Here is a 46,882-nt window from a genome sequence, read left to right as displayed (position 1 = left end):
AGGCGCAGCGGGAGCTGCGCCTGAGCGCTGTATCATCTCGTCCAGGTGCTGAACACACCTTCACAGGCGGACCGCCACACTCCCGAAAGCAGTGGCTTTTTCACGTCCATACGATTCGTGCGCTTGCGCGCATGCGTTTTATGGCCGGGTAGCGCGCAGCTATACAAGACTCTTCGGGGGAAATCTGCGGGCGGCCCTGTGACCGTGTTCAAGTACCCGGCCACCTCTCTGAACAGGAGGTGTAGTTGGACGAACTCACAGGAGGTCTTATGGCTGCTTTCTTTGCGGGCGTGTCAATGCCCGAACTCTCTCCCAGTCCTTTGCATGGCCCCGTGCTTCTAGCGCATGGGCATTCCTTTGCTTCAGTCGCCAAGCGCGCTCATTGAGGAGTTGCCATGCTGTACTTTCAACTTTCCGAGCCGGAGTACAACAGCCTGCGGCGCGTGCAGGATCAGTTGGGGCTGATTTCCAGTTTGATTATTGGCGCCTACCCAGGGCATGCCTTGGAGCCGGTGACTCCTGGGCAATTGCTTGCGTTTATTCAGGCGCAGGAAGAGGTGCTTGAGGGGGTGATGGGGGGAGTTAGTGAGCGCGGGTTGGTTAGAGGAGCGGATTGACTGGGGTCTGCTCTCTGGGCGGCGAGGTGTTTTATGGCGGTATGTATACGTGGTTTTTTGGATGTTGTTCAAGGAAAGAGGCCGTGCGGAGAAGAGTGTTGTTGAGGGAATTTCTCGGTGGGAGATTCAACCGGCCAAAACAACGCAATCATCAAACATCCCAGCAGATGCTCTGAACCCATGCGTCTTCCTGTGGCGTCGGTTCGATTTCCTTGCAATCGTCTCCAGGCCCGCTTGTGAGTGGTCTGTAGACCAAGCCATTTGAAAAACTAATACCAGAGCAGTCCGTTGACGTTCTCGTTGGTGTCCCGCTAGCATGAATGGTGCGGGGGCGCAGAATTACACTTGGTGTCTGTCGACGACATAAAGTGCTAGTGCCTTACTAGCTCCATACCAATATCACAGGTCAATAAGTAATATCGCTATTGCTGCAGACTTCTTACAGCTTGGTCAAAGCCGCAGCATTTTTCTATTAACTTGAACAGCATCACATGGTGTCAAAATTCTCGATCTGGCTGTAGCCATCGCAGAGCGGCAAATTTTGTGCCCAACTCACTAGCGTGGACCAACTGGATTCCCCTCGGTACGGTAGACCGTGGGCCGTCCAGCCTGCAGAGTTGAAATACGAGCTCTATCAAGAACTGAAATCTTTCTCTTTCTTCTAAGAAGAAAATGTATCGATAAAACCGAGTAAGTCAGTAGCAGTATGACAAATATTGCTTCTTTTATAATTATTGGGGATTTATCTTTGATAAATATTCAACAGAAAGTTTATGCTATATTTATATAAAACATGAGTCATATAATTTTAGGTAAGATTTGAATTTATCAAATAAATCTCTTGCTTAATGTAAATTTTCCGCCGTTAAAACATTTAATTTCGTGATAAGAATTTCCAAGGTGTACATCGTAGAAATTTATTTCTGAATCATTATTACTGTAGCTGCTTACCTTTCCTTTAGAAAATTTTGGTCCAAATTGATCTAGCCCTTTAGAAAAGGTGATCTGTATTCTTTGACCAAAATTTATGAATCTATCATGAATTTTTGCTGCTGTAGATGCATCTATCCTATAGAATTTTATATTGCTGAACTCTTTGAAAATTTGCTGTAGCTTCGCCACCGAAAAGCAATTCTCATCTTCTTTAAATAGAAAAACTTTTATATAGTTGCCTGCCTTGCATTTTTTTGCGAAGTAGTCAATTAAGGCGCAGCTTTTTTCATTTATATACTGATCATAGATATATACATTTGCCTCTAAGGATAGATATTTGTCGAATATGTTGAACCCAATTTTTGTCGAGTCATCTAATACCAGAGTTTTGTAAGGATTACTCTGCTGGTGGCTCGATGAAAGATATTTTTTTACATGGACATTATCAATGTAAGGCTGGTTCCACGGACCGCATACCTTCAGTGAGGTAATACGCTGGTCAGTGATGTAGCTCGCTAACGCATAATGATCAAGATCCTTGCCGTTGCCAACTAAGGAATTATTTGCAATATCAGAATTGCCGAATTTTGAAATAAGAGATTGATGGTGTAGGCCGCTGATCCAGTCTTGATAATATTGATTGCCATTTAGGATTTTATTGTAATCCTGCAAGATCTCATCATTTACTGCAATTTTATTTGTATTTAGCACGCCAGTTTCATACTGATTTAAAGATAGTTGCTTTGTGAAAATTTCGACTAGGGCATCGGTTGAATATACAATTCTCATTTTTCTGCCAGCATTTGCATAGTGAATTTATAGGCTTGATCGAAAAATCCCGGCGGCCATTTATCTATCAAATCCCCTTTATCATCTAGTCTCATCTTTTTTATTACAGCCTCTCCAATTTCGTTTTCGTTGATATAGAGGATGTCCACATCCTTGTTTGAAATTGTGGGCTCAGCACCGATTTTTCCACTTCTGTGCACAGCGAGTTGAAGCCCTCTAATTAGGTGTTCACTATGTGTCTCTATAAGATATTTTCTGGCTAATCCTCTTGATCCAAGAAGAATGGATGCTAGCTTGGTTTGGATCTCTGGATGTAAATGTAATTCTGGTTGTTCTAAGATTAGCCTCTGGCCGGAATTTAAAATATTTGCTTGAGTTAATATCGGTAATATTTGCGATATTCCAAAACCAACATCCGAGATGGATTCTTCTCGATCTGAATCCGCCTCTCTTATACGTATCTTTGTTAATTCATCCGCTCTTTTTACAATAATTTCTTTAGAGAGCAACTCTTGAAAATCTCTATTTATTTGATTGAATTTTTGTTTCTCTTTATTGTGGCTGAATAAATTTGTCAAGACGCTAGCTGTATTTTCACCTGAGGCTCCAACATATCTTATTTGTGAATTTCTAACGTTGTATCGCGCTGGCTTTTCTCTCAAGGGGCCAATGTATGTGAAGTTATCGTCGATGCAAACCTTGACGGTTTTCATTAATTCGTCAAATAGGGTAAATATGAAGCGGGAGTAAATGGCGTCTGAAATGTTATCCGTGACGGCTTCAAAATTAAATTTGTCGGAAATTCTATATATTCTCTTTTTTGCGCCAATAGCTTTTCTTCGACTTTGTTCAAAAATATCGATAAAGAAAGAATTCTTTGAGATGTTATTTAAATCATTTACATCGATAGTGTATTCTCTTGAATTCCTTCCGGCGCGCGCTGTCTTTTTTCCTCTGACATTAAATGACGCTTTATTGTGCGCCGAATGGATGTCAAAGAGAATATTTGTGAGGCAAGCCTGATCGGATTCGGCGTCAAAGCTGTAATTGATCGTGAAATTTATTTTATCGACAGGAGCATCGAGTAGTGATCCAAAGCTCTTGCTAGGTATTGCTATTTCACCTTCATATGAGAAATCATTTTCTTGCTCGTGATTATGAATATAGTCGCCATAAGTTCCTAGATCAACGAGCGACCCACGAGCAAGAAAAACATCACTTTCATTTTCAATCGAAAACGTTTGCTTTAATGCTAATATTGATTTAATTATTGATGTCTTTCCAACGCTATTTGGACCAACAAGAACTATAATTTTTTTCTCAAGATCAATTGTTATATTTTTGAATTTTTTGAAATTTGTAAGCTTTAATGAAGATAGATGCATGGATGGTGTATTTTTAAATGATTGATGAAAATATACTCTGTGGATTGAGTGCTACTATATTGCAAAGCTATCATAGGTTTATTTTCGGTATATGGCTATAAATTGATCATTGCCTTACTTTATCTTATAAAACCATATGAAATTACCGACCGTTAAGAATTACCCATAAGTTAGCGACAACTTGAATCCTGGGGCATAAACCAATCTGCTTACTCCCCCAACACTAAGTCCCGAACACTCGCAAAACGCCTTCCCCGCCGAAGCTCCCCGCTTTGCCACGCGCGGAACTATGGCTTGCCTCCCTTGAGGACGGCCAGGTATTTGGGGAAACAGCCGGCTGCACGGTGTCAAAAGTAGGCTCAGCCTTGAAGGACTCGGTCCCGGGTTAGCCGTCTGATCTTTGACTACCGCACCCACTCCGGTCTGGGTCGTTGCCTCCTGCAGCAATTTCATTAGAGCAGCCCCATCCAGGATCTGAATATTTTGCCCCGCAGCAAACGCCACAGCTTCCTGAGTGAACCGGCCAGAAGTCACCACAAAGCCGGCAGCGGCCCCATCAGCCGCCATGACTCCATAAAGCTCGCGCACCGTGGAAACGCCCACCTTGAAGGCTTTCCACTGCTTGCATTGCACCAGTGTCTTTTCGCCATCCTTCGAGAGGACCAGGTCCACGCCACCATCGGGCCCGCCGCCGCCGGTTTCCTTGACGCTGTAGCCGCGCCGCCGAAATCCCTCACCCACCAGCATTTCGAACTTCCGCCATGACATGTTCTGCAGCGCATCCGCGCTGGAACTGGCCGAGGTGGTTTCGAACAACTGGCTGCGGCGGCGCTTGCGCACGGCGGAAATGGCCGCGCCGGCCAGGCAGATGAGGGGCAGGATGTACTGGCCACCGGTAGCCAAGCCCTGCCATATGGCCGTGGTGGCCAATTGGCCTATTTGCTGTGGGTTTTGCGCTGCAGGCAGGGGACGGATGGCAATGGAGTGCAGCACCATGTAGCTGGTGAGAGCCAATGCAATGCCGGCCCACCAGGGCAGCATGGCGATCAGATCCATGAGGTCTTCTGCCGTGCTGGTCTTTCGTTTTCTTGCCACTCCCGCTCCTCCAACGTTCAAATTGCCGAACATTTTGCAACATTTATGGGAGAGGCGAATTCCTGTGCCCATGGGTGCGGTGAAATCAAGAGAAATTGACACTGATGATGTCTTCTGGCTGGCGATGAATGTGTGCAATGCGCTATTGATTGCATAGCAGGTGGTGTATGCCTGGTCTGTGAAATTCCTTGCCTTGTCATTTGGGGCAATGGATTGATCGTGCTCATTGCCATGGGTCGCGCAGGGGACAGGCGCCATTGGGTGTGAGAGAGCAGTCCGGCGGCTGTCCTTATCTCCAGTGCTGTATGAATTTGTGTCACTTGTTTGGGGGACATACAGGGCCATGGCGGCTACCTAGCATCCGGTCGACTGGAGCGCAAAAGGAGGGCGGGCGATGACTGCGGTGCGGTCATTTCTTCAACGCCGCCGCTTGTTTGCACACCGATTCGAGGCCGAATCCGGCCTTTCACCATCAGGAGCCTTCGCCATGTCCGACCCTGCAAATTCAACGAATGCATTCACACCGTCTGCCGATATCTACAAGGGAATCTCCGTTCTCAGTTCAGAGGACTGGATCGGGCTGACGACGTTCTTTGAGTCTGCAGTCACCGACAACCCGACCACCACGGAGCTGATGCGCGCCATGCTGGGCATGCAGATGCAGGATGCTTTCAGGCCGGAGTTTTCCGAAGCGGTGGAGTTGTTCGTCACCCTCAAGGGTGTCGGCCAGAAGTTCAAGGCCGATGTGCAGGACAAGATGCTGGCCCTTGCCGACGATATCGTTCAGTACAACGATGTGGCGGCAACCACCTATGAACGGCTGATCGAGCTGGTGGACCGTTTCGATCTGGAGGGGGCGCCCACCTCATCGGCGGAGCCGGCGGTGGAAGCGAAATGGAAGGCCCTGGTCAAGGTTTGGGAAAGCGATACGCCCAGCGGGCGGTCGGAGCAGATCAAGCGCAATTTCAGCAGCGCGCTGGAGCAGTTGATTGAAGACGCCAATGCGCGCTCGGTGCGTGCCTTCGCGCTGCAGAACTCCATTCTTGACAACGGCAACGGAATACTGATGCGCCTGAATGCCTGCAAGACCGCATTCAATGGACAAAAGCAGAAGTTCACGACCACTCTGGGCGCCGAGGGTGCTGCCAACCAGAAGCTGAAGGCCGCCGTGGAGAAGCTGGAGAACGACTTGAAGGCCCTGCGCCGCAAGGAAAAGGATGAAGTCATCGTGCTGTCCACGTCTCCGGCCTATCTGGCCATTCCGCTTTTCGGGCCGCTGATTCTGGCGGGGGTGGATATCGGTGTGGGTGCGGACCTTGCGGTCACGCGCAGGAAGATTGCCGAGAAGGTGGATGAGGTGAGAACCATCCAGGCCACGATGGCTACGAACGAGCGCTTCATCGGCTACTACAACCGAAGCAATGATCGCTTTGACAGCATCAGCAAGAGCATCGAAGACCTGGGTCCCAAGCTCAAGACGCTGGGTGAGGCATGGCGTGCGATTTCTGCTGATCTGGGCAACATACACAAGGTCTTGAGCACCACCGGCCGCAAGTCCCTGCAAGGGGAAAACTGGTTCAGCCTGACGGTGGTGCTGGGCACGGCCAAGAAGGGCTGGGCGCGTGTCGCCGGACAGGCAGACCATTTCCGCCGCTTTGGCGGCACGCCGAAGAAGGCGCAGAGCGTGGACCAACTGGTGGAGCTTGCCAGCAAGAAGGCAGCCTGAGCGATCTGCTCCGGCCTTTGTCCAACCGCTGCACAGGTGCAGTGCCTTACCTGGAACCACCCGCCATGACTTCAGCAATGACTCCCGCGCTCACTGCCGCGCTCACTGCCGCGATGACTCCCATTGAATTGCGAACCCTGATCGATCGCTACAGAGCCGAGGGCCTGGTGCCGCCAGGGCCGCTGGTCTGCAGCGGTGGCCGGGCGCCGGACGGCAGCTTCAATCCCTTCGGCATCGTGGCCGATCTGGTGGTGGACCTGAAGGTGTTGCTGGACGAGGCCGACGCGGCTGGCCTGCAGGCGCTGGACATCCATGCCGATACCGTGGTGGTGCCCGAGGGGTTCGACAGGCGGCTTGACGGTGCGGTGCGGCGGCTGACGGTGGTTGCCCGCCGCATTGTTTCCGAAGGCACGACGGTTCTGCGCATGCTGCATGACGCGGACAACGAGCTCAGCAGGGTGCGCATTTTCGTGGAAGCCGTGGAGGGCCGGTTCACGCTGTACGGCGGCCCCACGCGCGACACCCCTTATGCGCTGGAGGGGGCCTGGGACACGGTGGCGCGGCCGCAGTTCAGCAATTTCCTGTGGCAGGACAACCGGGCTGTGGTGAAGCACACCCCCGTGCCGCCCGGCCTGCTGGAGCATGGCGAGCCGATGCACAGGGTGCTGGCCGCGCTGTTTGCCCTGAGCGCCGGCATGGCGGGCAGGCCCGGCCACAGCGCGGCCGAGCTGGCGTTGTGCCATGAGGCGCTGGCCTGGATCACGCGCTGGTCAGGGGTCGAGTCCGGGTTTGGCGAGTTGATCCAGGCGGCGGGTTCACTGCAGCGTCTGCTGCCGGTCATGGGTGTTGACGGGCTGGCCAAGCCGATTCCTGATCTGAGCGCCGGCAGCTATCTGTCGCTGGCCAAGGCCCGGCAGGAGGTGATGGCGGCCATGGAGGCCCACCTGCGCAGCCTGCGCGCCAGCGGCGAGCTGGCAGGTGCCGTGGGCAGCGTCGCGCAGGCGTTTGCCGACCGGGACACCTTGGACCTCAAGACGCTGGAGGCACGTTGCACCGAGCTGGAGCAGCGGTTGATTCAGCAGATCGAGGCCCTTGACCGCGCCGCACGCACGGTGCGCCAGGAGGAGCTTGAAGCGGAACTTGCCGCCATGCGGCTCAAGCTTGAAAGCGACGTTGCCCAGATCGTGCGCACCGTGAAGATGAGCCTGGAAATCGCCTTTGGCGTCATTGCGGTCGCGGGCAGTGTGGCGGCCCTGTGCGTGGGCGTGCCGCCCGACCCGAAGGCGCTGACCGAGACCGGTCAGAAAGGCGTGCTCGGCCTGAAGGATTTGTACGGGCAGGCCAAGACGCTTGGCGGCAGCATAGACGGCCCGCTCAAGGCGCTGAAGGCCCTGGGCCAGTCGTTTGCCATTCCACTGCAATGGGCCAGGCACAACTCCAGCACGCTCAAGAATCTGGTGGATCCCGCCAAGGGCGCATTGAATGCGGTGCTGCCGGTGATCCGTGGGCCGCTGGGCGGGCTGGATGTCGAGGGGATTTCCCGGGAACTGGGCGACACCATGCGTGCACTTGCGCTCATGCCGGATGCCAATGAAGCCAAGGCCGCCTGGACGGTGCTGGAAAACGATGCAGTCAACCGGCTGGATCTGGTGCTTGCCACGGAAGGCACCGAGGCGGCCGTGCGCAACGCTGCCAACACCCTCAAGACACAGGTGCAGAAGGTGGCCGTCTATGGCCGCCTGCTGGCAGAGCAAAGCGCATCCAAGAATGCCATTGCCCGTGAGCTTGCCACGCTCAAGCTGGAATACGTTGCGGTGATCGGCAAGCGCAAGCGCCTGCAGGCGCTGGAGCAGCAGGCGCTGACAGAGCTGGAGCGCAGCGCGCGGCTGCAGGGGGAAATCACCCTCAGGGCAGAAAGTGCGCGCCGCGGCTTCTTCGTGGACTGCTTCGGGGTCCGCGCCGCACAGGCCTACGAGACCGGCAAGCAGCCCGGCCACCGTCTGTCGATGCCGGGCACGGCCGCTGCCATGGCAGATGCACACGCCACCCTGCTGGCAGACCACGCCAGCGCGCAGGCCGCCAATGCGAGGACCCAAGGGGATCTGCGGCGGGAATTGCGGGTCACTGACGCCGCGCTGCTGCAGCAGCTGGCGCATGGACAGCCCATCAGCCTGTCCATTGCCACCAGCCATCCGGCACTGGCCAGCTACCGCCGCATCCGCCTTTCGTCGGTGCAGGCCTGGCTGGAGTTTGCCGATGCCTCGGCCCAGCGCATCAATATCGACATGGTGACCGGCAGCGACTTTCACGACAGCACAGGCAACGGGGTCGAGAGGCTTTTCTGCTCGCCCCTGAAGATCAACTTCACCTACGCCGGCGACCAGATCGAGTTCTCGCAGCATCTGGGAGATGTCTGCCCGACGCCGTTCACGACGTGGCTGATCGAAGTGCTGGAGCCCCGACGGATGCCGGCAGCGCCTCGGGCCCTGCGCCTGTTGATGGCCGGCACTGCTGCCAAATGACCCGGCTTCTGTGGCTGCCCGCCGCTGCCACGGCGCTGTGCTGCGGTGGCGCCATGGCAGCGAGCTGCCGCGTCGAAGCCGAGCCCGCGCATGAGCCAGTCGCACGGCAGGTATGGACCGATATCGCCGAGTTCTCGTTCCTGACCGGGCTGGATCTTGACGATGCCAGCGGCCGCATGACGCTGGTAAGGAGCCTGGAGAGCATGCAGTCGTTCCCTTCGCTGAAGGCGGCATCGGCCGCTTGGGGCACGCTGCGTGCCCGTATCGACGGGCTGGCCGATACGGTGCAAAAGCTGGGGCAGGCCGTCGGGCGTTTGCAGCAGCTGTGCGACCAGCTGGATGCCGTTTCGCTGGCCCCCGACGCACCGCTGGACGAGGCCCGATGGAATGCGGGTGTCGCAGCCGTCGAGACGGAGATGGATACGGCCATTGCGGCGGCTGCACCCGTCGTGGCGCAGCTGGAAAGTCATGCCTCGCTGCTTCGCGTGGCCGCCGCGCACCATGCCAGGCAGCCGCCACCGGCAAACGCGGTGGTCCGCCTTGGGCCCGCGCCGCAGGCGATGGCAACGGAATTCAGCACCCTGGCATTGCGCTGGCGGGCCGTGGCCTCCGACCTTGCAAATGCTCGCCACATCTTGCCGGTAAGGCCGGTGCGTGGTTCATCCGCGCCCTTGATCGCCATGACGGCCGCCATGCGGGAACTGGCACGGATCTCCGCCGAGGCGCACGCGCTCTCGGCCCAGCGGCTCAGCAATGCGGAATTTCGGCGCTACGAGACGGGCGACTACCTGTACGACCAATGCCCCATGCTCAAGGACCGCCAATGGGTCGGGCTGCAGAACCTGTACTGGAGTGAAAGGCGCAACGCGGTAGCGCTGCTGCAGGGCACGGGCCTTGTGTCGCCTCCGGGGCTGTTCAACGTCGCGCCATTTCAGATCTCCGTCCCGGCCATGATTGTGGGCGCCGACAGATGGAGGTTCCTGCGCACCGGCAAGGGCTACTGGCTTGTCCAGAATGCGGCGTTCGGACCGGGCACCATGGCGCTCGATGTCACCAGCGTGGCCGGGAAACCGTACCTTGAACTGAAGATGACGGCGTCAGCGGGAGACTCCCCACGCTTCAGCGGCCAGCAATGGCGCTGTGCGCCCAGCGACCTGCCGGGCCAGTTCCATCTCTACAACCGCTTCCTGTCGGATGCCATCGTGCTGGATACGGCCAATGACAATGGCATTGCCGTCATGCTGCCGGCCACCAGCCGCTCCTCTGGCCAGTATTGGCGTGTGATCGAGCGGTAAGAGGTACTTGGGGGCAGGACCCCCTTGATCTCAACCGCACTTGAGGTTGCATGCTCCAGGCTTCTCGTCGCCATGGCACTGCGCCATGGCCGGCGCAGACCCTGCAACCAAGAAGCATCCATGCCCCATCAAGATTCCCTCACGCTGGACGATCAGGTCCGGCCGACGACCGCCGAGAGCTGGTCCATCCTGTCCTCCCCCTACCGCCTGACGACGATCGGCATCGTCTCGCTGGTGGCCTTGATTGCCTTTGAGGCCCTGGCCGTGGCCACCGCCATGCCGGCCGTGGCCCGCGCGCTCGATGGGGTGCCGCTGTATGCGGTTGCCTTTGGCGTGACCCTGGCCACCAGCGTGGTGGGCATGACGGTGGCCGGCGGCTGGTGCGACGCGCGCGGGCCGGCGGCGCCGCTGTGGTCTGGCATGGCGTGTTTTGTGGCGGGGCTGCTGCTGGCGGGCTTTGCGCCTTCCATGCCGGTGTTTCTGGCGGGGCGGCTGGTTCAGGGGCTGGGGGCCGGTGGCATGTCGGTGGCGCTGTATGTGCTGGTGGGCCGGCGGTATCCCGAGGCACTGCGGCGGCGCATTTTTGCGGCGTTTGCCACGGCCTGGGTGGTGCCCGCGCTGGTGGGACCGGCGTTGAGCGGCCTGGTGGTGGAGCACCTGGGCTGGCGCTGGGTGTTCCTGGGCGTGCCCCTGCTGGCCTTGCCGGCCGGGGCGATGCTGCGCCCGGCGCTCCAGGGCCTGGGCGGCCATGGCCAGGGCATGCAGGGCGGTGTGCGGCGCGGGCTGTGGGCCCTGGGCGCGGCCACGGGCATCTGCCTTCTGTATGTGGGCGGGCAGAGGCAATCGGCGGGCGCCTTGGGGGCGGTGGCGGTGGCCGCGGCCTTGTCGCTGGTCTGCACCTGGAAGCTCTTGCCGGCCGGCACGCTGCGCGCCGGGCGCGGGCTGCCCAGCGTGATCGCCTTGCGCGGTCTGGTGTTTGCAGCATTCTTCGGGGCCGAGGCGTTCCTGCCGCTGGTGCTGGCGCGCGAGCACGGGCTGTCAGCGCCCATGGCCGGGCTGGTGCTGAGCGCGGGTGCGCTGGGCTGGTGTTCCGCCTCCTGGTACCAGGGACACAGCCGCAACGGGTGGAGCCGTCACCGCTTCCTGCGCGTGGGCACCAGCGCGGTGCTGGCGGGCGTGCTGCTGACGGCATCGGTGGCCTGGCCGGCCGTGCCCGTGTGGGTGGCGGTGGTGGGCTGGATCGTGTCGGGGCTGGGCATGGGCCTGCTGTCGGCAAGCCTGTCGGTGCTCACGCTGTCCATGTCCGCACCCGGCGAGCAGGGCGCCAACAGCTCGGCCCTGCAGCTGTGCGAGGCCATTGCCGTGGCGGCCACCTTGGCCATTGGCGGATCGCTGTTCGCGGCCTTGCTGGAGACTTCGGCCCAGGCGGCCTATCTGGCGAATTTTGGGGTTGCGGCCGGGGCGGCGGTGCTGGCGGCGGTGATCGTGGGGCGAACGGATACGCGGCAGGTGTTTGTGGGGTGAGGGTGCCGGCTTTGCCATCACAAAGATCGCTGGATGAGTGTTTAAGCCTGGCTCTGTAGGACGTGCGCGCAGGGGCTGGCGCGCCCCGGGACCACGCCTTGCCCTGTGGCGCCTGTGCTGTGATGGCGGCTTGTCCAACCAACTCACAGGAGAAACACATGTCCGAGAAAACCGCTTCCGTCCATTGGGAAGGTGCAGGCAAGACCGGCCAGGGCCGCATCAGCACGGAGACCGGCGCGCTCAAGGACCATCCCTACGGGTTCGGCAGCCGCTTCGGGGATGACCGCAAGGGAACGAATCCCGAGGAGATCGTGGGCGCCGCACATGCGGCGTGTTTCACGATGGCCTTTGCCTTTGCCTGCGAGAAGGCGGGCATCGCCACCGAGATGCTGGACACCACGGCCAAGGTCCGGCTTGCCAAGGATGGCGAGGGCTTCAAGATCGACCGCATTGCCCTCACGCTGCAGGCCAAGGTGCCCGGCATCGACGATGCGCAGTTCCAGAAAATCGCACAGGAGGCCAAGTCCCAGTGCCCGCTGTCCAAGGCGCTGGCAGGCGTGCCCGAGGTGACCCTGGTGGCCACGCTGCTGCATTGAACGCGCAGGCCCTTTGGGCCTTTGCCGCGTGGTGACGCGGCCTCAATCCTCCAGTACCAGCCTTCCCCGCATGGGCAACGCATGCGAGGGATACGAGCAGAAGTAGGTATAGCTCTCGCCCTTTTGCAGGCGCGCCACGGGGAAGGTGACCGAGGCATGCTCGCCGCCCGACAGCATTTGCGTGGCGGCGATGACGCGTGCGTCGGCGTGGTCCACCCAGGCCCGGTCGGGACCGGCGCGCAGGCCGTCGGCGATCACGGCGTCGATGTCGGCGCTGCGGGCCAGCACCCAGTTGTGGCCGGCTTCCTGCCATGGCTTCTTGCCGGTGTGGACCAGGTGCACGGTGAAGTTCTCGCAGCGCGCGCTGACGCGGATTTCGGCCAGGCTGAAGCGTTTGCCGGGCTGGCCTTCAATGGTGGTTTCGCAGGCGGGATGGGCCACGCTGGACGCGGGCGTGGGGTGGGCATGCTGGGCCTGGGCGTTCAGGCAGAAGGCGGCCAGCAGGGCAGCGGCGGCGGTGATGCGGGTATGCATTCGGAAGCTCCAAAAAAGCGGATGGATCTGGAATCGGGGACCGGGCTCAGGCCGCAGGCGTCAGCCCGTCCACGATGACCTGGGGCAGACCCTGGGAGCAGGGCTCCACCCGGGCCTGCACGCCGTAGACGCGGGCCAGCAGGGCGGGGGTGACGGCTTGGGCGGGCGGGCCGTCGGCCAGCAGCTGGCCTTGCTTGAGCACGATGACGCGGTCGGCGTGGCGCAGGGCTGCGCCCAGGTCGTGCAGTACGACCAGGGTGGTCATGCCGTGGCGGCGCGTTTGCTCGCGCACCAGCTGCATGACGTGGAACTGGTGGTTGAGGTCCAGGGCGGACAAGGGTTCGTCCAGCAGCAGCACGCGCGGTTCGCGGATCAGGGCCTGGGCCAGGCCTGCAAGCTGGGACTGGCCGCCAGACAGCTCATCGAGGTGGCGCATGGCCAGGTGGGCGATGCCCAGGTGCTCAAGCAGGGCGGTGGCCTGGGTGACCGCATCCGGGGAGCCGGCCTGCAGCGGGCGCGTGGCGTGTGGCGAGGCCTTGCGCGCGGCCAGCAGTGATTCGATGACGCGCAGGTGCACGGCGGCCGGCAGGGCCTGGGGCAGGTAGACGATGCGGCGCGCGCGCTCGGCCAGGCTGGCGTGCTGCAGTTCCTGGCCTTCCAGCGTGATGCTGCCCTGGGCGCGCACCAGGCCGGCCAGGGCACGCAGCAGGGTGGACTTGCCGCTGCCGTTGGGCCCCAGCACCACGGTGAGCGTGCCGGCGCGCAGCGGGGCGATGTCCAGCGATTCGATGACGCGTCGGCGCCCGTAGGCGACGCTGAGACCCTCGATCTGCAGACCATCTTGCGTGAGAGGTGGCAGATAGGTGGGTGCGAAGTGCGGGGTATTCAGGGAGGTGTTCAGGGTGGTGCTCATGTCCGCCCCCGCGTGCGCAGCACGATGGCCAGGAAGAAGGGAATGCTCACCAGCGAGGTGACGATGCCCACCGGGATGATCACGCCCGGGATCAGCGTCTTGGACGCCACCGAGGCCAGCGACAGCACCAGCGCGCCGACCAGGGCGGCGGCGGGCAGGTAGAAGCGGTGGTCATCTCCCACCATGCGGCGCGCGATGTGCGGTGCCACCAGGCCGATGAAGCCGATGCTGCCCACAAAGGCCACGGACAGCGCGGCCAGCAGGCTGATGCGCAGCAGGGCGCCCAGTCGCAGTCGGCGCACGTCCACGCCAAAGCTGGCGGCACGGTCCTCGCCCAGGCGCAAGGCGGTGAGGCGCCAGGCGTTGAGCAGCGAGAACGGCAGCACCAGGGCCAGCGCGGCGGCCAGACCGGCCACCTTGGGCCAGGTGGCGCGCGAGAGGCTGCCCATGGTCCAGAAGACCAGGCCCTGCAGTGCCTCGGCCGTGGCCACGAACTGCAGCAGCGAAACCAGGGCGTTGAAGCTGAACACCAGGGCAATGCCGAACAGCACCACGCCCGATGCGCTCATGCCGCCCCAGCGCGCCACCAGATCCAGCAGCAGGGCCGAGGCCATGGCGAACAGGAAGGCGTTGGCAGGCACGGCCCAGGCCGTGGGCACGCCGGGCAGGCTCCAGTCCAGCACGATGGCCAGGGCCGCGCCGAAGGCGGCGGCCGAGGACAGGCCCAGCGTGAACGGGCTGGCCAGCGGGTTGGCCAGCACGGTCTGCATCTCGGCGCCGGCCAGGCCCAGGGCCAGGCCCACGGCCACGGCCATCAAGGCGTAGGGCAGGCGAATGTCCCAGACGATGACGCGCAGCGCAGGCGGCGCCTGGTCGGCATGGCCCAGGGTGGCGATCAACTGGTCCAGCGCCAGCCCGGAGGGGCCGGTGGTGAAGTCCAGCAGCAGCGCGCCCACGATGGCCGCAGCCAGCAGGGCCAGCACCAGCACGCGCAGGGCGGTCAGGCGCCGGTAGCCCCTGGCCAGCGGTGCTGCATTGGCGGCCGGGCTGGCGAGCTCCACGGGCAGGTCGGCGGCCATGTTCATCGCGCGGCTCCGCTGGCCGCTGTGGCCGCTGCCTTGGCAGGTGCATCGCCCCAGAAGGCGCCGTGCATGGGCAGGGCGGGCAGGAAGCGGCGGTTGATCTCGTCCAGTGTGGCCTGGGGGTCGATGTCGCCAAAGCGCTCTGGGTAGAACCACTTGGCCATGGCCTCGACGGCCAGGATGTTGGTGGGCGCGTCGTAGAAGTTGTGCCACAGGCCGTGGGCGCGACCCTGGCGAACGGCGCCCAGCACCTCGAAACCGGGGCGCGCGGTCAGCGCCTGCAGGCTGGCCGAGAGGTCGGCCGGTGCCACGCCGCTGCCGGCCTTGAGCATGAGGCGGTTGCTCTGCGGGCGGCTGCCGGTGGCGATGTAGACCTCGGGGTCGGCGGCGATCAGGGCTTCCTGGTGCATGTCGCCGATGGCGCCGGGCACCTTGCCGGCCGCGACGTTTATGCCGCCGGCCGCCTCGATGAACTCGCCCATGTTGCCCTTGCCCACGGTGTGGCAGCAGCCGTCCCAGACGCCGGCCAGCAGCTCGGCGAAGACGCGCGGGCGCTGGCTGGTGGGAATGCCTTCCACCCGCTGGCGCACCTGCTGCAGGTGCTGCTCGTAGAAGCGCGCATAGGCCTCGGCCTGTTCCTCGCGGTGCACGGCCTTGCCCAGGATGCGCATGCTGGCCAGGGTGTTGCGCACGGGCTGGGCGCGAAAGTCGATGAAGACCACGGGCACGCCGGCCTTCTTGAGATCGTTGACCAGGCCGCTCTGGCGCCCCGGCCCATGTCCGCCCAGGCCGAAGATGGCGATGTCAGGCCGGGTGGAGACCGATTGCTCGGCGCTGACGCTGTCTTCCGAGGTGCGGCCGATGACCGGAATGCGGTCTATGGCCGGGAAGCGGCGCCGGTAGTCGGCATAGCCGTTGGGGTCGGCGAAGGGCAGCTCGCCTTGCCAGCCGGCGATGCGGGCCAGGGGCTGATCACCTTCGATCAGGGCCAGGGCGTAGAGGAAGCGGCCCTCGCCCAGCAGGATGCGGTCCACCTTGGCGGGGATTTCGACCGTGCGGCCGACGATGTCGACCACGGTGGTGGCCGGTGCATTGGCAGCGGTGCCGGCAGGCGAGGCCGCAAGCGCGGAGGCGGACAGCAGGGCGGCGGCGCAGGCTGCGGCCAGGGCCAGCAGGGCGCGGCGTGTGGGGAGACGTTTGGTGGATGTCATGGTATGGCCCCGGCTCAGAAGGACAGGTCCAGGCCCGCCGTGTAGGTGCGGCCCGCGCCCGGCACGCCGTAGAGCTGAAAGCCATCCAGCGAGGCGCCGATGCGGCTCCAGTAGAAGCGGTTGGTGAGGTTGTTGATGTTGAAGCGGGCCGTGAGCTGGCGGTTGATGCGCCAGCTCAGCGCCAGGTTCTGCACGAAGTAGCTGGGCGCTTTTTCGTGGTCGGCCACATAGATGGGGTGCACGCCGTTGGGGCCGTTGACGGTGCTGGACGTATTGTTCTGGCCGCCCACCATGGCGTTGTCCGTATAGCGGCGCTCGCCCACGTACTGCGCGCCCCAGCTCAGGGTGACGGCGGGCGTGACCAGGAAGGAGGTCCAGACGCTGCCGCTCCAGTCGGGCACGTTCCTGGCCTCGGCACCTTCGTTTGCGCCCTTGGTGAGGCGGCTCTTCAAGTGGGACAGGCCGGCGTACACCGACCAGCGCGACGTGATCTCGCCCTGGGCGCCCAGCTCGAAACCCTGCACCCGCTTGGCGGGCAGGGCGCGCACGGGCGAGATGCTGTCGGGGCTGTACTCCCACGATTCACTCAGCTCGGTGCGGAACACGGCGCCGGTCAGCGACAGGCGCCCGCCCAGCACGTCCCACTTGCTGCCTGCCTCCCAGGTGCGCGACAGGGCCGGCGCATAGGCCAGCTGGGCGGCCGTGCCGTAGACGCCGTTGTTCGTGGTCACGCCCATGGCCGAGGGCTGGGCCGCGCGGCTGTAGGAGACATAGATGGAGCCCTCGCTGGCTGGCTTGTAGACCAGGCCCAGGCGGCCGCTGAGCGCGCCGTCCGTGCGGCTGGCGCCGCCGTTGTTCGCCTGCCAGCGGTCGTAGCGCAGCGCCGTCTGGGCCTGCCAGCGCGGCGAGAAGGTGATGGTGTCGTTCACATACACGCCCGCGTTCTGCACCGTGGCGCGCGCGCTGCCCGCGCCCACCATCGTGGGCGTGCCCGGGAAGATGGTGGCCGGATTGGCCATGTCGAAGCCCAGCGTGCCCGTGGGCAGGTCCATGCTGCGCTCGCGGTCGCCATAGGTCTCGCGGTACAGCTCCAGCCCTGCCGTGAGGTCGTGCTTGAAACCTGCCGTCTCGAAACTGGTGCGCACATCGGTCTGGTTGTTGGCGATGGTGTAGCGCTTGGACACTGGCACCGAGGCCAGGCGCAGCGAGGCATTGGCGCCCGTGGTGTCCACCAGGCCGTAGTCGCCATAGGACAGGATGCCGCCCGGCGCCGTCACCAGCCCGCCCAGGCCCACATAGCCCAGCGAGTTCTTGCTGCTGCCGCTGTTGAAGCGCGCGGGCGCCAGCACGCTCCAGTTGTCCGAGCGCTCGTAGCGGAACTGGTTGCGCACCGTGGTCGTGGGCGAGAGGTCATGCTCCACGCGGGCCGTCACCATATCCGTGCGCGACTGCTGGGTGTAGAGGTTGGAGGCGCCGTACCAGGCATTGCGCGGCACGCCCGGCATCACCTGGCCACCCGTGCCGCGCTGAATGGGCAGGCCGCCATCGGGCGTGTTGTCGTCCACCTGGTGGAAGACGTTGACCACGGTGCGCGTGGAAGTGCCCAGGCCGTGGGCGAACGAGGCTGCCACGCCGTAGCGGTCATAGTCCACCCCGTTGCGGCCGGCCACGTCGTTCTGGTGCTTCATGAGGTTCAGGCGCACGGCGCCGGTCTCGCCCACGCTGCGGTTCAGGTCGGCCGTGGCGCGGCGGTAGCCATCGCTGCCCACGCCCACCGAGCTGTTGTAGAACGTGTCGCGCCTGGCTTCCTTGCTGACCAGGTTGACGCTGCCGCCCACGGCGGACACGCCAGACTCCACCGAGCCTGTGCCTTTGTAGACCTCGGCCTGCTCCAGGTTGAAGGTGTCGGTGCGGCTGGCCATGCCGCCGTCGCGCACGCCGTCGATGGTGATGGCCTGCTCGGCCGAGAAGCCCCGGATGGTGAAGAAATCTCCCCAGCCCAGATTGCCCTCGCCCGAGGTGAAGGTGATGCCGGGCACGTTCTGCAGCACCTCCTGCAGGCTCTGGGCGTTTTGCTCGCGGATCAGCTCGGCCGGCACCACGCTGATGCTTTGCGGCGTGTCGCGCAGCGGCTGGGTGAGCTTGGGCGACTGCACGGCGGCGGGCTGGTAGGCCGGCGCCTCACGCGTGGAGCGGACCTCGACCGTGCCCAGGGGCGATGCCGGAGCGGCCGCAGTCTGGGCGACGGCCAGGGTGGAGAAGGCGCCCAGCGTCAGCGCAAGGCTGGTGGACAGGGCCGGAGGGAAACTGTTGGAGTGCTGAGAGGACATGGCGACGAATCACTAGAATGAAAATCGTTCTTATTGACGAGCAGGACTCTAGTGACGCGACAGCGCAGACAGGCCAGCGGCCGCCGGGCAAATGCAATGCTCCATTGCACAGGCCGCCGCCACAACATTCCATTACAAAACGCCGTGCGCCAATGCAATCCATGAGCGCACCAGCCGCCGCATCCCCGGCCGCCCAGGGTCCGCGCATCCTGGTGGTGGACGACGACCCCGACATCCGCGAGCTGCTGTGCGACTATCTGCGCGCCTCGGGCATGCGCCCGGCCGCCGTGGGTGACGGCCAGGCCATGTGGGACTGGCTGGGCCGGCATGCGGCCGACCTCATCGTGCTGGACCTGATGCTGCCCGGCACCGACGGCCTGGCCCTGTGCCGCAGCCTGCGCGAACGCACCCACATCCCCGTGGTCATGCTCACGGCGCGCGGCGCCTTGCTGGACCGCATCCTGGGCCTGGAGATGGGTGCGGACGACTACCTGCCCAAGCCCTTCGATCCGCGCGAGCTGCTGGCGCGCATCAAGGTGGTGCTGCGCCGCGTGGCCCAGGCACCGGCGCCGGCCAGCGAGCCGGAGCATCTGCCCGTGCTGCGCTTTGCCGGCTGGACGCTGGACATGCGCGCGCGCGAGCTGCGCTCGCCCCAGGCCGTGCTGGTGCCGCTGGCCCAGTCCGACTACCGCGTGCTCTGCGCCCTGGCCAGCAACCCGCACCGCACGCTGAGCCGCGACTACCTGGCCGACCATGTGTTCGGCCGCGAGCGCCAGGCCCAGGACCGCGCCATCGACGTCTGCGTCAGCCGACTGCGCCAGCACCTGGAAGACCCCGCGCGCCAGGCCAGCCTGATCCGCACCGTGCGCAACGCCGGCTACGTGCTGACCTGCGACGTGGTGCCGCAGGCATCGTGATGGCTTGGATGCAGGCCGGCGCGCTGCTGCGGCGCCTGTGGCCGCAGACGCTGTCCGGGCGCGTGGCCCTGATCCTTGTGGCCGGCATGCTGGCCGCCCAGGCGCTGACGGGCACCATCTGGTGGGAAAGCCGGCGCAGCCAGCTGCTGGAGGTGCCGCTGCGTCTGCTGGGCGCGCGCGCCGCCGATTCGCTGCTGCTGCTGTCCTCCCTGCCGCCCGAGGCGCGGGCCGCCGCCGTGGGCACGCTGAGCACGCAGGGCTACCAGCTGACCCTGATCGATGCGGCCCGTGCGCGGCGCCTGATGGAGGACCTGGCGTCCGCTCCCGCCGATGCGGCCGACGCCATGGCCGGCGATCTGCTGGCCGATGTGCTGGCACGGCGCGTGGGCGCGGCCGTGCCGTTCCACTTGCTGGCGCTGGAGCTGCACGGCGGCGCGGAAACCCTGCTCACCGCCCATGAGCCCGAAGCCCATGTACGCATGCTGCTGGGCCTGGGCAACGGCCAGTGGCTGCAGGTACAGGCCGTGGAGGGAGAGGCCGGCTACCCCGTCAGGCCCTACTGGGCGCTGGCCGACTACGTGCTGCGCATCTATCTGCTGCGCATCATCGTGGTGGTTGTGGTGGCTCTGCTGGCCGTGCGCCTGGCCATGCGTCCGCTGGCGCGCATGGCCAGCGCCGCCGACGCGCTGGGCAAGGACCTCAAAAGCCCGCCCCTGCCGCTGGACGGCCCGCGCGAGGTGCGCCAGGCGGCCCAGGCCTTCAATGCCATGCAGCAGCGCATCGCCGATGGCGTGGCCGAGCGCACGCGTTTCTTTGCAGCCGTCTCGCACGACCTGCGCACGCCCATCACGCGGCTGCGCCTGCGCTCGGAAATGCTGGAGCCCGAAGCCCTGCGCGACAAATTCCGCCGCGATCTGCAGGAGATGGAAGCCATGGTCACCGCCACGCTGGACATGCTCACCGGCGCCGACGCGCGCGGCGAGCGCCAGGCGCTGGACATCAACGCCCTGGTGCAGGGCGTGGCCCAGGACCTGGGCGAGGCGCATGAAGTGCACATCCCCATCACGGGCCGCGCGCTGCGCCCGCTCGATTGCTATCCCCACAGCCTGCGCCGCTGCCTGCAGAACCTGCTGGAGAACGCGCTGCGCTATGGCCGCGACGCCGAACTGCGCATCAGCGACAGCGACGATCTGCTGCGCATCGACGTGCTGGACCGGGGGCCGGGCATTGCCCAGGAGCAACTGGCCCAGGTGCTGGAGCCGTTCTACCGCATGGAGGCCTCGCGCAACGCGGGCTCTGGCGGGTTTGGCCTGGGCCTGTCCATTGCCGATGCCGTGGCCAAGGCGCATGGCGGGCGCATTGTGCTGGGCAATCGGGAGGGGGGCGGGCTGGAGGCGATGCTGGAGCTGCCGCGCAAGACTCCTGCCCGCTGATCAATCCTGGGCCATGAAGCCTTTGCCGCAATCGCCGCAGATCAGGTTCAGCCCCGGCTTTCCCCAGACATTGACGGGCGCGGCGCAACCGCCGCAGCGGTACTTGACGCGCAGGGACTTGTTCACGGGCTGCACCATGGTCTCGCCGGTGGTGGAGCCCGGCACCGCCACGGAGGTGCCCACGGGCCGCACGGCTTCGGCCAGGGCGGGCACGGAGGACATGGGCGGCTGCGTGCCTTGCATGCCCTGGATCTGCGTGGCCATGCTCCACTGGCCCGTGACCACATGCTCGATGGCCGGGAAGCGGTCGTACCAGCTCAGTTGGAAGCGCGTGGTCAGCAACTGCTCGCAGGCCGCGAGGAAGGGGCCGCCCGCAATGGCGTAGTCGGCCATCATGTCGCCCGTGCGCCGGCCGCCGGGCCGGCCCGTGGACGAGGGCATGAGGCCCAGCGATTCCAGCTTGTCCGCCCATTCCTCGTTGTGGTAGCGCGCGCGGCCCGGCTTGCCGAAGTGGTGCTGCCACAGGTGCGTCATCTCATGCACCAGGGTCTGCAGCGTCTCGATGATGGGCACGGCCGCGAAGTAGGCGGGGTTGAGCGCAATCTCGTCCGTGGTGCTGCCATCCAGCGACGCAAAGCGCGCCGCAGAGAAATAGCCGCAGGTGCGCTTTTCGCGCTGCAGCGTAATCAGGCAATGGGGCAGGGCATCGTCGAACAGGCGCTGGTTGAAGTGCTCGTAGGCCTGCTGCAGTTCGGAATAGGTTTCGCGCGTGGGGACTGCGCGCGAAGAGGAAAGGGAAGATGCAAGGGAAGAGGCAGTGGCCGAGAGCATGGCTGGATTGTGCAATACAGCCATGCCGCCATTGGCGAGTTTCAGGGCGATCCGTCCTGCACGTTCAACGCCTGCCCAATCGCATAAAACTGCCCACCCGCCACGTAGTGCAGGCTGCGCAGCGCGGGGTCGGCGTCCTCGAAGTGCCAGTGGCCGTCGCTGAATACGCGGGTGTCGGACCAGGCGCCCACGATCTCGCCGATGAACAGGTCGTAGGCCTGCTGGTTGTGGGGCTCGGGGATCAGCCTGCAGGCCAGCCAGCTGGCGCAGCCGTCCACGAAGGGCAGGTCGAACCCTTCCATGCCGAACAGCTGAACGCCGCTGGTGGCGAGCTTGCCGGCATCGGTGGACAGGCTGAGCGTGCCGACCTGGTGCGTGAGCTGCAACTGGGCGGCCGTGGGCACCTGGATCACGAACATGCCGCTTTGCTCGACCAGGGCGCGCGTGGCCGTGGCCTTGTCCAGCACCACGGTGAGCTTCGGAGGCGCAAAGTCCAGCGCGCAGCACCAGGCTGCGGCCATGACGTTGTCCACGCCGCCATGGCGGGCCGAGACCAGGACGGTGGGGCCGTGGTTGATCAGCCGGTAGGACTTGGCGAGATCGACCGGGGCGATATGCGGGTTCATGCAGGGGTTCCTGAAGGGTTCTGTTTTTGCGCGTGCAGGCGCCGGGTTCATTCGGCCAGCGCCTCGGAACCCACGATATGGACGCCGGGCCTGGCGTTGACAGCAGCCTCTATCAAGGCCTGGGCAATGCGGTGCGCGGGGTTGAGCCGCCAGCGCCGGGGCAGCAGCGGGCCCAGGGCGCCAAGAACGCCGACCATGAAGCGCTCACCCGCGCGGTGCTCGGTGCGCGGGCCGCTGATCAGGCCGGGGCGCACGAAGGTGAGGGAGGCAAAGCCTTGCGCCTGCAGGTCACGCTCGAGCTCACCCTTGACGCGGTTGTAGAAGATGCGCGAGCCGGCGTCGGCGCCCATGGCCGAGTTCAGCACATAGGTGGGCGTGCCATGGCGCCGCGCCAGCTGTGCGGCCAGCAGCGGATAGTCATGGTCCACACGCCGAAACGCCGGCTGGCTGCCGGCTGTCTTGATGGTGGTTCCCAGGGTGCAGACCAGGGCGTCGGCCCGCCACCAGTCGGCGTCTTCGAGCAGGTGCTCGAAATCGACGATGGGGGCGAGCAGCCTGGGATGCGCCGGCAGCGCCCGGCGTACCGGGGCCACGACGCGGGTAATGCGGCTGTCGGCCAGGGCCTGGTGCAGCACCTGGCTGCCCACCAGCCCCGTGGCGCCCACGATCAGCAGTTGCATGGCTTGGTCTTTCGCTTGGTCATTCGATGAGGACGCAGGTCAGCCAGTGTGCCGCAGATCGTGGGGCGGATGGCCGGCTCAGGCGGCCACTGGCCAGTCCGTGTAGCCCTGGGCACCGCCGCCGTAGTAGGCCTCGTGCGGGGCCACGGCCAGCTCCTTGCCGTGGCGCAGGCGGGCCACCAGATCAGGGTTGGCGATGAAGGGGCGGCCGATGGCCACGGTGTCGATCAGGCCCTTGGCGCGGCGGTCCATGGCCAGTTCCAGGTCATAGCCGTTGTTGCCCATGTAGGCGCCGTCAAAGAGCTTGCGCAGCGCGTCCAGGTCCACGCCGGGCGGCAGTTCGCGCGAGCCGCCGGTGGCGCCTTCCACGACGTGCAGGTAGGCCAGGCCGAAGCGGTTGAGCTGGGGGATGAGGTAGCCGTAGAGCGCCATCACGTCGCTGTCCAGCGGCGTGTTGCCGGCGTTGGGCGTGACGGGTGACAGGCGGATGCCCACGCGGTCGGCGCCCCAGACCTTGGCCACAGTGTCGGTGACTTCCAGCGTCAGGCGGGCGCGGTTTTCGATGCTGCCGCCATAGGCGTCGCTGCGGTGGTTGGTGGAGTCGCGCAGGAACTGGTCGAGCAGGTAGCCGTTGGCCGAGTGCACTTCCACGCCGTCAAAGCCTGCACGCTTGGCGCATTCGGCCGCATGGCGGTATTGCTCGACGATGCCGGGGATTTCGCTGGTTTCCAGGGCACGGGGCATGGATACCTCGGCCACGCCGTTGGGCGTGAAGGTGACGCCTTCGGCCTTGATGGCAGAGGGGGCGACAGGGGCCACGCCACCGGGCTGCAGGTCCACGTGCGAGTAGCGGCCCACGTGCCACAGCTGGGCCACGATCTTGCCGCCGGCCGCGTGCACGGCGTCGGTGACCTTCTTCCAGCCGGCGACCTGTTCCTCGGTCCAGATGCCGGGCGTGAGGTTGTAGCCCCGGCCCTGTGCGGAGATGTTGACGGCTTCGCTGATCAACAGGCCCGCGCTGGCGCGCTGGGCGTAGTAGGCGGCGTGCAGTTCGGTGGGCACGCCGTCGTCACCGGCGCGGCTGCGGGTCAGCGGGGCCATGACGAAGCGGTTGGCGAGCGACAGGCCCCCCAGTTGGGTGGGGGAGAACAGATCGGTGTGAAGGCTGTGGTCGGTCATGGTGTGCAGTGGTGGTGGTTGAACAAAAAGGAAGAGGGATGGGTAAGAGGTGAAGAGTTTAAAGTTGACCAGTCGTCTACAAACAAGGCAAATAAAAAGCGGCGGCCAGGCCTGCTCAGCCCAGCAGTCGCTTCGTGGACACAAGGGCTGCGGCAAATGGCTCCTCATGCCGGCCCAGCTTGGACAGCAGGGAGGCGCCCAGCCACAGCTGGTACAGCGATTCAGCCAGCGTGGGGGCGTCCATGGTGGAGGTGATGGAGCCATCGGCCTGGCCGGCGCGCACGCAGTCGGTCAGCCGGGTGATGATGGCGTCGGTGCCGGTGCGCAGCACCGAGCGCATGTCGTCGGACAGGTCGCAGACCTCGGGGCCCAGCTTGACCACGAGGCACTGGCCTCCTGCATGGGCCGAGCACTGGTTCTGCGTCCAATGGCGGAAGTAGGTCATCAGCCGGGAGATGGCCGGATCGGGCGTCTCCATGAGCGCATCGATCTTGGCCAGGTACTCGTCGAAATACTCCTGCAGCAGGGCCTGGCCGAACTCTTCCTTGGACTTGAAGTAGTAGTAGAAGGAGCCCTTGGGCACGCCCGCAGCCGCGACGACCTCGGCCAGGCCGACGGCCGTATAGCCTTTCTGGGTCATCAACGCCTTGGCCACATCAAGGATGTGCTGGCGTGTTTCCTGTGCGGGTTTCTTCATGGGATCGAAGTCTAACGCAAAAACCGACCAGTCGTCTACAAACTTTGTTCCCCCGTCATTCCCGCGGTCGCAAGGCCTGCGCCGTGTCGGGCAAGTCACCCGGGCGGATGATGCGCGCAAGGCCCATCCTGTCGCTCAGAAAGTCGATCAAGGCCCGGGCGGCGCCGGACTGGAATCGGTTGGGCATGTACAGCATGAACATGCGGCCCTGGTTGATGCTGAACTCGTAGTCCTGCATGGCCAGCACGACGCGGCCATCGTCCACCTGGCGGCGCACCATGTAGTCGGGCACCAGCCCCACGCCCAGGCCGCCGGTGATGCAGTCGCACAGGAAAGGGTAGCTGCGCGACATCAGCGTGGGCGTGATGTCCAGCTCCTCCAGCGGCTGGCCGTTCCGCGCAATCTGCAGGCGCACCTTGCCGCTTTCGCCGCCCGATGTGATGAGCGGCGTGCGCGACAGCTCGGACGGGGTCTCCGGCAGGCGGTGGCTGCGCAGCCAGTCGCTGGAGGCGCACAGGCTGTAGCGCACCGGCCCCATGTCGCGCGCCACCAGCATGGGCGGCGGGTCGGACATGACGCGGATGGCGATGTCCACGCTGTCCTTGAGCAGGTTGTCTATGAAGTTTTCCAGGCGGATGTCCAGCACCACCTGCGGATGGGCGCGCTTGAACTCGATCAGCCACGGCGCCATGACCAGGTGGCCGTAGCCGGTGGGCACGCTCAGCCCGATCTTTCCCGAGATGTCGTCCGTGCTGCTTTGGGCCAGTTCGCGCACCAGTTCGGTCTCGTTGAGGATGTTGCGCGCATGGCGGTAGATGCGCCGGCCGACCTCGGTGGCCTCCACGCCCTGGGGCGTTCTGCGCAGCAGCGATGCGCCCAGGGACTTCTCCAGCCGGGCCAGGTGGTAGCTCACGTTGGCCCGCGACATGTTCAAGAACTTTGCCGCCTGGCTCAGGTTTCCGTGTTCGATGATCTGGACAAGGATGTTGAATGCCAGGAGATCCATGCGTTGCGGTCCAAGGGGGTGTCAATATTGTTTGACATGATGTCAACCGCCGCCGCCATTGTCAAAGAGGGTGCGCTGGGCAGAATGGGCCAGCCAGAACACATAAACATTCAAGGAGACAAGATGGCAGGCATCACAAAAAGACAGGCGTTGGCCAAGGGCATGGCGCTGGGCGCCATCGGCGTGGCTGCGTTCGCATCGCTGTGCGGCGCGGCACAGGCCAATACCGATACCGGTGCCTGGCCCGACAGGCCGATTCGCCTGGTCGTTCCCTTCCCGCCGGGCGGGCCCACCGATGGCGCGGCGCGCGTCTACGCCGAGGCGCTGGCGCGCCAGCTGGGCCAGCCCGTGGTGATAGAGAACAAGCCCGGCGCATCGGGCGCGGTGGCGGCAGGCCAGTTCCGCACGGCAGCGCCTGACGGCTATACGCTGATGATGATGGTCACGCCCACCATCATGGCGCCGCATTTCTTCAAGAACGTCAAGTTCCACCCGGCCACGGATTTCGCTCCGGTCACCAAGATCTACGACCTGCCCAATGTGATTGCGGTCAATGCGCAGTCCCTGCCCAAGGTGACGGACCTCAAATCGCTGTTCCAGTACGCCAAGGCGCAGCCCGCCACGCTGGACTACACCAGCTCCGGGGCGGGCAGCTCGGGCCACCTGAGCATGGAACTGATGAAATCCGCCAAGCTGCACACCATGCAACACGTGGCCTACAAGGGCAGCGCGCCCGCCATGAACGACACGCTGGGCGGCGTGGTGCCGGTGATCTATGCGGACATGGTGTCTGCGCTGCCCCATATCCGCAGTGGCCGGCTGAAGGCGCTGGCGGTGGGCACGCCGCAGCGCGTGAAGGCGCTGGACGGCGTGCAGACCATGGCCGAGCAGGGCTTTGGCGGCTATGAGGCATCGTCCTGGGGCGGGCTGGTGGCACCCAGGGACACGCCGCGCGCCATCATCGACAAACTCAGCGCCACCTCGCGCCAGCTGCTGGCCACCGACGAGGTGCGCGACCGTTTCGAGAAGATCGGCGTGACGGCCGCCTACCTCAACCCCCAGGACACCGAGGCCCTGATCCGCAGCGACTACACGCGCTGGGGCGAGGTGGTGCGCACCAACGGCCTGGGCGCGGAGTGAGCCCATGGCCATGAGTCCTATTCCTGCGCAATCCATGTTCCGGCCCCTGCGGGCCGTGCGCTCCCTGGCCGATGTGGAGGCCATCGAAAGCCAGCCCATGGCCGGGCTGATCACGGCGCAAACGGTCTACGACCTCTTTTGCAACTCCGCGCGTGAGCACGGCCAGGGCAGGGCGCTGAGCTTTCTGCCCCAGGCCGGCAGCGTTCATGACGCCCGGCACCTGAGCTATGCCGAACTGCTGGGCAAGATCCACCAGACGGCCAACGCCCTGCATGCGCTGGGCATGGGCGCCAGCGACACGGTGGCCACCCTGCTGCCCGGCTGCATGGAGTACCACTTTGCGCTGTGGGGCGGTGAGGCGGCGGGCATCGTGCAGCCCATCAATCCGCTGCTGAGTGCCGAGAAGATCTCTGCCCTGATGCGGACCACGGGCGCGCGCTTTCTGATCGCCTGGGCGGACGAGGACGATGCCGGCATCCGCGAGAAAGTCACGGCGCTGGATGCGGACCTGGCGCATGTGCTCTGGGTCTCGCATGAAGGCCGGGTTCCCCAAGGAGATAGACAGCGCTGGCCCGCCAGCGATCTGCATGCCGCCCTGGCCGCCCAGCCCTCCGACCGGCTGGTGAGCGGGCGCCAGCCCCAGGCCGGCGACGTGGCGGCCTACTTTCATACCGGGGGCACCACGGGTGCGCCCAAGATCGCCGTGCAGACGCATGGCGCCCAGGTCTACACCGCCTGGGCCAGCGTGCAGATGCAGGGCCTGAACACGGCCGACCGCACCATCAACGGCTATCCGCTGTTCCATGTGGCGGGCGTGCTGCCGGGCTCGCTGGCCTGCTTCTCGGCCGGGGCCCACGTCATCATTCCGACCACCGGTCTGTTCCGCAACAAGGCCGTGATTGCCGGCTTCTGGCGCATGGCGGCGCAGTGGAAGCCCACGCTGATGTCGGCCGTGCCCACGGTGCTGGCCGCGCTGGTGGAGGTGCCGCTGCAGGGGGCCGATGTGTCCTCCATTCGCTACTTCCGCACGGGCGCCGCGCCGCTGTCGCCCGAGGTGGCGGCGCGCTTCAAGGCGCACAGCGGTTTCCATGTGCACGAGAGCCTGGGCATGACCGAGATGACGGGCATCTCCACCATCACGCCGCCCGGCCTGCACGCGGCGGCCGGCCATGTGGGCCTGCGCCTGCCGTTTGCGCGCCTGGCCGTGCGCCGCATGGGGCCGGACGGCAGGCCATCGGACCAGGAAGCCGCGCCCGGCGAAACCGGCATGGTGGTGTTCCAGTCGCCCAACCTGTTTTCCGGCTACCTGGGCGGCATCGCGCCGTCCAGCTACCTCACCGATGACGGCTGGCTGATCACGGGCGACCTGGGCTCGGTCGGCGACGATGGCCTGCTGCGGCTGCGCGGGCGTTCCAAGGACGTCATCATCCGCAGCGGCCACAACATCGATCCGCAAGTGATAGAGCAGGCGCTGGAGCGCCATCCCGCCGCCAAGGCCTGCGCCGCCGTGGGCGCACCCGATGCCTATGCGGGCGAGGTGCCTGTGGCCTTTGTCGCGCTCCACCCCGGCGCCCAGGCCGATGAGACCGAACTGCTGGCCTTTGCCGCAGCCGGCGTGGACGAAGCGCCTGCGCGCCCGCGCTATGTGCGCATCATCGATGCGCTGCCCACCACCAACGTGGGCAAGGTCTACAAGCCGCGCCTGCGCAGCATGGCCGCAGAAATCTACGCCCGCACCCTCGTGGCCCAGGCGCATGAGCGCATGGGCCTGCCGCTGCCGCCCGCGGCCAGCACCACGCACGCGGAAGGCGAGGGCTTTGTGCTGCGCCCGGCCAGGGCGGCTGACCGGAGCCCTTGGGAGCAGGCCGCCGAGGAGTTGGCCTTCACGGGCGAGCCGGTGCGCATCGAGGATGCCGCCTGAACGCTGGGCCGGACCCCATTGCAGCCACCTGGTGAACTGCGCCGGGGCGGTGTGCAATGCGCATAGAATGCAAACCATTCGCATTCAATAACCAATGCGGCGCCATGCGGCCGCACCCCACTCCCCAAGCACGTTCATGCCGTCGGCCCGTTGTGGCGCCGATGGCTGTTTTTTTGTCCTTTGAGGAAGCTGCAATGAAGAAACACTGGATTCTTGTCTCCGCACTCCTGGCCGCCAGCGGCGCCAGCCAGGCCCACCAGATCTGGCTGGAACAGCCGGCCGGCGAAACCGCCGTGATCCGCTTTGGCGAATTCGGCGACAACCTGCGCGAGACATCGCCGGGCCTGCTCGACAAGTTCGGCAAGCCCGTGGCCACCCTGGTGTCTGCCCAGGGCGAGAAGGCGGCCGATGGCCGCAAGACCGGCACCGGCTTTGCGCTGCCCTTCAAGGCCGCCCAGGGCGACAGCATCGTGGCCGAGGATGCCGGCTACCCGCTGTACACCAGCAAGAAGGGCGAGCAGGAACTGCGCAACTGGTACCACCCGGCTGCGCGCCTGATCACCGGCTTTGCCGCCCAGGCCCCGCGCCTCACGCTGGATGTCGTGCCCTCGGGCAAGGCCGGCGAGTTCAAGGTCATCTACAAGGGCCAGCCCCTGCCCAAGGCCAAGGTCGTGCTGACCGTGCAATCGGGCTGGAGCAAGGAAGCCCATGCCGACGAGCAGGGCCTGGTGCAGTTCGACATGCCCTGGAAGGGCATCTACGTGGCCGAAGCCACGCACGACGAGCGCAGCGGCGGTGAGCGCACCGGCCCGAACGGTGCAGAAAAATACGACGGTGTGCACTATGTGACCTCGGTCACCTACGTCAAGCCCGAAGGCGTGGCGCCCATCGCTGCCGGCCCTGCGGCCAAGCCCAACAAGTAAGCGCTGCGGCCAAACACCTTGGCCCGAGACGCAGGCAGCCATGCCTGCCGGCCTCCATGCCTCATGCATGGAGGCTTTTTTATGGACGCTGCAGTAGGAACACATGGGTGGGTGCGGGATTCGTCGTATACGATTGAATATTTCGTAAAGAGAGGGGCGTGGGCTTCAACGCCGCGTTCTAGAGGAGGAAATCCATGTTCAAACGCATACGGTCCCGCGGCCTGGCGCCGCTCCTGGCGCTGTTGTTGGCTGGCTCGGCCAGTCTGGCCCATGCCGATGAAGGCCTGCTGCTGGCCGCTGGCGCCGGCTACCGCAAGCCCGTGCTGGAACTGCTGCAGGCCTTCAGCCAGGCCACGGGCATTCGCGCCGAGGCCAGCTTTGGCAACATGAAGAAGATCGAGACGCAGGCCCGCCAGAACCCCGAGATCGCCGTGCTGATCGGCGACCGCGCCTTTGTCGAGCCCATGCAACTGGCCGAGCGCTACATCACGCTGGGCCAGGGCCAGCTGGTGCTGGTGGCCTCGCGCGGCCAGCGCCTGGAAAGCGTGCAGGACCTGGCCAGGCCCGAATTCAAGCGCATTGCCATCGCCGACCGCAGCAAGGCCGTATACGGCAACGCAGCGCGCATCTGCCTGGAGCGCCTGGGCCTGGCGCAGACGCTGGGCGAACGCCTGGTCGAAGTGGCCACGGTGCCCCAGGTCAGCGCCTATGTGACCACCGGCGAGGTGGATGCAGGCTTCGTCAACAAGACCGAGGCCCTGGCCCTGAAAGACCGCGTGGGCGCCAGCGTGCCGGTGGCGGCCAGCTGCCATCCGCCCATCGAACTGAGCCTGGCCGTTCTCAAGGGCCGCGCCTCATCGCCGCAACTGCAGGCGCTGCTGGACTTCATCGCCACTCCGCAGGCCCGCCAGGTGCTGGAGCGGCACGGCCTTTGATGGGCCACCCTGGCAACTGACAGTCCATGACCGCCTCCGTTTGCGCCCAGGCGCCGCTGGCCCTGACCGCGCATGTCATTGCCTGGAGCCTGATGCTGCAATTGCTGGTGGGCACGGGCCTGGGCTGGCTGCTGGCGCGGCGCCGGTTTGCGGGGCGCCAGCTGGTCGATGCACTGGTCAGCCTGCCGCTGGTGTTTCCGCCCATCGTGCTGGGCTATGGCCTGCTGGTGCTGCTGGGCCGGCAAGGGCTTGTCACCCAGATGCTGCCGGCCGTGCTGCGGCCCGACATCGTGTTTTCGCAAACGGGCCTGGTCATTGCGGCCTTCATTGCCGGGTTGCCGCTCATGGTCAAGCCCACGCAGGCCGCCTTTGCAGGCACTTCGCCACGCCTGCTGGAGGCGGCGGCCATGCTGGGGCACCGCCCCTGGTCGGTGTTCTGGCGCATCGAGATGCCGCTGGCCCGGCGCGGCATTGCGGCCGGCCTGATCCTGTCGGGGGGCCGTGCGTTGGGCGAGGTCGGCCTGTCGCTCATGCTGGGCGGCAACATCATCGGCCGGACGGAAACCCTGTCACTGGCCATCTACAACAACGTATTGGATGGCAATCTGGCCTGCGCCAATCAGCTCTCTGTGCTGCTGGGCGTGCTGGCCATGGCGGCCTTCATGGTGCTCAGGCGGTTTGGCGCGCTGTGAGCAGAGGGCAGGGCCGGGCAGGGCGCAAGCTGGAAAGGACTCAGGGCAGGAACGGTGAGGACAGCAGCCGCAAGCCGATGGAAAACCACCGCTCCTGCGTGCTGCTGCCTGCGCGATTGCCGTAGGTGGCATCGATCTGCACATGTCCAGGCACCAGCCAGTAGCGCAGGCCCATCTGGTAGAAGGGCTTGCCCTGGTTCTGGCCGAATGTCTCGGCAATCAGCCAGGTGCTCTGGCTCAATTGGGCCTCGGTGGCCAGGCCCCAGGTCATGAGGTTGCGATGCGCCTGCGCCGTGCGCAGCCAGCCCACGTTGGTGTGGAAGAACAGCCGGTCATCGCGCAGCGAGAACGTGACGGGCACATAGGCGTACAGATCCCCCCGGCCCTGGCCCTCGTCATTCGGATGCCGCGCATTGCCCACGGCCAGGCCCCAGCCCCAGCCATTGGGCTGCAGTTCCTTGAACAGGGTCTTGCCCTGGATCACCACATCCGTGGTCCGGCTGCTGCCGTCCTCTCGCGTGCGTGCCGCGCCCAGCGTCAGCTCCAGATTGCCCGTGAAATTGCAGGCCGGCTGCGCCCAGAACTCCGTGCTGTCCTTCCTGGACTTGACCCAACTTTCCAGCTGGCAGGACTTGGCATCGACGATGCGGGCATCGTCCGTGATCATGGGGCGAGCCGAGTGGGCCGGGCTGGTGCCGAGACAGGCTGCCAGGCCCAGGGCTGCTGCCGTCCAAAGTGGGTGGGAATTGCGCATGGCCCGCCATCCTAAGGCCGAAAAATGACGCCACCAGAACATTGCTGTGCAAGGAGCGCCACAACAACGGCTGTGCACGGATTTACCCCATATGGCCCCATATGACCCTATATGCCCTTATATGGCTGGCACATCGAGGCACAGACGCAGACCCGCCATCTGCCCGGGCATGTTGGCCAGCGGCAGCTGAAGCTCCGTCAGCAGCATGGCCTGCTGCATGGGATGCTGAAACGGATAGAACGCCGCCGCACCGCCACGGATGCGCCACTCGTGCGGACTGGCCAGCAGCCGGGTGAACGTGGCCACCGCCAACGCCGCCATTCCCCAGGGATTGGCGGCCGCGCGGTTGAGCTGCCCATCGCCAAACTGCGTCAGGCACACATCACCGGACAGATCGCGCTGGGGAACCGCGTCCCCGCACACATACAGCCGCTCCGCGCCCGCCTTCGCAACGTACTCCCACTCATGGTCCCAAGGCAGGCGATAGCCTGTGGCGGCCAAAAAGCGTTGCGCTTCCTCTTGCGTGACATAGGCGGGAAACGGCCCGTCCTCGCTGTAGAAATCAGGCCGCTCCAGCCCATCGCACAGCTCCACATGCTCTTCAATCACCCACTCGAACGTGGGAAAGCGGCCCATCAGAAATGCGGGCACATGCACGGGACCCTCCTGCGCTGCATGGACCACCGGCGCAATCAAGGACCAGTCCTCCGCAGGAATCGAATCGCGCAACGTCGCCAGCCGCTGCGCCGTTGCCCCGTAGGTGAAATCGCCGCCCAGGACCAGGGTCAGCGTTGACTCATGCTGCGCGTCGTAAAAGCAGGGAACCTCCCATGCCGCGCCCTCAGCAGGCTCTGTAGAGACGAATGGTTTGGCGAACTCGAAGCCGCGCGGCAGCCCCTCCAGAATGGCTTGGCAAATCTTTTCGCGGCGGGAGGGCAGGGTGGATTGCCAGGATTGGGGGCTGGCGAGTTCAGGGATGGTGCGCATGGTCGGGACAAAATCACATGACTTCAAACAGATGAAATTTGATGCTGTGCGGATTTTTGCCGAAATCTCCAGGCAGTTCGCCACGCATGGTCAGATCGCACCTCTTGTCTTGCCTGAAAACATCCATCTCGTAGCCCCAGCCTCCGTAATTCAATCGATAGACCCTGATTGAGGAATTTTCATCGTCGGCACAAATTTCATCTTCTTCCAGAATAATCTGGCTACCTATTGGAGGAGGTGCAAGCGAGGTGAAATCGTCTTTGCCGAGATAATTTTCCAATGCTTCAAAAGCCTCATCCATTTGCAGTGGGCTGATACCGAAGTGGGCTTCAAGGGTTTTCAGATCTTGGTGAAAGAATGCGGTCGCCAGCAAGCGGATGTATTTCTCTGCGGTCTCCAGATTTAGTGGATGAAAATTTTGGGTTGTATTCATATGAATGGGCAGCTGCCATGTCTGGATCTTAAATAAAGATTGTAGAACCATTGGTGGAAATTATTTCAATATATGGCCCGTGGCTACTAATATTTGTTTTATTTTTCTAAGCTTCCTGTTACTCCTTCTCGCCAGTACTGCAGATATTTCAGCGAAGTCATTTTCAACAGCCTTGGTGGAGATTTTTCTGTTTTTCATATCATCGATTATTGCGGCATTGGTTTCAAATGTAAGAGCTAGAGCGTTTTCCTTGTGATATGAAAATCTACAAACGCATAGATCATTAATGATGAGTGCGCCATCGGAGTTTTTGCTGTCAAGGAACAATCTCATGTTGGCTGGCTTATTAATCATCTTAAGGATGGTGGATAACCTGAATCCATGGAAATCAAGGCCGCTACCCCATATTTTCCCTTTGAGAGTGTATATCTTGAAGTTGATTCCATGGTTTCTATTAACTATGGAATAATATTTCTCGAATAATTCATGGTCATTCGGATCTCCCTCTCTGGAAAATCCCGTGGATGCCAGGTCTTCTATGCTTTCTGGCACCGTTGCCAATGTTTCAACATTCAGACATATTTCTCCAAATAAATATTTGTTTAAAATAATGCTTATATTTGGGTAATCGATTGTCATAATTGGGCTATGTATCCAACTGTATGGACTTCAATAATACATTTTCCTTTTGCAAAGGGTATCGTGTGGCGGCAAAGAAGGTTAGGCAATCGGCTCTGATTCTTAAGATGTTCAGTCCCACAGTGAGATGCCACGACCAGTAGACCAAGAGTAGGCCGTGGTGCGGCCAAGACCCCTTGGCCTTGTTCGTCGGTCAACTCGAGCGGGGCGCCGATCTGGTCGCATTGGTACCAGTAGGTGCTGTGCTCTTCGCCCGCGCCCTGCACGGTGGCCAGCGGCACAAAGCTCCCCGGCTCGTAGATATAGAGCGCCTGCCTTGCACCGCGTTGGCTGTGCACCATGAGGTCACCATCCCACAGGTAGTGGGTGCTGCCGAAGGCATCGCTCTTGGAGACGCGCCGGCCCAGGGGGTCGTAGGCGTAGCGGGTGGCCTGGGTGACTCCGTGGCGCGTGGTGTTCGATTCGATGAGCTGGTGGTCTGCGTTCCAGGTCAGGTCCAGCACTTCCTGGGTGCCGGCCTTCTGGTTGCCCCGGGTGCGCTTTGTGACGTTGCCGTGCACGTCGTATTCAAAGTGCAGGTCCTGGTAGAAGCGCAGGCGGTTATCACCGACAACGCCCAGGGTGGTTTCCACGGGCTGGCCGTCTTTGCCGGGGATGGAGTCCAGCAGGTTGCCGGCGGGGTCGAAGGCAAACAGTTCGCGGGCCAGCGGGCTGCCTTGTGCGGGCAGGCTGGCGAGGATGCGGCCCGTGTGGCCGTATATACGGATGTATTATGGAATTTTAGATCATAAATATAAACTGCTTGAGTATTGGGATTCGATTTTCGTCTTGCACAAAAGGTTGCCGCAGCGTCAATTTTTGCGTCATTGCTCTATATATCGATAGCGTATTTGAAATTTATTCCATTGAATTTATGAATTTACTGTATTTTTTAATCCAGCCATTATTGCCATAAATTTCGCCAGTTAATCCGTCACTTATTTCTGATATATCTTCAACTCCTTGATAGCTTATTCCAATGACTTCTTGTTCTGCCATTCGTAGAATTCTGAATAAAGCAGAGTCGACTGCGAAAGCGATTAGGAAATCAAAATGAGATTTCTGATTTTCTGAAAGTGATGCATAAAATTCTTGCAACCTCTTTGCTTCATCTGTTTTATATTTCCCGTTTGCACAGTCGGTGACTCTTTCTATAGATGAGTCTCTAACTGTGTGAATAATGTCTTCGCCAAATTTATCTAGTGTTGAATCTTGCATATTATTTATTCCAAGGAATTCTGCTCGGTGTAGTAGCGCCAAGACTTCTAAGTTTTCTCAAGCTCTGCGCAGCCAGTGATCTTGCGGTTTTCTCATCTGCACCACCTTCTTTAAGACATTCTACAGCGATTTTTGTATGCTCCGATATGGTGTTTTTTGACTTCCCAGATTTGCAATCACAACTAAGTCTATCAAACTCTCGACGTTGGCAAGCGGTAATTTTGTCATGATCTATGCCATTGTTTTTCATCCAATCATTGCCAAGGCAGAACATATCATTCATTATTTGTTTGTAATTTGATAGATCATTCCAGGCAGCTTTCGCATGAACATGGTGACCACCAACGGTTTTGTATGAGCCTGTGGCACAAGAGTTAACTAGACCTAGAGGATCAATCCATTCTGTGGTGTTCGGTGCAAACGTATAAAAATTATGATCGCCTAAAAATCTGATTGGATCTTGAGATATAAACTTACCAACCACCGGATCGTAGTACCGAAACCGGTTGTAGTGCAGCCCCGTCTCCTCATCAAACTGCTGTCCCTGAAACCTGAAGGGTTGCTCAACGGGCGGTGGTTGAGGTGATGCTGCGGGCTTTGAACCCCAAGCCCGCGCGCTGATCGGCCGATCATCGGTGCCGGTCCTCAACACGCTGCGCATGACCGCCTCGCCCCAGACCTTGTAGTCCGCCGCCCAGGCCACCTGGCCTTGTTCGTCGGTCAGCTCCAGCGGGGCGCCGATCTGGTCGCACTGGTACCAGTAGGTGCTGTGTTCCTCGCCCGCTCCCTGAATGGTGGCCAGTGGCACAAAGCTCCCCGGCTCGTAGATATAGAGCGCCTGCCTTGCACCGCGTTGGCTGTGCACCATGAGGTCACCATCCCACAGGTAGTGGGTGCTGCCGAAGGCATCGCTCTTGGAGACGCGCCGGCCCAGGGGGTCGTAGGCGTAGCGGGTGGCCTGGGTGACTCCGTGGCGCGTGGTGTTCGATTCGATGAGCTGGTGGTCTGCGTTCCAGGTCAGGTCCAGCACTTCCTGGGTGCCGGCCTTCTGGTTGCCCCGGGTGCGCTTTGTGACGTTGCCGTGCACGTCGTATTCAAAGTGCAGGTCCTGGTAGAAGCGCAGGCGGTTATCACCGACAACGCCCAGGGTGGTTTCCACGGGCTGGCCGTCTTTGCCGGGGATGGAGTCCAGCAGGTTGCCGGCGGGGTCGAAGGCAAACAGTTCGCGGGCCAGCGGGCTGCCTTGTGCGGGCAGGCTGGCGAGGATGCGGCCCGTGGGGTCGTAGCGGAAGTCCTGGCGGCCGCGCAGGGAGTCGGCACGGGCGATGAGCTGGCCTGCTGCGTCGTAGGCGTAGCCGCGCTCCAGCGTGGCGTTGGGGCTGCCGGGCCGGATCACGTGGCCGCTGCCTTGCAGCGCGGCGCGGTGGCGCAGCAGACGCCCGGCAGGGTCCCAGTCGTAGCGGCTGGACAGGGCACCCTGGGTGCGGCGCACTTCGCGGTGCAGGGCGTCGCGTTCCATGTCGGCGATGACCTGGTGCGCGGCCGGAGGCTGGTCAGGGCCTTGCGCCGCAGAGATGTTGATCTGGTGCAGGTGGCCCGAGCCATAGAACAGCCAGTGCAGGGTGCGGCCATCAGGCATGCGGGTGTGGGTGCGGTTGCCCAGTTCGTCGTAGCCGTGCGAAAGGCTACGCTGCAGTTTCTGGCGGGCCTGGCCTGTGGCATTGCCGAGAGCCTGCAGGGTCTGGGTCTCGCTGAGCAACTGACCCACGGGGTCATAGGCAAAGGCCAGGTGGGAGGCGGCGTTGCCGGCCTGGGTCAGGCGGCCCAGGGTGTCGTAGCGGTAGGTGGTTTCTTCCACGGGGCCGGTGTGGCCCAGGGCGCGCTTGGCCAGCAGACGGCCCAGGGCGTCGCGCTCGAAGCAGGTGACCTTGCCGGGCCCGGCGTCGCTGCCACCGGCCTCGATGACGTGGGTCAGTTCACCGGCGGCGTTGTAGATGTAGCGCTGCCAGCGGCCGTCGAAGCCGACTTCGTCGGTGAGCTGGTCGCGCAGGTCGTAGCGGAAGTGGGTGCGGGCGTGGTTCTCGTTGTCCAGGGCAATGAGGCGGCCGGCTTGGTCGTAGTGGTAGGTGAGGCTGCGGCCTGCGGCGTCAATCCGGGTGAGCGGGCGGCCCATGCCGTCGTAGGTGTAGCGGGTGCTCTGGCCCATGGGGTCGGTGTAGGCCAGCAGGTGGCCTTCGCCGTTCCAGGCGTAGAGGTGGGTGGACTCTGCGGGCTGATGGCCTTGAGCTGACGGGGCAGATGGTTCGATGACGCGTATCAGCTGGCCTGCGTCGTTGTATTCGTAGCGGGTCTGCTGGCCCAGCGCATCGGTGCGCAGCACGGGCTGGCCCAGGGCGTCGTAGGCGAAGCGCGTGGTCTGGCCCGAGCAGTCGGTGTAGGCCACAAGGCGGTCGGCCTCATCCCAGGCCAGGTGCTTGGAGCCTCCCTTGGCGTCAATGACTTCCACGGTGCGGCCCCGGGCGTCATGGCGGTAGCGTGTGGTGCGGCCCAAGGGGTCGGTGGCCTGCACAAGGTGGCCCCGGCTGTCGTATTCCTGTTGCCATTCATGGCCCAGGGCGTCGCGCAGCGTGGTGACCAGGTCCAGCGGGTTGTATTCCAGCGTGGTGGCATGGCCCATGGCGTCGATGATCTGGACCAGGTTGCCGCGTGCATCGCGGCGCAGGGTGGTGCGGCGGCCCAGGGGGTCTATGCGGCCTGTGGAGGCGCCGGTGGCATCGGTGGGGGTCTGCTCGATGATCTGTTCGGGTGTGCCTTCCGCGATGACGGTGGCAATGATGTTGAAGCGCGCATCCCAGTGGTAGGCGGTGGTGCGGCCCAGGCCGTCGGTGTGGCGCGTGACACGCTCATGGGGCAGGTAGGTGAAGCGGTCGTCGTCCTGGCCGGGCACCGGCGTGTCGGCGCACCAGGAGCGCAGCACGCGGCCTTGGGGTCCTTCGATGTCGTACTGGGCGAAGTAGCGATGCCCGCTGGATTTGCGGTAGCCCACCAGCACGCCGGAGCGCCAGGCGTATTGGCGGTAGGGCTGGCTGCCGTGGCGGGTGGAGATGAGCTGGCCCTGGGCGTCGTAGGCGTACTGGGCCAGGGTCTGCGGGGCGTGCTCCGGGGTATGCAGGACCACGGCAGTCAGGCGTGCGCCGGCAAAGGCATCCAGCGGTAGTGTGTCTGGCGCGCTCCAGTGCAGGTGCAGGCGGCGGCCTGCGGTGTCGCTCAGGCCAGCGAGCAGGGGGCGGGCAAAGGGCGCGGGTGGCTTGCCCTGTGTGGCAGGGGCAGCACCCTGGCCTGCGGCGTAGCGTGCACTCCAGGTCTGCGTTGTGGCGGGTTCGTCCGAGCCCACGGCGTATTTCCAGTGCAACTGAACGATGTTGCCGTCGCGGTCCTGGAGCGCCGCCAGCGGCAGGCGCCATTGCTCGGGCGCTTCGCGGCGGAAGAGGCGGGACAGGCCTTCCTTGTAGGTGATGGCCCAGAGGTCGGGTGCGGGGTGGCTGAGCGTGAACTTTTCATAGATGTCGAAATGCTCGGCTCCCACGGCCAGGGAGGGCAATGTGACGTACAGGCCTGTGTCGTCTGCCAGCACGCAACCATCGGCCGACAGGCGCAGTTCCTGCGTGAATTCATGACTCCAGCCCCGGCCCCAGGGGCTTTCTTCGGCAAGGCCCGAGATGTAGCGGCGCCGCCAGACGATGGGGATGGGGCCTGCCAGGGTGAAATCGGTTTCGTCCAGGTGCTTCTGGCCGGTGGAAAGGATGACGGGAAAACGTGTGGCGCACTGCGAGCAGGGGCCCTTGCCATCGGGCTTCTTGGTGTCGCTGTGCTCGGTGGTGGGGTGCTTGTCGTTGCTGCCCTCACTTTGGGTTTTGCGCTTGTAGCGTTTGCCAGCCAGGGCCGCCAGCAGGGCGGCGCCGCTGCCCATCAGCCAACGGGCAAGCTGCATGCGGGCATTCTCCAGCTGTGCGGGCGTCATTTCTGATCCCCAGTTGGCAGTGATGTTGCGAATTTCTTCTGCAGCCTGTACCGCTGCCTGTCCGGTGCCTACGGCCCGATTGACCAGCACGGCTCCTCCTGCGGCTTGACCCAGCACGGGCACGCCTTGAACGGCCGTTGCTGCGACGGATACGGCAAGCCCCATGTACGTTTCGGGGTCCTTTAGCATTTCCATCACCGCCTGGGCTTCGGCTTCGGCTGCTGCCCCGAAGTGGCGGGCTTCCAGGCCTTTGAGGATCTTGCCGCCGTTCTCGATCATCTTGGCGGTTTCAGGCGCCAGTTTGATCAGGATGGCATTGGTCAGCGTGGTGACGCCGTTGACCACCATTTCGCCCGCTTCATGGACGACAGACTTGACGTAGGTGACGTGCTGGTTGACGTGGTCCTTGACCTTGGTGAACAGGCCCACGATGACACTGACCGGATCGTGCTTGCCGGTATCCATGGCGCCGTAGCGGTTGGCCATGTCGGTGCCGTATTCCTTGACGGTGCCCAGCGGAACCTTGATGGCGCTGCTGTTGTTGGAGTGCCAGGCCACGCCGGGGTCGCCCTTGGGCTTGAGGTGGACCGGGGTGGCCGGGTCAAAGGTCCAGGCGTTGGCTGTCTGGGTGATGGCGCCATCGCCGCCGCTGAAGATGTGCGTGCCCATGGTGTTCAGGACTCCTTGCTTTGCAGAAAGCGGGCCGAGAAGGTCTGCGTTGCCGCGCCGTTGCCGCTGTGGATGGGGTGTGCGTTGCTAGTGGACTGGATGCGGATGGTGCGTTCCAGTGCCACGGCGGCCACTTCCTCGCCTTCATCCAGCGCCCAACTGAGGATGGAGTTGGGCGGGCGTGCATCGTGGCGAAGGCGCTGGGCGGCCAGGGCCCAGTGCAAAGGGCCGGTGGCGGCGCCGACCTGGCCGGTCATGGCGGCAGGTTCCCAGGTGTCGGGCTGGAAGCTTCCGTCCAATCTGGCTCTGGCCATGATCTGGATGGCTGCTCGCCAGTCCGATCCGTCGAAATCAGAGACGGCACAGCCAACGTGCTCCTCTTTCCAGCCAGCGCCGTTCAGGGCGCCGCGCAGAACCTGGGCAAGCGGCGCTGCATCCGCCTGCTGCTGCGGCAGCCTGTGGGGCCCTGCGCCGCGTGCCAGCGCGGGTGCGTGGAGCACCAGATGGCGGTCATCCCGGTAGTACGTGTCTGCTGCGGCCCGCAGCAGCAGGGCGGCAGCAGCTTCACCGGAGATGCGCCCGTGAGGGCGGCTGTCTGTCAACAGGGCTGACTGGGCATGGGCTTGTACGAGGGTGGTTTCGTCCAGCAGGCTGTCTACGGCCAACAGCAGGGCATGGTCATTGGCTGAGGTGGGCGTGCCCAGGCTCTGCAAGGCGGCATAGCCTGCGCCATGACCGCCGAATACGGGCGTGCACGGTATGTCGATCAGGGGGGCTGATGCCTGCGGGCCTGCCCAGCGTTCCAGTGCAGCCAGCGTCTGGCGCCACAGCGCAGTGGCATCGTCCGCGGATAGACGTTGGGGCACTGCGAGCAGGATGCGGCGGGGCAGCGCCACTGTGTCGTTGGCGGGCCGGGCCTGCAGGTCCGCCACCAGGTCGGCCAACGCGGCGCCCAGCAGCTTGGCAAGGCGTGGCGTGTCCTGCGCGCTTTCAGTGATTTCTGGACAGGGTGCGATGGTGACGGGGTGCGGGCTGACGGCGGCCACGACGAGCTTGCGCATGCGCTTTTGCATTCCGGCCCAGGAAGCGGCGGACTGCCAGGCGCTGGTCCCTATGCAGGTGACTGCCCCGGCATGCTGGATGCGCCACAGGCCGTGAGAGTGGGGTGTCGTGTTCGATGCAGACATGCGGGAAGTCATTGCTGGGCTGCGATGGCAGCGGGTGCGTTTTCATGGGCCGTGAGATGGACCACGGCGATGCGTTCCTGTGCGGGCAGGGGCAGCAGTGCGCGCCACAGCAGTGAGGCATCGGCCTGCTCCGTGTCTACCGCCAGCGTGTCCCACCGCAGTTCCTGCGGAGGCAAAAGGGTGCCGCCGGCTGTTTCTGCCTGCGCCACAAGCGCCACGCGCGGCCACACAAAGCGCAGCAGCGGTTCATCGCCCATGTGGTGCAGAGTCAGCACGTCGCCGGCAAGCGGCGGATGAGGAAGCTGCAGCGACTCGGGGGCAGCGTTGCGGTGGCGCAAATCGTGGTCCAGAGGCAGCAGCGGGGCACGGCTTTGGCGCCAGGCATCGTCAAAGCTGCCTTGCAAGCCGCGACGTGGCTGGTGGTGGGGCGGTACCAGGCCCAGGCCAAGGGCCTGGTCCGGTACGGTGTCGTCCCAGTGCTTGATGGGCCTGTCCAGTGCTTGCATCCATGGCAGGGGAGACGAGGCCGCCTGCGCTGCCGTGCCGTAGAAACCCATGCCGTCTGGGTTGCGTTCGTCCACGAGCACGTTGTCCTTGGCATCCAGGGTCTGCCCGCCAAAGGCAAAGGGCCGCAGCAAGGGGATGCGAAGTGACGGCCCCAGTTCCTTGGCCGACAGCTGGCCGAAGTCCTTGAGCCACAGGCGCGGGCTGAACGCCCGCAGTGCGGCCAGGCGGTGCTGGCGCCCCTGGCTTGCATAGTCCACGGCGACGTCGATGCTGGAGGCCGGGCGCCCGTTCGGCGATACGGCACAGGCGTCGAGCAGCAGGTCAAACCACGGCTTGGGCGGTACATGCTCCGGTTCACAGACCATCCAGGGCTGCTGGGCACGCGGCTGCAGCACGGCCGCCTGGATTTCGTCCTTTGCAAGGCTGCCCAGAGGGCGCAGCACGCCGGCACGATGAATGGAACGCTGGCGCTCGGCAGGCCGCAGCCTTGGAATGCCCGTGGCGCTGGCCGCCAGTTCCCAGGTTCCCTTGGCAACGAGGGCCAGCATGTGCTTGCCCTGCGCGTCCATATGGGGAAAGGCCTGGGCGGCAAACGGGGTGTTGTTGACGATGCTGCAGTTCATGGCGCCGCCGCTTTGTCTTCCAGGCTGCTGATGAGCTGGATCGTCTCTACCGCAGTCATCTGCCGTTGGGCATGGTCTTCGTGCGACAGGGGGAACGGCCGGCCGGTGTTGGCAGCGTGCTCCACATAGAGCCAACGGCGCAGGCTGTGGCCTACATCGAAGGCTTCTTCCAGCGGCAGCAGCGTGTGCAATGGCTGTCCGGCGCGCAGGCGGATACCGTCCAGCGCCCAGAGGCGCTCCTTGAGCGCGGGGTCTGTCCAGTCGCTGATATGCCCGGGCTCCAGCCCCTGGCAGCCATTGGCGCAAAAGACCTCGCAGGCCAGGGCGCGCAGTGCGGCGATGCGCGCGGGCGCCTGGCCATGCGTGTGGGTGAGTTCGCCTGGCACCTTGCCGAATACCAGCCGCAGCAGATCGCGTTCGGCCGGCGTGACAGGCCTGTCTTGCTGCTCGATAAAGCGCAGGGTGGGCAGCAGCGCTGGCAGACGGCCGGCCAGCGCCACGGCGCGCAGCACTGTGTCGGGAGGAAGGCGCAGGCCTTGCGTGACTGCGGCAAGTGCCTGCTCGGGCTGGCGGGCAGTCCACAGTGCCATGGCAGTGTCTGCGGCCGAGGCCCAGAGTCCGGGGTGGGAGGCTTCCGTGGGGCCGTCGTTGGCAGTGAGGCGTTCTATATAACGCGCAAGCTCCCGCTGCAGCAGGCCGCCACCGGCTACGCACAGGACCTCCAACGCACGGCGTTGCAGCGCCAGGTCGTAGCCTTGCAGCACTGCGGCCAGCCGGGGCGCGGCCTGATCGGGCAATTGGCCCATGCGTGCGCAGGCCAGCAGGCAGGCTTCAGTGTCAGCGCCACGTTTGGCCGCTGCGTGTACCGCGTCCAGGTGGATTGGCAATGCCAGCAGGCCCGCCAGTTCCACCCCCAGGGCCAGCAAGCGGTCGTCGCTGGATGACAGCAGCAGGCCGCAGGTGTCGTCGGCGGCATGGAACCACAGGCCATCACGCACGGCAACGGGCTGCTCCTGGAGCAATTGCGCAATCAAGGCAAGGCGCTGCGTGGCATCTGCCTCGTGGGCTTCGGAAAGGGCGATGCGGACAAGCACCGCGCCGGCACGGTCAGTGGGCAGGGCCTGTGCATGGGAGGCAGCAGCTTCGTCCTGGGCTGCGGTGCCGCCGTAGTAGCGGCAGGCTGCCATCAGCATGTCCAGCCGCTGGTCTGTGGCCTTCAGGGCTCTGAGGGTGTGTTCGGTACGAAGCAGGGGCGCCCGGCGGCCATAGGCGCGGATGGCCGTGGCCAGTTGGCGCGACAGCATTCCGGGCAGCGGCGGGGCGGCATTGGCGCGGGAAAGAATGGTTGGCGTGTTCATGCGGTCGAGGCGAAGGAAAGGGCGTGCGGGCATTCCGCGTTCGCTGAGAGCGTTGCCTTCGGCGGCCTGGTCAATTCAGTTCGATGGAGCCGCCTTCAATGCGGTGGGTTTCGACGGCGGCGGCCGTGATGGTCTGGCCCCGGACCTGCACCTGCCCATCGCGGGTGAACTGCAGGCGCGTGTCGGCGCAGTGGACCAGCACGCTTTGCACGGCTTCCAGCTCCAGGCTGGCCACGCGCAGGCTGAGCGCGCCGCTGGCGCGGTCAAATTCCCAGGGCGGGCAGGCGGGCGCACCCGCTGCAGGCCAGGCGGCGACGATCAAGGGGGCAAGATCTTGCTGCCCTGGCTCTGGAGCCGGCATGGCGACCAGCACGTTTTGCCCGCTCACCAGCCTGGGCAGGTGGGTGGAGGCAACGGCCTGCCATTGCTGCCCCAGACATTGGATGGCGATACTGCCGTCCTCCTGCTGGGGATTCAGGACCTCCGCGGGCTGCAAGCCCGAGGCCATGTCGGTAGATTGCGCCTGCGCTGGGCGTTGCAGTGCGGTCATGGATGTGCTCCTGGGAAATTGGGGTGAGGGCGGCCGTGGCGGGGATGTGAATCAGTTTTCATGGATACCGCCGGAGGAGGTCGTGACGTCGTTGGCACCGATGAGCTGGATGCTGTTGCCGTTGACGGTGATGGTTCCGTCGGCCTTGAGCACAAGGCTGCTGCTGCCCACGGTGATGGCGACGCTTTGCGCGTCCATGGTGATGTTTGAGCCGCCGCCGCCACCACCCGAGCCGCTGTCGGACGGCGCAACCACGTTGCTGGCCAGACCGCCCCCACCTGCCGACGATCCGCCACCGCCGCCACCTCCAACGGTCAGCGAGTACGTGGTGCCGACCGTGGTCGTCTTGGTGCTGCCCACGCTGGTGGACTGACTGCTGCCCACGCTCGTGGTCTGGGTGCTGCCCACGATGGTGGCCATGATGGCGCCCACGTTTAGGTTGTAGGCGACGCCGACGTTTTCCATGCGCCCCACGCCCACGTTCTGCATGTAGGCGATGCCGATGGTCTCGGTCTTCATCTTGCCCACCTTGATCGACCAGTTGTTCCCGATCTTGTCCTTCTCGTTGCGGCCTATGGTCTTGCTGCGGTTCTTGCCGATGGAGATGTTCTCGTCGATGCCGACATCCTCATTGCGGTTGTCGCCAATGCTGATCTTCTCGTTGTGGTCCACCCGCTCCGTGCGGTTGTTGTGCACGGTGATGGTCTCGTCGCGGTCCACGGTCTCGGTGCGGTCGCGGTGGATGACGTTGGTTTCATCCCGGTCGATGGTCTTGCGCCGGTCGTTGCCCACCCATTTGTCCTCGTCGTTCTCGACTTCGGTGAGCTGGTCCTTTTGCGCATGCAGCCACAGCTGTTCGGCGCCCGCCTTGTCCTCGAAGCGGATGGCGTTGGCGTCGCCCTGGCCGTTCTTCATGCCCGCGCCCGGTGCGCCGCCCTTGCTGGATCTGGTCTTGATGCCCGATTGCGTGGCGTTGGCCGGCAGCGCCCAGGGCGGCATGTTGGAGGCGTTGTAGACGCAACCCATGACGATGGGGTAGTCCGGGTCGCCGTTGAGGAAGTCCACGATGACTTCCATGCCGATGCGCGGGATGTGCACCGCGCCAAAGCCCGGCCCGGCCCAGCTGGTGGCCACGCGCATCCAGCAGCTGGAGTTCTCGTTCATGCCGCCGATGCGGTCCCAGTGGAACTGCACCTTGACGCGGCCGTACTGGTCGCACCAGATCTCTTCGCCTGCGGGGCCGACGACGACGGCGGTCTGCGGGCCCGTGGTGCGTGGTTTGGCGGTGATGCGCTCGGGTTTGAAGGGCAGGCTGGTGGGCTGGGCCTGGAGCACGAATTTCTGTGTCGAGCCCTCGCCGCTGCCTCCGTCGCTGACGCGCGGGTTTTCTTCGAAGGCGTAGTCCACGGCCGTGACCAGGTAGGCCTGGTTCTGGTCGCCGCGCGGGTAGTTGTCCAGCGTGAAGGTGTAGCCCGGCGCCATGGCGCGGTGGTTGGAGCTGCCCTGCACCGTGCTCTGGCGCGTGAGGCTTTGCTGCAGGCGCACGCGGATGTAGTCCTCGCCGTCGCCGGTCTCGGTGTAGCCGCCCGGCCATTCGTAGATTTCGTAGGCGTCGTGTGCATGGCCGGGCGGGTTGCGGCGCATGTTGGACAGCTCGGCGCGGGGCTTCTTGAAGTCGTAGTCGTCGTTGTAGTGCCGGCCGGGCTTGACGCGCTGGTGCAGTTCCCAGGCGTGTATGCATTCCTCGCGCGCCACGGCGGCCTTGCCGGGCGGGTGGAAGGGGATGACGGCGCCGCCCTGCAGCGGGTCGTGCGAGGCGACGATGTCGTCGCCCAATGTCAGCACATGCTGGCCCGCGCTGTGCTGGTGGTAGTAGCAGATGCCCTCGTGCTCCATGAGGCGCGAGACGAACTGGAAGTCCGTCTCGTTGTACTGCACGCAGTACTCCCAGGTGCGGTAGGAGCGCGTCAGGCGCTGCTGCATGGGGTGGCCGTAGATGCCCAGGACCTCGTTGATGATGTCCGGCACGGTCTTGTTCTGGAAGATGCGAAAGTCGCTGCGGCGCGTGGCCAGCCACAGCCAGGGCGACAGGCGCGCGCGGTACAGGAAGTTGCGGTGCTCGTCCTGGCCGCGCATGCCAAACGCCGTGACCAAACCATCGATGTAGCGTTTGCCGCCGTCCTGGGTCTCCACCACCACGGTGGCGCCCTTGCCCAGCAGGGCCTTGGGATCGATGCTGTCGCTTTCGCTGAGCAGGTCGATCTCCAGGGCGAACAGATGGCTGATTTCCTCGCGACCCTGCAGCCGGCGCAGCTGCAGCTGGTCTGCCAGGGGGGTGTTGATGGTGACTCTGCGTGTCATGGTG

Annotated in this window: 39 protein-coding genes; 13 read left to right on the top strand and 26 right to left on the bottom strand. The window is 63.7% G+C overall.

Annotated elements, in window-relative coordinates:
- The first annotated feature begins 395 nt into the window (after positions 1-395).
- The gene (locus INR38_RS25885; RefSeq protein WP_207444233.1) at positions 396-617 is read left to right on the top strand and encodes a hypothetical protein; all 222 of its coding nucleotides are present in this window, start codon (positions 396-398) and stop codon (positions 615-617) included.
- An 828-nt stretch (positions 618-1,445) separates the two neighbouring features.
- Here the strand turns inward: INR38_RS25885 and INR38_RS25880 are convergent.
- The 3 genes from INR38_RS25880 to INR38_RS25870 form a co-directional block, all read right to left on the bottom strand.
- On the bottom strand, positions 1,446-2,339 hold the full coding sequence (locus INR38_RS25880; protein ID WP_207444234.1) for an MIT C-terminal domain-containing protein: 894 nt from the start codon (positions 2,337-2,339) through the stop codon (positions 1,446-1,448).
- A complete protein-coding gene (locus tag INR38_RS25875; protein WP_207444235.1) occupies positions 2,336-3,724 on the bottom strand; it encodes a DUF3696 domain-containing protein in 1,389 nt (462 codons plus the stop codon). The genes INR38_RS25880 and INR38_RS25875 overlap by 4 nt, the downstream gene beginning before the upstream one ends.
- A gap of 159 nt (positions 3,725-3,883) precedes the next feature.
- Positions 3,884-5,164, bottom strand: coding sequence for a restriction endonuclease (locus INR38_RS25870; protein WP_347566772.1), 1,281 nt, complete (start codon positions 5,162-5,164; stop codon positions 3,884-3,886).
- Between the two features lie 142 nt (positions 5,165-5,306).
- Here INR38_RS25870 and INR38_RS25865 point away from each other — a divergent pair, with 142 nt between their 5' ends.
- The 5 genes from INR38_RS25865 (at position 5,307) to INR38_RS25845 (ending at position 12,482) form a co-directional block, all read left to right on the top strand.
- Entirely contained in the window at positions 5,307-6,545 is a 1,239-nt protein-coding gene (locus tag INR38_RS25865) for an alpha-xenorhabdolysin family binary toxin subunit A (protein WP_207444236.1), read from the top strand.
- Between the two features lie 113 nt (positions 6,546-6,658).
- Positions 6,659-9,067: a hypothetical protein gene (locus tag INR38_RS25860; RefSeq protein WP_242699194.1), complete on the top strand. Its 2,409-nt coding sequence runs from the start codon at positions 6,659-6,661 to the stop codon at positions 9,065-9,067.
- The gene (locus tag INR38_RS25855) at positions 9,064-10,362 is read left to right on the top strand and encodes a hypothetical protein (protein ID WP_207444238.1); all 1,299 of its coding nucleotides are present in this window, start codon (positions 9,064-9,066) and stop codon (positions 10,360-10,362) included. Before INR38_RS25860 ends, INR38_RS25855 begins: the two co-directional genes overlap by 4 nt.
- A gap of 120 nt (positions 10,363-10,482) precedes the next feature.
- Positions 10,483-11,886, top strand: coding sequence for an MFS transporter (locus tag INR38_RS25850; protein ID WP_175403274.1), 1,404 nt, complete (start codon positions 10,483-10,485; stop codon positions 11,884-11,886).
- Between the two features lie 158 nt (positions 11,887-12,044).
- Positions 12,045-12,482: an OsmC family protein gene (locus tag INR38_RS25845; protein ID WP_016447025.1), complete on the top strand. Its 438-nt coding sequence runs from the start codon at positions 12,045-12,047 to the stop codon at positions 12,480-12,482.
- A gap of 42 nt (positions 12,483-12,524) precedes the next feature.
- On the opposite strand, the gene azu is transcribed toward INR38_RS25845, so the two are convergent.
- Genes azu through INR38_RS25820 form a run of 5 tightly spaced genes read right to left on the bottom strand, consistent with a single transcriptional unit; the run spans position 12,525 to position 18,552 of the window.
- Positions 12,525-13,016 carry an azurin gene (gene azu / locus INR38_RS25840; RefSeq protein WP_207444239.1) on the bottom strand — a complete coding sequence of 164 codons (492 nt, stop codon included), beginning with the start codon at positions 13,014-13,016 and terminating at the stop codon, positions 12,525-12,527.
- Between the two features lie 46 nt (positions 13,017-13,062).
- Entirely contained in the window at positions 13,063-13,929 is an 867-nt protein-coding gene (locus tag INR38_RS25835) for an ABC transporter ATP-binding protein (RefSeq protein ID WP_242699193.1), read from the bottom strand.
- On the bottom strand, positions 13,926-15,014 hold the full coding sequence (locus INR38_RS25830; protein WP_207444240.1) for an iron ABC transporter permease: 1,089 nt from the start codon (positions 15,012-15,014) through the stop codon (positions 13,926-13,928). Before INR38_RS25830 ends, INR38_RS25835 begins: the two co-directional genes overlap by 4 nt.
- Positions 15,011-16,222 carry an ABC transporter substrate-binding protein gene (locus INR38_RS25825; RefSeq protein WP_207444241.1) on the bottom strand — a complete coding sequence of 404 codons (1,212 nt, stop codon included), beginning with the start codon at positions 16,220-16,222 and terminating at the stop codon, positions 15,011-15,013. Before INR38_RS25825 ends, INR38_RS25830 begins: the two co-directional genes overlap by 4 nt.
- Before the next feature lie 14 nt (positions 16,223-16,236).
- Entirely contained in the window at positions 16,237-18,552 is a 2,316-nt protein-coding gene (locus INR38_RS25820) for a TonB-dependent siderophore receptor (RefSeq protein WP_207444242.1), read from the bottom strand.
- Between the two features lie 152 nt (positions 18,553-18,704).
- On the opposite strand from INR38_RS25820, the gene INR38_RS25815 reads away from it, so the two are divergent.
- Complete coding sequence (locus tag INR38_RS25815; RefSeq protein WP_013802320.1) at positions 18,705-19,469, top strand: response regulator; 765 nt, start codon at positions 18,705-18,707, stop codon at positions 19,467-19,469.
- Complete coding sequence (locus INR38_RS25810; RefSeq protein ID WP_207444243.1) at positions 19,469-20,902, top strand: ATP-binding protein; 1,434 nt, start codon at positions 19,469-19,471, stop codon at positions 20,900-20,902. Before INR38_RS25815 ends, INR38_RS25810 begins: the two co-directional genes overlap by 1 nt.
- Here INR38_RS25810 and INR38_RS25805 read toward each other — a convergent pair whose 3' ends face one another.
- The 6 genes from INR38_RS25805 to INR38_RS25780 all read right to left on the bottom strand — a co-directional run bounded on the left by INR38_RS25805 (position 20,903) and on the right by INR38_RS25780 (position 25,921).
- On the bottom strand, positions 20,903-21,733 hold the full coding sequence (locus INR38_RS25805; RefSeq protein WP_207444244.1) for a SprT-like domain-containing protein: 831 nt from the start codon (positions 21,731-21,733) through the stop codon (positions 20,903-20,905). It lies immediately after the preceding gene.
- 41 nt (positions 21,734-21,774) lie between these two features.
- A complete protein-coding gene (locus INR38_RS25800) occupies positions 21,775-22,359 on the bottom strand; it encodes a flavin reductase family protein (RefSeq protein ID WP_207444245.1) in 585 nt (194 codons plus the stop codon).
- Between the two features lie 47 nt (positions 22,360-22,406).
- Positions 22,407-23,039: an NAD-dependent dehydratase gene (locus INR38_RS25795; protein WP_207444246.1), complete on the bottom strand. Its 633-nt coding sequence runs from the start codon at positions 23,037-23,039 to the stop codon at positions 22,407-22,409.
- A 78-nt stretch (positions 23,040-23,117) separates the two neighbouring features.
- A complete protein-coding gene (locus INR38_RS25790; protein ID WP_043823061.1) occupies positions 23,118-24,218 on the bottom strand; it encodes an alkene reductase in 1,101 nt (366 codons plus the stop codon).
- Between the two features lie 115 nt (positions 24,219-24,333).
- Complete coding sequence (locus tag INR38_RS25785) at positions 24,334-24,915, bottom strand: TetR/AcrR family transcriptional regulator (protein ID WP_207444247.1); 582 nt, start codon at positions 24,913-24,915, stop codon at positions 24,334-24,336.
- A gap of 55 nt (positions 24,916-24,970) precedes the next feature.
- Entirely contained in the window at positions 24,971-25,921 is a 951-nt protein-coding gene (locus INR38_RS25780; RefSeq protein WP_207444248.1) for a LysR family transcriptional regulator, read from the bottom strand.
- Positions 25,922-26,044: 123 nt separating this feature from the next.
- Here INR38_RS25780 and INR38_RS25775 point away from each other — a divergent pair, with 123 nt between their 5' ends.
- The 5 genes from INR38_RS25775 to INR38_RS25755 all read left to right on the top strand — a co-directional run bounded on the left by INR38_RS25775 (position 26,045) and on the right by INR38_RS25755 (position 31,532).
- Positions 26,045-27,061, top strand: coding sequence for a tripartite tricarboxylate transporter substrate binding protein (locus INR38_RS25775; protein ID WP_207444249.1), 1,017 nt, complete (start codon positions 26,045-26,047; stop codon positions 27,059-27,061).
- 4 nt (positions 27,062-27,065) lie between these two features.
- Positions 27,066-28,982: an AMP-binding protein gene (locus tag INR38_RS25770; protein ID WP_207444250.1), complete on the top strand. Its 1,917-nt coding sequence runs from the start codon at positions 27,066-27,068 to the stop codon at positions 28,980-28,982.
- A gap of 194 nt (positions 28,983-29,176) precedes the next feature.
- The gene (locus tag INR38_RS25765) at positions 29,177-29,905 is read left to right on the top strand and encodes a DUF4198 domain-containing protein (protein WP_207444251.1); all 729 of its coding nucleotides are present in this window, start codon (positions 29,177-29,179) and stop codon (positions 29,903-29,905) included.
- A 194-nt stretch (positions 29,906-30,099) separates the two neighbouring features.
- On the top strand, positions 30,100-30,840 hold the full coding sequence (gene modA / locus INR38_RS25760) for a molybdate ABC transporter substrate-binding protein (RefSeq protein WP_207444252.1): 741 nt from the start codon (positions 30,100-30,102) through the stop codon (positions 30,838-30,840).
- A gap of 26 nt (positions 30,841-30,866) precedes the next feature.
- On the top strand, positions 30,867-31,532 hold the full coding sequence (locus INR38_RS25755; RefSeq protein ID WP_207444253.1) for an ABC transporter permease subunit: 666 nt from the start codon (positions 30,867-30,869) through the stop codon (positions 31,530-31,532).
- A gap of 40 nt (positions 31,533-31,572) precedes the next feature.
- Here INR38_RS25755 and INR38_RS25750 read toward each other — a convergent pair whose 3' ends face one another.
- The 12 genes from INR38_RS25750 to tssI form a co-directional block, all read right to left on the bottom strand.
- On the bottom strand, positions 31,573-32,286 hold the full coding sequence (locus INR38_RS25750; protein ID WP_207444254.1) for a hypothetical protein: 714 nt from the start codon (positions 32,284-32,286) through the stop codon (positions 31,573-31,575).
- A 117-nt stretch (positions 32,287-32,403) separates the two neighbouring features.
- Entirely contained in the window at positions 32,404-33,273 is an 870-nt protein-coding gene (locus tag INR38_RS25745; protein WP_207444255.1) for a hypothetical protein, read from the bottom strand.
- A gap of 13 nt (positions 33,274-33,286) precedes the next feature.
- Positions 33,287-33,706 carry a hypothetical protein gene (locus INR38_RS25740; RefSeq protein ID WP_232245182.1) on the bottom strand — a complete coding sequence of 140 codons (420 nt, stop codon included), beginning with the start codon at positions 33,704-33,706 and terminating at the stop codon, positions 33,287-33,289.
- A gap of 60 nt (positions 33,707-33,766) precedes the next feature.
- Positions 33,767-34,345: a hypothetical protein gene (locus INR38_RS25735; protein ID WP_207444257.1), complete on the bottom strand. Its 579-nt coding sequence runs from the start codon at positions 34,343-34,345 to the stop codon at positions 33,767-33,769.
- Positions 34,342-34,977: an RHS domain-containing protein gene (locus tag INR38_RS28840; protein WP_347566771.1), complete on the bottom strand. Its 636-nt coding sequence runs from the start codon at positions 34,975-34,977 to the stop codon at positions 34,342-34,344. The genes INR38_RS25735 and INR38_RS28840 overlap by 4 nt, the downstream gene beginning before the upstream one ends.
- A 265-nt stretch (positions 34,978-35,242) precedes the next feature.
- Positions 35,243-35,602: a hypothetical protein gene (locus tag INR38_RS25725; protein ID WP_207444258.1), complete on the bottom strand. Its 360-nt coding sequence runs from the start codon at positions 35,600-35,602 to the stop codon at positions 35,243-35,245.
- Between the two features lies 1 nt (position 35,603).
- Positions 35,604-40,292: an RHS repeat-associated core domain-containing protein gene (locus INR38_RS25720; RefSeq protein WP_207444259.1), complete on the bottom strand. Its 4,689-nt coding sequence runs from the start codon at positions 40,290-40,292 to the stop codon at positions 35,604-35,606.
- A gap of 5 nt (positions 40,293-40,297) precedes the next feature.
- Positions 40,298-41,479 carry a hypothetical protein gene (locus INR38_RS25715; protein ID WP_207444260.1) on the bottom strand — a complete coding sequence of 394 codons (1,182 nt, stop codon included), beginning with the start codon at positions 41,477-41,479 and terminating at the stop codon, positions 40,298-40,300.
- An 8-nt stretch (positions 41,480-41,487) separates the two neighbouring features.
- Positions 41,488-42,609: a DUF2169 domain-containing protein gene (locus INR38_RS25710; RefSeq protein ID WP_207444261.1), complete on the bottom strand. Its 1,122-nt coding sequence runs from the start codon at positions 42,607-42,609 to the stop codon at positions 41,488-41,490.
- Entirely contained in the window at positions 42,606-43,967 is a 1,362-nt protein-coding gene (locus INR38_RS25705; protein ID WP_242699192.1) for a hypothetical protein, read from the bottom strand. Before INR38_RS25705 ends, INR38_RS25710 begins: the two co-directional genes overlap by 4 nt.
- A 70-nt stretch (positions 43,968-44,037) precedes the next feature.
- Positions 44,038-44,517: a hypothetical protein gene (locus tag INR38_RS25700; RefSeq protein ID WP_207444262.1), complete on the bottom strand. Its 480-nt coding sequence runs from the start codon at positions 44,515-44,517 to the stop codon at positions 44,038-44,040.
- Between the two features lie 51 nt (positions 44,518-44,568).
- The gene (gene tssI, locus INR38_RS25695) at positions 44,569-46,878 is read right to left on the bottom strand and encodes a type VI secretion system tip protein VgrG (RefSeq protein ID WP_207476007.1); all 2,310 of its coding nucleotides are present in this window, start codon (positions 46,876-46,878) and stop codon (positions 44,569-44,571) included.
- Positions 46,879-46,882: the final 4 nt, after the last annotated feature.

The organism is Delftia sp. SD018 (assembly GCF_017355445.1).
Lineage (GTDB): Bacteria > Pseudomonadota > Gammaproteobacteria > Burkholderiales > Burkholderiaceae_C > Comamonas > Comamonas acidovorans.
Note: the sequence above shows the minus strand (reverse complement) of the source record. Positions and strands in the feature narration are given on the sequence as shown.

Bases quoted from the DNA above. Each gene is read 5' to 3' on its own strand.
- INR38_RS25885 (WP_207444233.1), top strand. From the start codon at position 396: ATGCTGTACTTTCAACTTTCCGAGCCGGAGTACAACAGCCTGCGGCGC.
- INR38_RS25880 (WP_207444234.1), bottom strand. From the start codon at position 2,339: ATGAGAATTGTATATTCAACCGATGCCCTAGTCGAAATTTTCACAAAG.
- INR38_RS25875 (WP_207444235.1), bottom strand. From the start codon at position 3,724: ATGCATCTATCTTCATTAAAGCTTACAAATTTCAAAAAATTCAAAAAT.
- INR38_RS25870 (WP_347566772.1), bottom strand. From the start codon at position 5,164: ATGGCCCTGTATGTCCCCCAAACAAGTGACACAAATTCATACAGCACT.
- INR38_RS25865 (WP_207444236.1), top strand. From the start codon at position 5,307: ATGTCCGACCCTGCAAATTCAACGAATGCATTCACACCGTCTGCCGAT.
- INR38_RS25860 (WP_242699194.1), top strand. From the start codon at position 6,659: ATGACTCCCATTGAATTGCGAACCCTGATCGATCGCTACAGAGCCGAG.
- INR38_RS25855 (WP_207444238.1), top strand. From the start codon at position 9,064: ATGACCCGGCTTCTGTGGCTGCCCGCCGCTGCCACGGCGCTGTGCTGC.
- INR38_RS25850 (WP_175403274.1), top strand. From the start codon at position 10,483: ATGCCCCATCAAGATTCCCTCACGCTGGACGATCAGGTCCGGCCGACG.
- INR38_RS25845 (WP_016447025.1), top strand. From the start codon at position 12,045: ATGTCCGAGAAAACCGCTTCCGTCCATTGGGAAGGTGCAGGCAAGACC.
- azu (WP_207444239.1), bottom strand. From the start codon at position 13,016: ATGCATACCCGCATCACCGCCGCCGCTGCCCTGCTGGCCGCCTTCTGC.
- INR38_RS25835 (WP_242699193.1), bottom strand. From the start codon at position 13,929: ATGAGCACCACCCTGAACACCTCCCTGAATACCCCGCACTTCGCACCC.
- INR38_RS25830 (WP_207444240.1), bottom strand. From the start codon at position 15,014: ATGAACATGGCCGCCGACCTGCCCGTGGAGCTCGCCAGCCCGGCCGCC.
- INR38_RS25825 (WP_207444241.1), bottom strand. From the start codon at position 16,222: ATGACATCCACCAAACGTCTCCCCACACGCCGCGCCCTGCTGGCCCTG.
- INR38_RS25820 (WP_207444242.1), bottom strand. From the start codon at position 18,552: ATGTCCTCTCAGCACTCCAACAGTTTCCCTCCGGCCCTGTCCACCAGC.
- INR38_RS25815 (WP_013802320.1), top strand. From the start codon at position 18,705: ATGCAATCCATGAGCGCACCAGCCGCCGCATCCCCGGCCGCCCAGGGT.
- INR38_RS25810 (WP_207444243.1), top strand. From the start codon at position 19,469: ATGGCTTGGATGCAGGCCGGCGCGCTGCTGCGGCGCCTGTGGCCGCAG.
- INR38_RS25805 (WP_207444244.1), bottom strand. From the start codon at position 21,733: ATGCTCTCGGCCACTGCCTCTTCCCTTGCATCTTCCCTTTCCTCTTCG.
- INR38_RS25800 (WP_207444245.1), bottom strand. From the start codon at position 22,359: ATGAACCCGCATATCGCCCCGGTCGATCTCGCCAAGTCCTACCGGCTG.
- INR38_RS25795 (WP_207444246.1), bottom strand. From the start codon at position 23,039: ATGCAACTGCTGATCGTGGGCGCCACGGGGCTGGTGGGCAGCCAGGTG.
- INR38_RS25790 (WP_043823061.1), bottom strand. From the start codon at position 24,218: ATGACCGACCACAGCCTTCACACCGATCTGTTCTCCCCCACCCAACTG.
- INR38_RS25785 (WP_207444247.1), bottom strand. From the start codon at position 24,915: ATGAAGAAACCCGCACAGGAAACACGCCAGCACATCCTTGATGTGGCC.
- INR38_RS25780 (WP_207444248.1), bottom strand. From the start codon at position 25,921: ATGGATCTCCTGGCATTCAACATCCTTGTCCAGATCATCGAACACGGA.
- INR38_RS25775 (WP_207444249.1), top strand. From the start codon at position 26,045: ATGGCAGGCATCACAAAAAGACAGGCGTTGGCCAAGGGCATGGCGCTG.
- INR38_RS25770 (WP_207444250.1), top strand. From the start codon at position 27,066: ATGGCCATGAGTCCTATTCCTGCGCAATCCATGTTCCGGCCCCTGCGG.
- INR38_RS25765 (WP_207444251.1), top strand. From the start codon at position 29,177: ATGAAGAAACACTGGATTCTTGTCTCCGCACTCCTGGCCGCCAGCGGC.
- modA (WP_207444252.1), top strand. From the start codon at position 30,100: ATGTTCAAACGCATACGGTCCCGCGGCCTGGCGCCGCTCCTGGCGCTG.
- INR38_RS25755 (WP_207444253.1), top strand. From the start codon at position 30,867: ATGACCGCCTCCGTTTGCGCCCAGGCGCCGCTGGCCCTGACCGCGCAT.
- INR38_RS25750 (WP_207444254.1), bottom strand. From the start codon at position 32,286: ATGCGCAATTCCCACCCACTTTGGACGGCAGCAGCCCTGGGCCTGGCA.
- INR38_RS25745 (WP_207444255.1), bottom strand. From the start codon at position 33,273: ATGCGCACCATCCCTGAACTCGCCAGCCCCCAATCCTGGCAATCCACC.
- INR38_RS25740 (WP_232245182.1), bottom strand. From the start codon at position 33,706: ATGAATACAACCCAAAATTTTCATCCACTAAATCTGGAGACCGCAGAG.
- INR38_RS25735 (WP_207444257.1), bottom strand. From the start codon at position 34,345: ATGACAATCGATTACCCAAATATAAGCATTATTTTAAACAAATATTTA.
- INR38_RS25725 (WP_207444258.1), bottom strand. From the start codon at position 35,602: ATGCAAGATTCAACACTAGATAAATTTGGCGAAGACATTATTCACACA.
- INR38_RS25720 (WP_207444259.1), bottom strand. From the start codon at position 40,292: ATGGGCACGCACATCTTCAGCGGCGGCGATGGCGCCATCACCCAGACA.
- INR38_RS25715 (WP_207444260.1), bottom strand. From the start codon at position 41,479: ATGTCTGCATCGAACACGACACCCCACTCTCACGGCCTGTGGCGCATC.
- INR38_RS25710 (WP_207444261.1), bottom strand. From the start codon at position 42,609: ATGAACTGCAGCATCGTCAACAACACCCCGTTTGCCGCCCAGGCCTTT.
- INR38_RS25705 (WP_242699192.1), bottom strand. From the start codon at position 43,967: ATGAACACGCCAACCATTCTTTCCCGCGCCAATGCCGCCCCGCCGCTG.
- INR38_RS25700 (WP_207444262.1), bottom strand. From the start codon at position 44,517: ATGACCGCACTGCAACGCCCAGCGCAGGCGCAATCTACCGACATGGCC.
- tssI (WP_207476007.1), bottom strand. From the start codon at position 46,878: ATGACACGCAGAGTCACCATCAACACCCCCCTGGCAGACCAGCTGCAG.